Origin of the sequence: Peptoclostridium sp. AF21-18 (assembly GCF_003478825.1) — a bacterium.
In the GTDB taxonomy this organism is placed as follows: domain Bacteria; phylum Bacillota; class Clostridia; order Peptostreptococcales; family Peptostreptococcaceae; genus Peptacetobacter.
In genome coordinates this window covers 1-57671 of record NZ_QUGE01000004.1, presented here as the reverse complement: position 1 = coordinate 57671, position 57671 = coordinate 1, and the positions used below count along the sequence as shown (strand labels likewise).

The 57671-nt window shown below is 30.1% G+C and carries 56 protein-coding genes (1 of these 56 running past the window's edge); 51 read left to right on the top strand and 5 right to left on the bottom strand.

The features are described from left to right. From DWX74_RS03380 to DWX74_RS03360, 5 genes are all read left to right on the top strand, one after another. Positions 1-420: the 3' portion of a PTS sugar transporter subunit IIA gene (locus DWX74_RS03380; RefSeq protein ID WP_118548710.1), read on the top strand. Its footprint begins 27 nt before the window's first position; the window shows 420 of its 447 coding nt (coding positions 28-447); the start codon falls outside the window, past its left edge; the stop codon is at positions 418-420. 185 nt (positions 421-605) lie between these two features. Further along, positions 606-1622 carry a Gfo/Idh/MocA family protein gene (locus DWX74_RS03375; protein ID WP_118548709.1) on the top strand — a complete coding sequence of 339 codons (1017 nt, stop codon included), beginning with the start codon at positions 606-608 and terminating at the stop codon, positions 1620-1622. Positions 1623-1656: 34 nt separating this feature from the next. Next, positions 1657-2193: a ribonuclease M5 gene (gene rnmV, locus DWX74_RS03370; RefSeq protein WP_006441148.1), complete on the top strand. Its 537-nt coding sequence runs from the start codon at positions 1657-1659 to the stop codon at positions 2191-2193. A 51-nt stretch (positions 2194-2244) separates the two neighbouring features. Further along, positions 2245-3105 (top strand): 16S rRNA (adenine(1518)-N(6)/adenine(1519)-N(6))-dimethyltransferase RsmA, encoded by an 861-nt coding sequence (gene rsmA, locus DWX74_RS03365; protein WP_118548708.1) that lies wholly within the window; start codon positions 2245-2247, stop codon positions 3103-3105. A gap of 39 nt (positions 3106-3144) precedes the next feature. Further along, entirely contained in the window at positions 3145-3948 is an 804-nt protein-coding gene (locus tag DWX74_RS03360; protein WP_118548707.1) for a hypothetical protein, read from the top strand. A gap of 47 nt (positions 3949-3995) precedes the next feature. Here the strand turns inward: DWX74_RS03360 and murC are convergent, their stop codons facing one another. Beyond that, the gene (gene murC, locus DWX74_RS03355; RefSeq protein ID WP_006441151.1) at positions 3996-5363 is read right to left on the bottom strand and encodes a UDP-N-acetylmuramate--L-alanine ligase; all 1368 of its coding nucleotides are present in this window, start codon (positions 5361-5363) and stop codon (positions 3996-3998) included. Between the two features lie 205 nt (positions 5364-5568). Here murC and purR point away from each other — a divergent pair, with 205 nt between their 5' ends. The 10 genes from purR to DWX74_RS03310 all read left to right on the top strand — a co-directional run bounded on the left by purR (position 5569) and on the right by DWX74_RS03310 (position 18173). After that, the gene (purR, locus tag DWX74_RS03350; protein WP_118548706.1) at positions 5569-6423 is read left to right on the top strand and encodes a pur operon repressor; all 855 of its coding nucleotides are present in this window, start codon (positions 5569-5571) and stop codon (positions 6421-6423) included. Positions 6424-6654: 231 nt separating this feature from the next. Then, on the top strand, positions 6655-8058 hold the full coding sequence (glmU, locus tag DWX74_RS03345; RefSeq protein ID WP_118548705.1) for a bifunctional UDP-N-acetylglucosamine diphosphorylase/glucosamine-1-phosphate N-acetyltransferase GlmU: 1404 nt from the start codon (positions 6655-6657) through the stop codon (positions 8056-8058). Positions 8059-8149: 91 nt separating this feature from the next. Next, on the top strand, positions 8150-9100 hold the full coding sequence (locus DWX74_RS03340; protein WP_118548704.1) for a ribose-phosphate diphosphokinase: 951 nt from the start codon (positions 8150-8152) through the stop codon (positions 9098-9100). 432 nt (positions 9101-9532) lie between these two features. Beyond that, positions 9533-9694, top strand: coding sequence for a hypothetical protein (locus DWX74_RS11060; RefSeq protein WP_158573231.1), 162 nt, complete (start codon positions 9533-9535; stop codon positions 9692-9694). A gap of 68 nt (positions 9695-9762) precedes the next feature. Then, positions 9763-10917 (top strand): radical SAM/SPASM domain-containing protein, encoded by a 1155-nt coding sequence (locus tag DWX74_RS03335; protein ID WP_118548703.1) that lies wholly within the window; start codon positions 9763-9765, stop codon positions 10915-10917. 4 nt (positions 10918-10921) lie between these two features. Beyond that, complete coding sequence (locus tag DWX74_RS03330) at positions 10922-13363, top strand: FtsX-like permease family protein (protein ID WP_118548702.1); 2442 nt, start codon at positions 10922-10924, stop codon at positions 13361-13363. Between the two features lie 37 nt (positions 13364-13400). Then, positions 13401-14402, top strand: a complete 1002-nt coding sequence (locus tag DWX74_RS03325) for a radical SAM/SPASM domain-containing protein (protein WP_118548701.1) — start codon at positions 13401-13403, stop codon at positions 14400-14402. A 40-nt stretch (positions 14403-14442) separates the two neighbouring features. Further along, the gene (locus tag DWX74_RS03320) at positions 14443-16191 is read left to right on the top strand and encodes an ABC transporter ATP-binding protein (RefSeq protein WP_118548700.1); all 1749 of its coding nucleotides are present in this window, start codon (positions 14443-14445) and stop codon (positions 16189-16191) included. Between the two features lie 25 nt (positions 16192-16216). After that, on the top strand, positions 16217-16885 hold the full coding sequence (locus DWX74_RS03315; protein WP_118548699.1) for an ABC transporter ATP-binding protein: 669 nt from the start codon (positions 16217-16219) through the stop codon (positions 16883-16885). Between the two features lie 151 nt (positions 16886-17036). Next, complete coding sequence (locus tag DWX74_RS03310) at positions 17037-18173, top strand: type IV pilus twitching motility protein PilT (protein ID WP_158573230.1); 1137 nt, start codon at positions 17037-17039, stop codon at positions 18171-18173. A 50-nt stretch (positions 18174-18223) separates the two neighbouring features. Here DWX74_RS03310 and DWX74_RS03305 read toward each other — a convergent pair whose 3' ends face one another. From DWX74_RS03305 to DWX74_RS03290, 3 genes are all read right to left on the bottom strand, one after another. Beyond that, positions 18224-18694 (bottom strand): hypothetical protein, encoded by a 471-nt coding sequence (locus DWX74_RS03305; protein WP_118548697.1) that lies wholly within the window; start codon positions 18692-18694, stop codon positions 18224-18226. Between the two features lie 294 nt (positions 18695-18988). Next, positions 18989-19411 (bottom strand): hypothetical protein, encoded by a 423-nt coding sequence (locus DWX74_RS03295; RefSeq protein WP_118548695.1) that lies wholly within the window; start codon positions 19409-19411, stop codon positions 18989-18991. Between the two features lie 25 nt (positions 19412-19436). After that, positions 19437-19940: a hypothetical protein gene (locus DWX74_RS03290; RefSeq protein ID WP_118548694.1), complete on the bottom strand. Its 504-nt coding sequence runs from the start codon at positions 19938-19940 to the stop codon at positions 19437-19439. Positions 19941-20299: 359 nt separating this feature from the next. Between DWX74_RS03290 and DWX74_RS03285 the strand changes: the two genes are divergently transcribed. The 30 genes from DWX74_RS03285 (at position 20300) to DWX74_RS03140 (ending at position 51175) form a co-directional block, all read left to right on the top strand. Continuing rightward, positions 20300-20962 (top strand): prepilin peptidase, encoded by a 663-nt coding sequence (locus DWX74_RS03285; RefSeq protein ID WP_118548693.1) that lies wholly within the window; start codon positions 20300-20302, stop codon positions 20960-20962. A 36-nt stretch (positions 20963-20998) separates the two neighbouring features. Continuing rightward, the gene (pth, locus tag DWX74_RS03280) at positions 20999-21559 is read left to right on the top strand and encodes an aminoacyl-tRNA hydrolase (protein WP_006441159.1); all 561 of its coding nucleotides are present in this window, start codon (positions 20999-21001) and stop codon (positions 21557-21559) included. Between the two features lie 108 nt (positions 21560-21667). Beyond that, entirely contained in the window at positions 21668-25111 is a 3444-nt protein-coding gene (gene mfd / locus DWX74_RS03275) for a transcription-repair coupling factor (RefSeq protein WP_118548692.1), read from the top strand. 75 nt (positions 25112-25186) lie between these two features. Then, entirely contained in the window at positions 25187-26200 is a 1014-nt protein-coding gene (locus DWX74_RS03270; protein WP_286164171.1) for a peptidylprolyl isomerase, read from the top strand. Between the two features lie 221 nt (positions 26201-26421). Continuing rightward, complete coding sequence (locus tag DWX74_RS03265; protein ID WP_118548691.1) at positions 26422-28035, top strand: putative polysaccharide biosynthesis protein; 1614 nt, start codon at positions 26422-26424, stop codon at positions 28033-28035. 31 nt (positions 28036-28066) lie between these two features. Then, entirely contained in the window at positions 28067-29611 is a 1545-nt protein-coding gene (gene mazG, locus DWX74_RS03260) for a nucleoside triphosphate pyrophosphohydrolase (RefSeq protein WP_118548690.1), read from the top strand. 221 nt (positions 29612-29832) lie between these two features. Continuing rightward, entirely contained in the window at positions 29833-30111 is a 279-nt protein-coding gene (locus DWX74_RS03255) for an HU family DNA-binding protein (RefSeq protein ID WP_006441164.1), read from the top strand. Between the two features lie 107 nt (positions 30112-30218). Further along, entirely contained in the window at positions 30219-30461 is a 243-nt protein-coding gene (locus DWX74_RS03250) for an RNA-binding S4 domain-containing protein (protein ID WP_006441165.1), read from the top strand. Between the two features lie 18 nt (positions 30462-30479). Beyond that, positions 30480-31388 carry a Ppx/GppA phosphatase family protein gene (locus DWX74_RS03245; protein ID WP_199647533.1) on the top strand — a complete coding sequence of 303 codons (909 nt, stop codon included), beginning with the start codon at positions 30480-30482 and terminating at the stop codon, positions 31386-31388. A gap of 494 nt (positions 31389-31882) precedes the next feature. Continuing rightward, the gene (gene galU / locus DWX74_RS03240; RefSeq protein WP_118548688.1) at positions 31883-32800 is read left to right on the top strand and encodes a UTP--glucose-1-phosphate uridylyltransferase GalU; all 918 of its coding nucleotides are present in this window, start codon (positions 31883-31885) and stop codon (positions 32798-32800) included. 195 nt (positions 32801-32995) lie between these two features. Further along, the gene (gene rho / locus DWX74_RS03235) at positions 32996-34312 is read left to right on the top strand and encodes a transcription termination factor Rho (RefSeq protein WP_118548773.1); all 1317 of its coding nucleotides are present in this window, start codon (positions 32996-32998) and stop codon (positions 34310-34312) included. Positions 34313-34414: 102 nt separating this feature from the next. Continuing rightward, complete coding sequence (gene rpmE / locus DWX74_RS03230) at positions 34415-34615, top strand: 50S ribosomal protein L31 (RefSeq protein WP_040410747.1); 201 nt, start codon at positions 34415-34417, stop codon at positions 34613-34615. A 189-nt stretch (positions 34616-34804) separates the two neighbouring features. Next, positions 34805-35704 (top strand): DUF1385 domain-containing protein, encoded by a 900-nt coding sequence (locus tag DWX74_RS03225; protein WP_118548687.1) that lies wholly within the window; start codon positions 34805-34807, stop codon positions 35702-35704. 34 nt (positions 35705-35738) lie between these two features. Continuing rightward, entirely contained in the window at positions 35739-36605 is an 867-nt protein-coding gene (prmC, locus tag DWX74_RS03220) for a peptide chain release factor N(5)-glutamine methyltransferase (protein ID WP_199647532.1), read from the top strand. A gap of 52 nt (positions 36606-36657) precedes the next feature. After that, positions 36658-37725 (top strand): peptide chain release factor 1, encoded by a 1068-nt coding sequence (gene prfA, locus DWX74_RS03215; protein ID WP_118548685.1) that lies wholly within the window; start codon positions 36658-36660, stop codon positions 37723-37725. A gap of 142 nt (positions 37726-37867) precedes the next feature. After that, positions 37868-38551 carry a ZIP family metal transporter gene (locus DWX74_RS03210; RefSeq protein WP_118548684.1) on the top strand — a complete coding sequence of 228 codons (684 nt, stop codon included), beginning with the start codon at positions 37868-37870 and terminating at the stop codon, positions 38549-38551. A gap of 107 nt (positions 38552-38658) precedes the next feature. After that, positions 38659-39705 (top strand): L-threonylcarbamoyladenylate synthase, encoded by a 1047-nt coding sequence (locus tag DWX74_RS03205; RefSeq protein WP_118548683.1) that lies wholly within the window; start codon positions 38659-38661, stop codon positions 39703-39705. A gap of 130 nt (positions 39706-39835) precedes the next feature. Next, on the top strand, positions 39836-40288 hold the full coding sequence (gene rpiB / locus DWX74_RS03200) for a ribose 5-phosphate isomerase B (RefSeq protein WP_040410749.1): 453 nt from the start codon (positions 39836-39838) through the stop codon (positions 40286-40288). Between the two features lie 152 nt (positions 40289-40440). Continuing rightward, complete coding sequence (locus DWX74_RS03195; protein ID WP_118548682.1) at positions 40441-40890, top strand: deoxycytidylate deaminase; 450 nt, start codon at positions 40441-40443, stop codon at positions 40888-40890. A 485-nt stretch (positions 40891-41375) separates the two neighbouring features. Next, positions 41376-41846: an ATP synthase subunit I gene (locus DWX74_RS03190; protein WP_118548681.1), complete on the top strand. Its 471-nt coding sequence runs from the start codon at positions 41376-41378 to the stop codon at positions 41844-41846. A 4-nt stretch (positions 41847-41850) separates the two neighbouring features. After that, positions 41851-42615: a F0F1 ATP synthase subunit A gene (atpB, locus tag DWX74_RS03185; protein WP_118548680.1), complete on the top strand. Its 765-nt coding sequence runs from the start codon at positions 41851-41853 to the stop codon at positions 42613-42615. A gap of 133 nt (positions 42616-42748) precedes the next feature. Further along, the gene (gene atpE, locus DWX74_RS03180; protein ID WP_199647534.1) at positions 42749-42994 is read left to right on the top strand and encodes an ATP synthase F0 subunit C; all 246 of its coding nucleotides are present in this window, start codon (positions 42749-42751) and stop codon (positions 42992-42994) included. 56 nt (positions 42995-43050) lie between these two features. Further along, positions 43051-43551 (top strand): F0F1 ATP synthase subunit B, encoded by a 501-nt coding sequence (gene atpF / locus DWX74_RS03175; protein ID WP_118548678.1) that lies wholly within the window; start codon positions 43051-43053, stop codon positions 43549-43551. Next, positions 43548-44087, top strand: coding sequence for a F0F1 ATP synthase subunit delta (locus DWX74_RS03170; RefSeq protein ID WP_118548677.1), 540 nt, complete (start codon positions 43548-43550; stop codon positions 44085-44087). Before atpF ends, DWX74_RS03170 begins: the two co-directional genes overlap by 4 nt. Before the next feature lie 18 nt (positions 44088-44105). Continuing rightward, on the top strand, positions 44106-45599 hold the full coding sequence (gene atpA / locus DWX74_RS03165) for a F0F1 ATP synthase subunit alpha (RefSeq protein WP_118548676.1): 1494 nt from the start codon (positions 44106-44108) through the stop codon (positions 45597-45599). Next, on the top strand, positions 45600-46493 hold the full coding sequence (atpG, locus tag DWX74_RS03160) for an ATP synthase F1 subunit gamma (protein WP_118548675.1): 894 nt from the start codon (positions 45600-45602) through the stop codon (positions 46491-46493). A gap of 15 nt (positions 46494-46508) precedes the next feature. Then, complete coding sequence (gene atpD / locus DWX74_RS03155) at positions 46509-47903, top strand: F0F1 ATP synthase subunit beta (protein ID WP_118548674.1); 1395 nt, start codon at positions 46509-46511, stop codon at positions 47901-47903. A 31-nt stretch (positions 47904-47934) separates the two neighbouring features. Continuing rightward, entirely contained in the window at positions 47935-48198 is a 264-nt protein-coding gene (locus DWX74_RS03150) for a FoF1 ATP synthase subunit delta/epsilon (RefSeq protein ID WP_040410756.1), read from the top strand. A gap of 330 nt (positions 48199-48528) precedes the next feature. After that, entirely contained in the window at positions 48529-49908 is a 1380-nt protein-coding gene (locus DWX74_RS03145; protein ID WP_118548673.1) for a peptide MFS transporter, read from the top strand. 247 nt (positions 49909-50155) lie between these two features. Continuing rightward, positions 50156-51175, top strand: a complete 1020-nt coding sequence (locus tag DWX74_RS03140) for an FUSC family protein (protein WP_118548672.1) — start codon at positions 50156-50158, stop codon at positions 51173-51175. A gap of 82 nt (positions 51176-51257) precedes the next feature. Here DWX74_RS03140 and DWX74_RS03135 read toward each other — a convergent pair whose 3' ends face one another. Continuing rightward, entirely contained in the window at positions 51258-52007 is a 750-nt protein-coding gene (locus DWX74_RS03135; protein ID WP_199647531.1) for a GntR family transcriptional regulator, read from the bottom strand. A gap of 405 nt (positions 52008-52412) precedes the next feature. Here DWX74_RS03135 and udp point away from each other — a divergent pair, with 405 nt between their 5' ends. The 6 genes from udp to DWX74_RS03105 all read left to right on the top strand — a co-directional run bounded on the left by udp (position 52413) and on the right by DWX74_RS03105 (position 57580). Further along, positions 52413-53198 carry a uridine phosphorylase gene (gene udp / locus DWX74_RS03130; RefSeq protein WP_006441190.1) on the top strand — a complete coding sequence of 262 codons (786 nt, stop codon included), beginning with the start codon at positions 52413-52415 and terminating at the stop codon, positions 53196-53198. A gap of 33 nt (positions 53199-53231) precedes the next feature. Further along, positions 53232-54434 (top strand): NupC/NupG family nucleoside CNT transporter, encoded by a 1203-nt coding sequence (locus DWX74_RS03125; protein ID WP_006441191.1) that lies wholly within the window; start codon positions 53232-53234, stop codon positions 54432-54434. Between the two features lie 74 nt (positions 54435-54508). Further along, on the top strand, positions 54509-55693 hold the full coding sequence (locus tag DWX74_RS03120) for a phosphopentomutase (protein ID WP_118548670.1): 1185 nt from the start codon (positions 54509-54511) through the stop codon (positions 55691-55693). A 42-nt stretch (positions 55694-55735) separates the two neighbouring features. After that, positions 55736-56371: a deoxyribose-phosphate aldolase gene (deoC, locus tag DWX74_RS03115; protein ID WP_118548669.1), complete on the top strand. Its 636-nt coding sequence runs from the start codon at positions 55736-55738 to the stop codon at positions 56369-56371. A 358-nt stretch (positions 56372-56729) separates the two neighbouring features. After that, positions 56730-57116 (top strand): holo-ACP synthase, encoded by a 387-nt coding sequence (gene acpS, locus DWX74_RS03110; RefSeq protein ID WP_118548668.1) that lies wholly within the window; start codon positions 56730-56732, stop codon positions 57114-57116. Next, positions 57113-57580 (top strand): CBS domain-containing protein, encoded by a 468-nt coding sequence (locus DWX74_RS03105; protein ID WP_006441058.1) that lies wholly within the window; start codon positions 57113-57115, stop codon positions 57578-57580. Before acpS ends, DWX74_RS03105 begins: the two co-directional genes overlap by 4 nt. Positions 57581-57671: the final 91 nt, after the last annotated feature.

Genomic DNA, 57671 nt, shown 5'->3' with positions numbered 1-57671 from the left:
CTATATGATTTAAAAGCAGATTTAAAAGAAGAAGCAATAGAGTGTATAATAGAAAAATTGGAACAAGAAAATTATCTTAACGATAAAGAACAGTTTTTTAAAGATGTTGTAGAAAGAGAAAGCAAGTACCCAACTTATATAGGCTATGGAATGGGATTGCCACACAGTCAAAGTATGGTAGTAAATAGACCTTGTGTAGCAATATCTAGACTTAAAAACAGTATAGATTGGACAGCTAAAAAAGAAAAAGTTGATACGATATTTTTAATTGCTGTCCCAAAAGAAAGCAAAGATAATCTTCATCTAAAAATATTAGCAAAACTATCAAGACTACTTATGCATGAAGATTTTAGAGAAGGCGTTAAAAACCTAAAAGAAAAAGAACTCTTAGAGTTATTAAATAAAAAAATAGAAGAATAAAATAGTCACCTGTTGTGTAAATATAGAATTACAGCAGGTGATTTCTTATTTTTTGCTAAAGAAAACAATATAATAATGCTTGAAATGGCTTAGTAGTGTTATAATATAATAATGTAACTAAAGAGATTTGACTAAAATTGAAAAACTAAAATAAATTAAATAAATATCTAAAAAGGAGAATAAATATGACAACAGTTAGATTTGGTGTAGTAGGAACTAGTGCTATAACAGAGTGGTTTATAAAAGCTGGAAAAAAACTGGATGGATTTGAAATAAAGGCTGTTTATTCAAGAAGCATTGAAAAAGCGGAAGAATTTGGTAAAAAGCATGGAGCAAAGTTATTCTTTGATGATTTAGATGCTATGTCAAAATGTGACGAGATAGATGCGATATACATAGCTTCACCAAACTTTATGCACAAAGAACAAGCTATACTGTGCATGAACAACGGCAAAAATGTACTATGTGAAAAACCATTTGCTACAAACAAAAGAGATGCAGAGGAAATGGTAAAATGTGCAAGAGAAAACAATGTTTTACTTATGGAAGAAATGAGACTTACTTGTACTCCTAACTTCCAGAGCGTTAAAAATAACTTAGACAAACTAGGCACTATAAGAAGATACTCTGCAAACTACTGCCAGTATTCATCAAGATACGATAAATTCAAAGAAGGTATAGTTTTAAATGCATTTAAAAGAGAATTATCAAATGGAGCACTTATGGATATAGGAGTTTACTGCATACATCCAATGGTAAATTTATTCGGAAGACCAAATAGCTTAAAAGCAAATGCTGTAAAATTATCTACTGGTGTAGATGGAGAAGGAAGTATAATTCTTGAATACGATGATATGTTAGCGGATATAAGATATTCAAAAATTACTCATTCTAATATACCTACAGAAATCCAGGGAGAAGACGGAAGCATTGTAGTAGATAAGATAAGTACATTTGGAGATGTAAGAGTAGAGTACAGAAAAGGTGGAGTAGAAGATATAACAGCTGAGTTAGAAGTTGAAAAGGATGAAAAATTTGAAGTAGATAGTATATATTTTGCTGTTAAAGAATTTATGAAATCTTTAAGAGAAGGAAAGAAAGAGTCTGATATAAACACATTAGAAAATACTTTAATCGTTATGGAAATAATGGATGAAGTTAGAAGACAGATAGACTTAGTATATCCTGCAGACGAAAATTAATAGTCATAAAAAATAAAATAGTAAGGAAGAAAATATGATAAAAGAAATAATAGTAGTAGAAGGAAGAGATGACGTTACTGCTGTAAAGAGAGCAGTAGATGCTGAGCTTATTACAACTGGTGGATTTGGATTTCCAAAAGGAGTAATGGAGAGAATTAAAGAAGCTCAGAAAAGAAGAGGAGTAATAATATTTACTGATCCAGATTTTGCTGGAGAAAAAATTAGAAAAACAATAACAGCGGAGGTTCCAGGATGTAAGCACGCATTCTTACCTAGAGAAGAAGCTAAAAAAGACGGCGATATAGGTATAGAAAATGCTACTCCAGAGAGCATAAGAGCTGCACTTGAAAGAGTTAGAACTGAAAGCACAGAAAATAGAAATGAATTTTCACAGAAAGATTTACTTTTAAATGGATTAATAGGAAATGACGATGCTTCATTTAGAAGAGATAAAATGGGACAGCTTTTAGGAATAGGCTATGGAAATGCTAAGCAGTTTTTAAGTAGATTAAACAACTACGGTGTGACAAGAGAAGAATTTGAAAAAGCATTAAAAGAAATAGAAAAATAATCAGAGATTGTTCAGATTAAGGACAAAATTTATAAAAATTAGGAGGAATTTATGGATAGACTTTCATCGCATAGAGCGACAAAAGATATAGTAGACAAACACGGATTTAAATTTTCAAAATCATTAGGACAGAACTTTTTAATAGACGATAATGTAATAGACAAGATAATAGATGGAGCTAGAGTTAAAGAAGGGGACAAGGTAATAGAAGTAGGACCAGGAATAGGTACACTTACTAGAGAAATGGCTAAAAGAGCTGAAAAAGTTGTAGCTGTTGAAATAGATAAAAACCTTATACCGATATTAAAAGAAACTTTAGCAGATTTTGATAATACAGAAGTAGTAAACGAAGATATACTAAAAGTTGATATAAACAAATTAGTAGATGAAAAACTTTCTGGAGGTCCTGTAAAATTAATTGCAAACCTTCCATATTACATAACTACCCCAATAGTTATGAAATTCTTAGAAGAAGATATACCTGTTACAGATATAGTTGTAATGGTTCAGAAGGAAGTTGCAGATAGAATGAATGCAGTACCATCTACAAAGGATTATGGAGCACTATCTGTTGCAGTTCAGTACTACTGCGATACTGAAATAGTTGCAAAAGCTCCAAGACATATGTTTATACCACAGCCTAAGGTAGACTCTACAGTTATAGGACTACACATAAGAGAAGAGAAAAAATACAAGGCTGACAATGAGCAGTTATTCTTTAAGACTGTTAAGGCAGCTTTTGGTCAGAGAAGAAAAACTCTTTTAAACTCACTATCAAGTATGGGAGTTTTAGACAAAGCTAAAATAAAAGAGGTACTTGCAGAAGCTGGAATAGACGAAAAAAGAAGAGGGGAAACTCTTAGCATAGAAGAATTTGCTAACCTTTCTAATATAATAAACAAAAATATATAACATTCCCCAAAAGGATGTTTTTAGAAGGGGGGAGGCATATTGGCTACTAAAAAAAAGAAATCAAAGTTAAGATTTTACATAGTTGTAGGATTAATTGCGTTCTTTAGTATATATATAATAGGATTTTTTGCAGCCTCTAAAATCGACACAAAAGAAGAGGATAACAAACTTGTGCGGGAGGAAAATGTGGCGGATAGCACATTACCTCTATTATCACAGCTAGAGTCTAGTAGAAAGGTATATATTTCAGACAAAAAAACGGATACCAATATAAAAATAGAAAAAGATCGTTGGACAGACTATAAATACTATTTTAATGAATTTAGCAGAGTTAGAAATGCTATTTCGTTTGAGCCTACATATAGTGGATATTCTTCAAATGGGATTAAATTTTCTACAGATTTAGATTTCTTAAAAGTATACACAGTAGAGAAGGAAGAGTTCTACAAAATTCCTGTTTCTCAAAAGAAGGATTTTGAAAAGGTAATAAATGAAAGTATTTATACTTCTTTTGATTTTGCAATAAATGACAAGAAATGGAAGAGTGTACATATTTCTAAAGGACAGGATGTTAAAAATATCCATAAATGGAAGTACAATAATCTTGTGAGTAAGATGAGATACAAAAGACATGTCGGAAAAGTTCAGCCAGAAAAAGCGAGAGATAAGAGCAAATATAACTACAGCGTTTATATAGATGGAGAAGGATTTAGTATAAGAATTGATACTATGGGACCTAATTATATAAAAATAATCTCTGGTAAAAATGGGGAATACGTGGCTTACTATGAAGTTTACAATGATATGTACAAATATATAAAAGAGAATATATTTAAAGAGTAATAAAAAAGGAGTAATCGAAAAAATTCGATTGCTCCTTTGATTTTTTGTTATTTATTTTGATTTCCCTTAGCAACAAGAGCTTCAGCAACTTTAAATATAGGACCAGCACCTGCAGTTATTACAAAGTCGTCTGGTTCTACATTGTCAGCAAGATATTCTACTATATCGTCGAATTCTTTTATGTACTTAGCATCTATATTGTTGTGATATAGTTTTTCAACTAAATCTGTAGAGTGAATATCACCAGGGTCAGTTTCTCTAGCTGCGTATATATCAGTTACGATAACTTTATCAGCTGCGAAGAAAGCATCTGAGAATTCATTAAGTAGTGATTTAGTTCTTGAATATGTATGAGGTTGGAATATGCACCATAATCTATTCTTTTTAATTCTCTTAGCTGTAGAAAGAGTAGATTTTAGTTCTGTTGGATGGTGAGCGTAGTCATCTACAATAGTTGCTCCGTTGTATTTTCCTTTAAACTCAAATCTTCTTCCAACACCTCTATATTTCTTAATATTTCTTTTTATAGTTTCTACATCTATACCAGATACTATAGAAGTTATTATTGCTGCAACAGCATTGTATATGTTGTGAAGCCCCCGAACAGATAATTCAAATTTGCCTAAATCTTCTCCATTGTAAACTAAATCGAATATACCACATCCAAGTTCATCAAATTCTATATTTTTGATTACAGCATCGTTATCTTTATTGCTACCGTATTTTATAACTGTAGCTTTTACATCGTAAAGTATATCAGCTGTGTTTTCATCATCTCCATTTATTATGAAGTATCCATCAGGAGGTAAAAGCTTACCAAATTTATTGAATGAAGCTTTGATTTCATCTATTCCTGAGAAATAGTCAAGATGGTCTTCTTCTATATTTAAAACTATAGATATTTTTGGATTGAAGTTTAGGAAACTATCTACGTATTCACAAGCTTCTGTTATAAAGTGATTAGAATGTCCTATTTTGACATTACCACCTATCATACTTAAGTTTCCTCCAACAAGTATTGTAGGATCTAAGTCAGCATATTCAAATATAGCTGAAAGCATTGATGTTGTAGATGTTTTTCCGTGAGTACCAGATACTGCAATAGAGTTTTTATATTCTCTCATTATCTGGCCTAAAAAAGCAGCTCTATTTACTATTAGTTTATTTTTCTTTCTAGCAGCCATAAGCTCTTCATTATCAGGGTGTATAGCAGCTGTATAAACAACCATGTTTACATCGTCTGAAATATTTTCTTTTCTTTGTCCTATAAATATTTCAGCACCTTGGTTTCTAAGTTTTTCTGTCATAGGTGATTCCTGAGAGTCAGAACCTGAAACATGATATCCTTTATTAAGGCAGATTTCAGCTAATGCACTCATACTGATTCCGCCGATTCCTATGAAATGTATATTCATGATAAAAACAACCCTTTCTTTATATATAAAGTAATACAATCGAACGTTTTTGTGATATAATAAGATAATGTGCGATATTTCTCGAACACAAGAAATTATACAAAAAACAAAACTGTATTATCAACATAGTAATTATTATATCACAAGTAAATTTGTTGTGCATCAGTTTTAACGGCGATTAAGAATCAGCAGGGGGAAATAGATTATGAAATTTAAAAGAACGGAAAGAATAGGAGCGATAGTAAAGATACTATCTGATAACCCGAACAAAATATACACTCTTAGCTATTTTACAAATCGGTTTAATGCAGCTAAGTCTACAATAAGTGAAGATCTTCTTGTTGTTAAAAGTGTATTTGAAAAACTACATTTAGGAAAAGTAATAACAATATCAGGAGCGGCTGGTGGAGTAAAATACATACCAAAAACATCTAAACAAGAAAATGCAGAATTTCTAATGGAACTTTGCAACAGAATTAAAGATGAAGGAAGAATATTATCAGGTGGATTTTTATACCTAATAGACCTTATCTATGATCCTGGAACAGTTTCAAAAATAGGAAAGATATTTGCCTCTAATATAGATTATACTGATGCTGATTATGTTGTTACAATGGAAACTAAAGGTATTCCAATGGCTCTTATGACTGCAAATGCTATGAATTTACCATTAGTAATCATAAGAAAAGACATAAAAGTATCAGAAGGACCTACACTTAGTATGACATATGTAAGTGGGAACAGCGGAAAATTAGAAAGTATGAGCTTACCTAGAAAAGCTCTTAAACCAGATAGCAAGGTTATAATAATAGACGACTTCATGAGAGGTGGAGGAACTATTAAAGGTATGATAGACCTAATGAAAGAATTTAGTGCGGAAGTAATAGGAATAGGTGTATTTATATCTACTATGAAACCAGAAGAAAAAATGGTTGAGGACTATATATCATTAATTCAGCTTGATGTGCAGGGAAATGAAATAATAGTTGAACCAAATAAAGATATTTTAGCGGATACTGAATCGGAAGAAATAATAGACGTTAATTTAGAAGAAGAATAATTAAAATTGAGACTGTTATAAATTTTGTAGCAGTCTCTTTTTGTGTAGTAAAGGTTGAATTATATAAATAAACAGAATTTTGAACTTTTAAAAAAAATAAAATAAAGGGACAATTTCAAAATATATGTACATTTTCAACGAAAAGTGATATATTTAAAGATAATAATGCGATTTTTTATTAAATTAAATATTTTAAAAAAATAAACGAATTAGTCAATGGAGAGATGTTAAATGAAATTTAAGTCAATAATACTTGCTGCGGGCAAGGGAACAAGAATGAAATCAAAATACCCAAAAGTAATACATAAAGTATGTGGTAAAGAAATGGTAAACCATGTAGTTGATACTTCTAAAAAATCAGGGGTAGAAGAAACTATAGTAGTTCTTGGACATGGAGCTGAAGCCGTAAGAGAAAGACTTTCAGACGATATAATAACAGTTATGCAGACAGAGCAGCTAGGAACAGCACATGCTGTAAGAATGGCTGAAGAATATATAGAAGACGAAGATACTATAGTAGTATTATGTGGAGATACTCCACTTATAAAGGAAGATACTCTTAAAAAATTATTTGAATACCATGTAGAAAACAACTGCCATACAACAGTTCTTTCAACAATAGTAGAGGACCCTACAGGGTATGGAAGAATAATAAGAGATGAAAATGGCGACCTACTAAAAATAGTAGAACAGAAAGATGCTAGTGAAGAAGAAAAACTAGTAAAAGAAATAAACTCAGGAATATACTGCTTCAACGGTAAAAGCCTAAAAGAAGCTTTAAAAGAAATAAACAACGACAATGCACAGGGAGAATACTATCTTCCAGATGCTATAAAAGTAATGAGAGATAAATCTCTAAAAGTTGGAGCATTTGCAGGTTCTTCAATAGAAGAATTAATGGGTGTAAACTCAAGATTACAGCTTTCCCAGGCTGAAAAAGCTATGAGAAAAAGAATAAATGAATTCCATATGGCAAATGGTGTAACTATGATAGATCCAGAAACTACATACATAGAAGCTGATGTAGAAATAGGAAATGATACAATAGTATACCCAGGAGTTAATTTAGTTGGTAAAACAAAAATAGGCTCTGACTGTATAATAGGTATGAATTCATCAATAACTGATTCAATAGTTGGAGATGGAACAGAAATAAAAATATCTACTTTATTAGAAGCTAAAGTTGGAGAAAATACAAAAGTTGGGCCATACGCATACCTAAGACCTAAAGCAGATGTAGGAAATGGATGTAAAGTAGGAGATTTCGTTGAAATCAAAAATGCTAAATTCGGCGATGGTTCTAAAGCATCACATCTATCTTATATAGGAGATGCTGAAGTAGGTAAAAACGTAAACGTAGGATGTGGAGTTGTATTTGTAAACTACGATGGTGTACATAAATTTAAATCAGTAGTAAAAGACAATGCATTTATAGGATCAAACTCAAATCTAGTAGCTCCGGTTACAGTTGAAGAACAGGGATATATAGCTACTGGTTCTACAATAACAGATAATGTTCCAGGAAGAGCACTTGCAATAGCAAGACAAAGACAGTGCATAAAAGAAAACTGGATGGATAAAAAAGAAGCTAGAGATAAAAAATTATCTGAAGAAAAAGCAAAAAACAAAAAATAATATCTTGGGATATTAATTAAATTTGATTTCTTTTTAAACTTTTGGTTTAAATAGTTATATATTGTAAAAAATGTTTGGAGGGTTAACTAATATGAATACTAGCGGTAGCGAAATCAAAATACTTGCCGGTAACGCATCTAAAGAGTTAGCTGAAAAAATAGCTAAACAGTTAAACGTACCAGTTCTTGACTGTGAAGTTGGAACATTCAGCGACGGTGAAATATGTGTTAATATGAATGAAACTGTAAGAGGTTGCGACGTTTTCGTTGTTCAGTCTACTAACAGTCCGGTAAACAACAACTTAATGGAATTATTAATAATGATAGATGCACTTAAGAGAGCATCTGCAGGAAGAATAACTGCTGTAATACCATACTATGGTTATGCAAGACAGGACAGAAAAGCGAAAGCAAGAGATCCAATCACAGCTAAATTAGTTGCTAACTTAATAGTAGCAGCTGGTGCAGATAGAGTCTTAACTATGGACTTACATGCATCTCAGATACAGGGATACTTCGATATACCTCTAGATCACTTACTAGGTGGTCCATTACTATCTGAATACTTCAACGAAAAAAATATAGAAGATTTAGTAGTAGTATCTCCTGACCTTGGTAGTGTTACAAGATCTAGAAAATTTGCTAATTCATTAAATGGTGAAGTGCCAATAGCTATAATAGACAAAAGAAGACCAAGACCTAACGTATGTGAAGTTATGAACTTAATAGGTGAGGTTGAAGGTAAAAACGTAATACTTCTTGACGATATGATAGATACTGCAGGAACAATAGTAAATGCAGTTGAAGCAGTTAAAAAATTCGGTGCTAAAGATGTTTACGTTTGCTGTACACACGCTGTTTTATCAGGTCCAGCTATAGAAAGAATAGAAAATTCTTCAATGAAAGAATTAGTTGTTCTTGATACTATACAGTTACCAGAAGAAAAACAGATAGAAAAAATAAAAGTTAAATCAGTAGCTCCTATATTTGCAGAAGCTATAGATAAAATATTCAGCAACAAATCAGTAAGTGAATTATTCTAATTGAATATAAGTAAGTAGGAAGAGGAGTAACTCCAATAGTACTTGCGCCTATTCAGGTGACAGGCGTACTATTTGGAGTTAGCTCCTCTTTTTTGTTTTTTGGAATTTATATGTAAAATTCATTCTAATAATAAAAAATAATCATTATTAATGTTACAATAACGAAATTTTATGTTAATAAAAAAACAAAATAGGGTTATAGAAACATTGGTTAATTTATTAAAAATTAAAATAATTAATGAGAAATAAATATAAAAATAAAAAAATAAAATAAAATATTCATTATTTAATATTAAATTTAATAAAATATAAAAATAAATTAATAAAATATTGACAATGTGTATTTTTGATATTATACTTGAGAAAACGTAATCACAGAAATAAATTCATATAATTATATGTTTATATAAAAAATAATAGGAGGAAAAGTCTATGGAACTAAAGAAAATAAAAAACAAAAATGTTAAAGCCTCAAAAACAAATAAGCAGAAATGCTATGTTGTGGGAAAACCAAATCGCTACTTAGGTTCAGATTGTAGTAATGATTGTAGTGCTTATGGTAAACCGCCTTCTTGGAAAAGTGCTTATATGTAAGATGTTTTAAAATTAAAATAAAGAGGATGTAAAATTAACATCCTCTTTATTTATTTAAGGAGATAGAAATGGGAATGTTAAATAATTTAAAAATAATAGAAAATGATAGTAAAGTAATACTAATCAATAATAATAATGGAAAATGGATAAAAATATCTTATGAAGTATATAAAATTTTATTGGATTTAGAAAAAAGAAATATTAGTATAAACGATTTTGAAAATGAAGATAGAATCTTTTTAAAAAATATAATAAAGGAAACTAATAATATAAGAAAAAATGACATTGAAAAATTTATAGGATATGAAATAACAGATAAATGTAATTTATTGTGTAAACATTGTTGTTTTAGTTATGGATTAAATGATAAAGTTATTGATTTAGAAAAAATATATAAAATATTGGATAAAATCTTAGAATTTAATCCAGATGTAATACAGATAAGTGGTGGAGAACCAATGATGTTAGATAATATAGAAGCATATTTAAAATACTTAAAAGATAGAGGGCATTGTAAAATAATTTTATCTACAAATGGAACTTTGTTTAATGATAATAATATAAAAATAATAACAAAATTAGTGGATCAAATAGATATAAGTATAGATGGTTACGATGAAGTAAGTTGTTCGAAAATAAGAGGTAAAGGAGTATTTTCTAAAGTAATAAATAATATAAAAAAGATAAAATCAGCAGATTTTGAAAAAATAACAGTTTCTATGGTATTTTCGGAAAAAAATTATAATGAACAAGCAAAATTTATTGAATTTTGCAAAGATATAAACGTTTATCCACAAACAAGATATTTTTCTGAAAGTGGTAGAGGAAAGGAAAATATAGAATTATTCAAAAATAATAAAGATATATTTTTTATTCCAGAAGATTTTTTTGAAAAAAAATGGTATGAATTAAATGCTAGAAAGTGTTTAGCAGGTAAAAGTGAGTTTTTTATAAAAGAAAATGGAGATGTTTATCCATGTCCTCAATTTACAGAGGAGGAGTTTTTATTAGGAAATATTTTACAAAATGATTTAGAAAGTATGAAAATAAAAAAGCAAATTGATGTAAATGAAAAATTTTTGGATGATTGTAAAGATTGTAAAGTTGAACCATTTTGTTGGACGTGTCCAGGAAGTAAAAAAGAGATAAAAAATAAATATATGAAAGATAATATGTGTAATAAAATTTATAGTCATCTTTATAAAGAAATATGGGAGGATTAAATTTATGAAATTAAATGTTATAAATAATTTAACACTCACAAAAATAAAAAGTAATAAATTGATGATATTTATTTTAACTATAATTTTTTCCATATTATTTATTTCATTAAATATCAAAGAAACTATGAACTATTACAGATTAAAAGATGCTGAACGCTATAGTGGAGAATTTAATTTACTAATAAAAAACATTGATAATGAAGAATATCAAAAAATCAAATCATATAAAAATATAAAAAATATATCGTATTCAAATACAAAGTCAATTATAAAAATAGGTAAAAAAGTGTTTCCTGTAGAAGAAATAAACAAAAATTATCTAAACAATTTTGAAACATCTATATTATATGGAAAACTTACAAATGGCGTAATAGTAGAAAAATGGGTTGCAAATCTTATGAATGCAAAGGTAGGAGATACCATAAATATAAAAACAGTATCAGGTAATAAATCAGCACAAGAAAGAATAAAGATAGGTGCTGTAATATCCGATATTGCACCAAATAAAATTAGAGCAAACTGCATTATATATGATATCAATGAAAAAAATAAAATACCTGAAAATTCTGAGATATTAATAAAATTAAAGGACACGAAAGACATAAAAAACTTTAAAGACTATTTAATTAATAAATGTAAAATAAATCAAGATGACATACGTGAAAATAAAAATGTTAATGGAATAATTGAAGAAAGTACAATCTTTTCAAAAGAATATATAACATCTTATATAATATTATTTTTCTTTTTAACGTTTATAATAACTATACTTTCAAATATAAATTTAATATATAGAAAAAAAGAATATAAAATAATGGATATGTTAGGAATGAAAAAATCTACATTTTCAAATATGCTTATAAAAGAAATGAGTATTTCTATATTACTATCAGAAATATTTTCAATAGTAATATCAATCATTATAACAAACCTTTTAAAAAAATATATGTATTTATTTGATCAAAATTTAATAGGAAATGACATGAATACAATAGAATACAACAAAGCGATTCTTATTTTTTTAGTAATAGGAATTTTGGCAGCGATTGTATCTTCAAAAATAGATTATTATATTATTTCTGGAAATAAAAATAAACAAAATATTAGAGAATTTAAACATATAAAGATTATAGATAAATTATCTAATAAAAAAGATGTAATGAAGAAAATTTCTTTAAGATATTCTATAAGAAATAAAAATATACTAATAGCAATGTCAATTATAATTATACTGTCAAATACAATATATTTCTCTCAAAATTATTATTCAAAAATGATGGATTATCACAATAAAAAACTTATAAATGATTATACAAATGGATATAACTACGATATATTGGTTGAAAGTAGCGACTTTAATTTCGATGGAATATCTGAAAATGATTATAATAAAATAAAAAATATGAATGTAGATAATAAAAATATTGTAAGCAATATGCTTGTGTCGGCTCAGCATATGGGAGATATCAAATTAGAAAAGAAAAATATGAGTGAAAAAAGCATAAACTATTTGAGAAATTTAACTGATGAAATAAATGAAAATTATACAACATCGATAAAAGGTGGAATAAAAGAGGAAAAAGACTCATTTATTATAAAAGGTTCTGTATTTTCATTTGATGATGAAACAGCGAAAAAATATGGAATAGATAATAATAAATCTGAAGCTACAATATATATTCCTATAGAGTGGATAGAAAATATGAATAAAGATTTTATAGGAAAATATGTAGATTTTGGATATGGAAAAATAAATGAATACTCTCAAAATGAGATATACAATTTTGGTAAAAATGAAAATAATATAAAAATACCTATAAAAAAACTTTCAAATGAATATACTTTTTCAGGGGATTATTATACAAAAGATGATTTACCACAAATTATTGTAAGCAGAGATATGTATAAAAAGATATTTAAAAAGATAACATATAACACAATGAGTATCAATGTATCTGATAAATTAGCAATAAATACTGTAGTGGAAGGGATAAATAATATATTGAATGCTTATAATGTCAATATTGTAGATAAGCATGAAGAAAGGGAAGCTTTAAAAAATAGTTCGGATATACAAGGGCTGGCGTTAGAAGCTGTGAGTATAATCATCTACATATCGTCAATATTATTATTTGTTCTTTTATATAATAAATTTTTGAGAATAAGAACTGATGATTATGAAATGATGAGAATTTTGGGTGTTAGTAGAAGAAAGATAAAAGAGATTATAGAGCGAGAAATTAATATAGTTGTTATAACAAGTCTAATTATAACATTGATGATATGTGTACTAAGTCAATGTTCTATATATAATTATTTCTACAAAATGGGATATTCTGTAAATAATTTTAAATTTGAAGTTTGTAAATTAATGCTTATTTGTTTTGTAAATATTGTTGTTTATATTATTTTAAACTTGAAAAATAATATAAATATTAAATTATAAAAAGTAGAATTATACTAGAAAGGATATTTAAAAGATTATGGGTATATCTATCACAATAACTGAAAAATGTAATTTAAAGTGTAAATATTGTTATGAAACAAATTGTAAAAATAATAATACTATAAGTTATGAAAATATAGATAAATCTCTTGAATTCTTAAAAGAAGAGTTAAAAGTGAGAAAAAAAATATCTATTCATGGAGGAGAACCATTTTTAGAAATTGATAAACTAAAGTATTCTATAAAGAAAATAAGAGATATAGAATCAGAAATAAATGAAAAAATAATTATAACAACAACATCAAATGCTACAATCTTAAATGAGGATATATTATCAATTGTATCAAAGGATATTGATGGTTTAACTATAAGTATTGACGGAAATGAAGAAGCACATGATAAGTTTAGAGTGTTTAAAAATGGAGAAGGAAGCCATAATAAAGTATTAAAGAATGCAAAAATTTTTAATGATATAGTAGATAATTTAAGAATCAGAATGACATTTAATAAGGATACAGCAAGTTTATTATATGAAAGTTTTTCATTTCTTGTGGAAAATGGATTTAAAACTATAGTTGCACATCCTGATATGAACGATAAAAACTGGGATGAGGAAGATTTAGAAGTATTATTTAAAAATGTATTGAAAATAAAAGATAGTTATTCGGAAAGAGATATAAATTCTAATTTATTAGAAAAAGACTTAACTTTATTAGGAAATTGTGAAATAGGCATGAACATATATCACGATGGAACAATATATCCCTGTATTGGAGTTATTGGTAATGAAGAAATGATTATAGGGAATGTAAATGAAGGAATATATAAAGAAAAGATTGATAGGATAATTCATGAAAATAAAAAAGTTATTTCTAGTTGTAGGAATTGTGATTTATATGATTATTGTGAAGGAACGAGATGTAAAATTATAAATAAAACTGTAACAGGTTCTTTCGAGTTACCATCACCAATAGTATGTAGATTTAATGGGATACTTTTTCAAACTAATGAAATAAGTTTAAAGAACAAAAATTTTTAATAAAATAATAAATATTTAAAGGAAGGAAAATAAATTTGTAATGAAAGATAATAAAAAAACAAAATTATTTTCTAGGTTTGTTCGTATTTTAGTCAAAGGAAATAAATATTTAATAGCAATATTGTTTTGTATTATGTTGACTATTGCAGGACTTGATCTTATAGAACCACAAATAACAAGAACTATAATAGATAATGCTATAGGATTAAAAAATACCAATTTACTTATAAAGTCTATACTTTTATATACGTTGGTAATAATTATATCAGCAATTTTAAATATAGTACTAACTTATTTAGAATCTATTATGAAAAAAAGAATTGCTATTAAACTTAAGAATAGATCTTTAAAACATTTATCAAAACTATCTGGAAATTATTATAGCAATATAAAAACAGGAAATATAATAAGTATTTTAAACTCTGATATATTTAATATAGAAAATTTTGGTATAGAAATATTACTCTCAATAGTAATTGATATAATTACAGCTGTAGCAACACTTATAATATTAATAAACTTGCAACCAGATTTATTAATAATTGTATTAGTAATACAATTAATTATAATTGTTATTCAAACAAAATTTTCAAAAGAATTGTCAAATAAAACAAAAGAAATAAGACAAAAAGATGGAGATATTTCAAATTTAATTCAGGAATATGTATCAAATATTATGAATATAGTGATATCGAAGTCAAAACAAAACTTTTTTAAAAGATATACAAAAGAGCAAAGAATACTTACGAATAAATGTATTAACTTGGATTTGAAAATAGCTAAAAATACATCAGAAATAAATGTTATGAGTGGGCTTATTATTATAAGTATATTTGGTTATGGTGGATTAAAAATAATAAATAATGAATTAAGTTTAGGAGAGCTAATATCTTTTCAACAATATATAGGACTACTTATAATGCCTTGTACAAGGATAGTAAATTCAAATACAAGGATACAACAAGCACTCGTATCAGCAGAAAGGATATTTGAACTCATTGATGAACCAATAGAAATACAACAAAATAATGTTGGAAAAAAGATAGAAAAAGATGATAATTGTACAATAAAATTTGAAAATGTATCATTTTCTTATACTAAAGAGTATAAAAATTTGGATGGTATAAATATTGTATTTAAACCATATGAAACAACTGCATTAGTGGGAAGTAGTGGAAGTGGTAAATCTACTATTATAAATTTGATTTTTAGAATGTGGGATGTCGATGATGGAGAAATATATATAAATAATGTAGATATAAGAGAATATAATCTAAAAAACTTGAGAAAAAATATATCAATAGTTACACAAGATTCATTGCTATTTGACGATACAATAAAAAATAATATACTTTTGAATAGAAAGAATATAGAAGAAGGCAAATTTATAAATCTTTGTAATAAATTGAGAATAAACGAATTTGTAGATGATTTGGAAGATGGATTTGATACAATTATTGGTGAAAATGGGGTTAAACTATCTGGAGGTCAAAAGCAAAGGCTATCAATAGCTAGAGCTTTACTAGGTAATGAAAAAATAATAATATTTGATGAAGCAACCTCTGCATTAGATAATATATCTCAAAAAATAGTTTTAAAAACAATAAAAGAATTTACAAAAGAAAAAACAGTTATATTTATAGCTCATAGAATTTCTACTATTGTAGATGCTGATAAAATATATGTGTTAGAAAATGGAAAAGTTATAGAAGAAGGAAATCACATAGAATTATTAAAAAATAATAAAGTATATAGGAAAATGTTTGTTCAAGAAGATACAATTAAATAAAAGAATCTGGAAAGAGGTGTTGATTATGAAAGAATCTCGTTTGGAAGTAATAAACTTAAAAAAATATTATGGTAAAAATGAAAATATAGTCAAAGCAGTAGATGGAGTTAGTTTAAAAATAGAAGATGGAAAATTTACAGCGATAATAGGGACATCTGGATCTGGAAAGAGTACGTTACTTCATTGTATGGCAGGACTAGATAAACCTACAGATGGAACAGTCATTTTAGATGGTAAAAATATATATGATTATAATAATGAAGAATTATCAGAAATAAGACGTAAAAAATTTGGTTTCATTTTCCAATCTTTCAACCTTATACCTGTTATAAATGTGTATGACAATATAATATTGCCTATACTTTTAGATGGAAGTAAACCAGATGAAGAATATATAAATAGCATAATAAAAGCAGTTGGTCTTGAAGAACAGATAAAAAAATTCCCAAATGAATTATCTGGAGGTCAGCAACAGAGAGTGGCAATAGCTAGAGCTTTATCAAATAAACCAGCTATAATATTTGCTGATGAACCTACAGGAAATCTTGATTCAAAAACTACACAAGATGTTATGAGTTTATTAAAAAATACTGTAAAAGAATTTAATCGGACGTTGCTTATGATAACACATGATCAAAGTATTGCAGATAGTGCGGATAGAATAATAACAATAAGTGATGGAAAAATTGTATAAAAAGTAAAGCTTAAAAAGTATAAAAGGAAACAATTTAGTTATATACGGTGTGTATAATAATTAAAATTGTTTCCTTTTTTGTTTTGATAAATAAATATACTATATCTTGTAAATAATAATTATAGAAATATAATTTATAGGAGATGATTTTTTGAATATAAAAGAAGTAATTTTAAATGCTAAGAGATTTAATGCATCTGATATTCACATAATTTGTAATGATTATATAACTTTGAGAATTGATGGAGAGCTAACGAGATATTCATCAAAAGTTGTAAATAGTGATATTTGTAGGAAGTTTTGCGACGATTTAATAGGAAGTGAAGAAACTAAGTTTAGAAAGAGATATGAAAAATATCTTGATGAAGAATGTGGAGAGATAGATTTTTCTAGAGATTTTGACTTTGTAGATTTAGAAAATGAAGTAGAAAATGATGATATAAAAAATAATAATATAGAAAATGACATAGATGTATGTAAAAAAGAGAATAAAATCTCTTTTAGAATAAGGGTTAATATCTATAGACGGAATGGGGGAGAGTGTATATCGATTAGGTTAATTCCAGGGCATGTAAAAACAGCAAAGGAATTGAATATTCCAGATATAGTATGTAATTCTGGTGATTTAAAAAGTGGAATAATATTAATAACTGGAGCAACTGGAAGTGGGAAAAGTACTACTCTTGCTGCAATAATAGATAGAATAAACAAAACATCAAAGAAACACATTATCACATTGGAAGAGCCTATAGAATATTTGCATAAGAGTGATAAAAGTATAATAAGTCAAAGAGAATGTGGAAAAGATACCGTAGATTTTTTAGAAGGATTGAAGTCATCTTTAAGACAAGATCCAGATGTTATAATGATTGGGGAGATAAGGGATAAAAAGACTGTTGAAACTGCGCTTTCTGCATCTGAAACAGGACATCTTGTACTATCTACAGTTCATACATCTAAAGCATCTGAGGCAATAGATAGGATAGTGAATCTATTTGAGGCTGAAAGGCATAAAGAGATAAGGGGACTTTTGGCTAATCAGCTTAGATATGTATTTTCTCAAAGACTTGTAAAAGCAAATAATGGACGAAGAGCTATATTTGAAATTATGAAAAATACAAACTCAATAGCTGCGATGATAAGAGAGGGAAAAGATGAGAGTATAGATGATATGATAAAAACTGGTAAAAAATACGGAATGCGGATGTTTGAGGATCAGATAGAAAAATTATATAGAGATGGAATTATTTCTGAGGAAATATATTTAGATGAAATAAATAATAGATAATAAAAGACCGACGGATTAAAATCGATAATCTGTTGGTCTTTTTATATGTGTTAATCTCTTTTCTTAGAACGTTTTAAGTTGATATAAGCTAATATGTAAGAAAATACAATACATATGAATATTTTAAAATATGATAATGGTTCATATGGTTTTAAAAGTGATAAGTCTTTAAAAATCATAGCTACTAAAGAACTAATTGGAAGATATATTAAAATAATAGCTTCCCAATGAATTAAGAGGACATTATTCCAATTAATATTACTGTCATTGCTAGAAGGTCCTTTCTTTATTGCTAAATAAGATAAAATATAGCAAAATACAAAAAGTATAAAAATTTTAAAATACGCTATAGGACTATTGATTTTTAGTATTAGTGATTTATCGCCAGAAAGAATAGATATAAAAATTGCTAGAGGAATGTATGCACTCATAGCCCAGGTAGCAATTTTAAATACACTTTCAAAATTTATTTTATCTATATATTTTTCGTTTATTTTATCAAAAAAACTTTCAAACAACATGAACTATCACTCCTTATCTTTTAAAGAGAATCTATATTTAAACTCAATAAATACTATAATAATGAAAAATAGTATATCAAAAGTTAAATCATCTAAAGAAATAGAGGATAAATTTAATAAGTTAAAATTATTATCAAATACTACGTTTGCAGTAGCAAAGATAAGATAAAGTTGTATAAATCGAAAAATAGATTTTAAGATTAAATTAATACAATTATTCTTTTTCATAAAAATCAACTCTTTATATAATTGATTAAAAGTTTTACTTTAATAAATGAATATTATTATAGTATTTTAATTTTTATTAATAATCTTTGTAAAAAATCCGATAATAAATAAAAAATCTATAAAAATATAAAAATAATCAATTTTATTAAAAATTAATGATGATACTATATCTAAAATCAATAATAAAATTATACAAATTGAAATAACTTTTTCATTTATATGTATTGAATTTATATTAATTTTCATAAATATAAATCTAATAATATCATTAATGCAAGAAATTATAATTAAACTTAATAAAATAAAATTAAAAAATTTATTCTGGAATGTCCAAACATTTTCAATTAATAGATTAATATTATATGAAAAAATAAAGCGAAGAATAATAAATAAAATTATCACAGATACTATAAAAGAATTAGTAATTTTTTTTACTTCATCAGGGGAATTTAATTTTACATCATTAGCATCTTTTAAAAATAATTTCATAAATAATCACCAATTTTCTATAATTCTAACTAAATGGATATTTTTTTATACAAGCAGCTATATCATAGGCAACACTGTATGATAACATTTCACTAAGTCCTTTTTTCATAAGGAGTTTAGCTAAGGCAGTTGTTGATAGTTTTTTAACGTCTTTAGGACTTAAGTTCAAAATAACATTTTTAACTATAGTTATAGGATTTATGACATTAGCAACACATTTACCTTGTTTTGATTTATTCCAGTAATTTTGTCCAGAAACTAAGTCATCTTTCCAACCAACATAATAGGGTGTTATTTCTGCTTTATGTTCATATACATAATCAGCTATGTAGTTTTCTAACTCATCAACATTGTTTATTACAGTTACATCAGAATTTGCATTATCTGTAGTGCTAACTTCTTCTAATAAAGGAATTTCAGATGTAACTTCCTCTGCATTAACACTTGCTAGTATAGGAGCAGATGAACTAAATATTAATACTCCAGATAATAATAAAGAATAAAGTGTTTTATTTTTTTTGATATTCATAGGGTAAATCCTCCTTGAAATTTATTTTTTATGATTATAGCATAGATTGAAATAAAAATAACAAAAAAACGATTTCTGTAAATGTTATGTAACTATAAAATAAATATACTAAAAAATTACTATTATTTTGTAACAAAATACAAACAAAAATGAAATAATAATGTAGATATAGTGTAATTTGTATGAAAAAATAAACAAGATAGTAAATTATATATTAAAAATATAATGAGATATAATTATTTTAATAAATAATAAAATATAAAATAAAAGTATTAAATGAAAATATATTGTAAATAATATTGATAGAAATATTTATTAATACGGAAAGTAAATTAAATATAAGGAGAGAAAATTCAAAGATGGATTTAGAAAAGTTTGAGATTTTATTTTTATCATTTTTATTTGCAATAATAATTACTTCAACCGTACAAAAAGTTGTAAAAGCTTTTATCGAAGAAGAAGATTATAAAAAAATCAATATAAAAAAATTGAAGATATTCTTAATAATATCTACATTTGCATACACTATCTCTATTTTTAAAATCTATCCAAATAATTTGTATAGATTTGGCTATTTTATATTTTTTGTTTTAGCAATTATTATAAGTTTAATAGATTATTATACAATGTATGTGTATGATATTCTTGTTTTTAGTGGTATAATAATTCAGAGTGTAGTTAAAATTGTAAATGGAAATGTTGAAATCTTAGTAGATAGTGTGTTGGCAGGTTTGCTATGTGCTTTGATTTCATATTTAATAGTAAAGGCGACCAATATGATGGGTACAGGAGATGTTGGTGTGTATGCTCTTTGTGCTATGAATATTGGATTTAAAAGTTCGTTATCGTTGATACCGGGCTCTTTTCTTGTTTCTGCAATATTTTTGATTATAAGATTTATCTGTGGAAATAGGGATAAAAAAATTGCTTTTGCTCCATATATAATTATCACAGCTATATTGAATATTCTCGGATTTGATATAGTAAGGTGCTACCTCGATATAATTGAGAAAATAATTTAGGATAATATAAAAATCGATTAAAAAGGAGATGAACAAATGTATATAATAGTAGGACTTGGAAATCCTGGTCAGAAATACGCAAAGACTAGACATAATGCAGGATTTGAAGTAATAGACAGATTAGCAGATGAATACGGAATAAGTGTTACAAAGATAAAACACAAGGCTTTAATAGGAGAAGGAAGAGTTGGGACAGAGAAAGTTGTTCTTGTAAAACCTACAACTTATATGAATTTAAGTGGGGAGTCTGTAGTTAGCCTTTATCAGTTCTATAAACCAGATTTAGACAAACTGATAGTGATATACGATGATATAGATTTAGATGTAGGAAAACTTAGAATAAGAAAAAAAGGAAGCCCAGGTACACACAATGGTATGAGATCTATAACTCAGTGTCTTGGAACTAAAGATTTCCCAAGATTTAGAGTAGGTGTTGGAAAGCCAGATAAAGGAAGAGATTTAGCTGATTTCGTTCTTTCAAGAGTGCCAAAAGAACAGGACGAAGCTATGAATGAAGGGTTTGAAAAAACTGCAAAAGCTATAGATTCTATGATAAGAGAAGGAATCGACATGGCTATGAATAAATACAATGGATAATAACGAGCAAAGTAAAGAGTAGCTTTTAAATAAATATATACCTTAATAAGCTAGAGTTAAGGAAAATAATTTAATATATAATATAGAGAATTAAAGGAGCGAAGGAAAATGGGAGATATATTTTTTAATCCGCTTCAGAATTCAAAGGAATATATAAAACTTAAAGAAAAACTTGATGTAGAGGGAAGATGTCTGCTTGTAAATGGGCTAAATCAGGCTCAAAAAGCTCACATATCTTCATCTCTATTCAAGGATCTTTCAAGGCCTATTGTTTTTATAGGTTCGACTGAATATGAAGCGAGAAAGATTTACGAAGATTTAAAATTCTACGTTAAGGATAAGGTAGAGCTTTTAACTTCAGATGAGATAAGATTTTATTACTTAGATGCCAAAGATAGAAAGCAAGAAGCGAAAAGAATAAAGACGCTACTTAAATTGGCAAAAAAAGAAAAGTTAATACTAGTTACAACTGCAGATGCGATACTTAGAAAGTACTTACCTAAAGATGTATTATTAGATAATACTTTTAAATACAAGGTAGGGGATATAGTAGATATAGAAGAGCTATCTTCAAAGTTAGTTTCCTTAGGATATGAGAGAGTATCAAAGGTAGAGGGGTTTGGACAGTTCAGCGTTAGAGGTGGAATTGTTGATATATTCTCACTTGAATATGAAAACCCTATAAGAATTGAGTTCTTTGATGATGAAATCGACTCAATAAGAACATTTGATGTATTTTCTCAGAAATCTATAGACAAGCTGAAATCGTTTATACTTACTCCTTCTAGGGAATTTATATATCCTGAAAATGTTGAAGATACAGTTTCTAGGATGAAAAAAGATAGAGGGAAAGTATGTAGCGATGATGTAGAAGCTGTTATAGATAAAATTGCGAGAAAAGAGTACTTCGATGGAATAGAAAACTACATAGACTACTTCTATCCAGATGTAGAGAAGAGTATTTTTGAATACTTAGACAAAAATGCGATAGTATTTATAAATGATATATCTAGAATGAAGGAAAGATGCGAGAATTTTGCTGAGGAATTTAAAGACAGTTATAAGATGAACTTGGAAAGAGGAACTGCACTAAAATCTCAGGGGAATTTAGTCTACAATTATATAGATTTAGAGTACTGTATAGGTGATAGAAATATAGTGATAAACTCTCTATTACCAAAGGCTGTTAAAGGATTTAATGTAAAGGAAATATTGAATTTTGACAGTAGAGAAGTGCCATCATTTAATGGAAAAATAGATATTCTTGCGGATGAGCTTCAAAGATTAAAATATTCTGGGCACAAGATTATTCTTGCAGTAAACAGCTCAGAAAGAGCAAAAAAATTAAAAGAAGCTTTATTTGAATACGATGTTGAAACTTCGATAGCTAAAAAAAGAGATACAGAGATAAAATCATCTCAGGCTATAATAATGGAAGCTGCAATTAGCGAGGGGTTCCAGTATAGAGATATTAAGTTCACTGTTATAACTGACAAGGAAATGATTGGAGTTCAGAGAAGTGGACTAAAATCTAAAAAGAAAAAAAAGAAAAATACAAATGCACAGAAAATAGACTCATTCTTAGACTTAAATCCTGGAGATTACGTAGTTCACGAAAACAGTGGTATAGGTAGATATACAGGTATAGATCAGATAACTGTTGATGGAATTAAGAAAGACTACATGAAGATAGTCTATAGAGATGGAGATAATTTATATGTGCCTATTGACCAGATGGACAAGGTTCAGAAATATATCGGAGCCGAGGCTGAGAAGGTCAAACTTAGTAGACTTGGTACACAGGAATGGACAAAGGCAAAGGCTAAAGTTAGAAAAGAAATCGAGGATATGACTGAGGAACTTATCAACCTATATGCAAAAAGGGAAAAAATCAAGGGATATAAATTCTCTAAAGATACTGTTTGGCAGAAGGAATTTGAGGATAAATTCCCATATCAGGAGACAGATGACCAGCTTAAAGCTATAAAAGATACTAAAAAGGATATGGAATCTCCAAGAGTTATGGATAGATTAATCTGTGGAGATGTTGGATACGGAAAAACAGAAGTAGCTATAAGGGCTGCATTTAAAGCTTGTATGGACGGAAAACAGGTTGCTGTACTTGTTCCTACTACTATACTTGCACAGCAGCACTACAATACATTTAGCGAAAGATTTGCAGATTATCCAATAAGAGTTGAGGTTCTTAGTAGATTTAAGACTCCTAAACAGCAGAAAAAAATCATAGAAGATGCTAAAAAAGGAATGGTAGATGTACTTATAGGTACGCACAGAATAATTTCTAAAGATATAGAGCTTCCAAAACTTGGACTTGTTGTAATAGATGAAGAGCAGAGATTTGGTGTTAAGCACAAGGAAACTTTAAAGAAGGTAAAAAATACTGTAGACGTTCTTACTCTATCTGCAACACCAATTCCAAGAACTCTTCACATGTCATTATCTGGAATAAGGGATATGACTGTAATAGAAGAGCCGCCACAGGAAAGACATCCAGTAATAACTTATGTTACAGAAGCTAGAGATAGTATTATTCAGGATGAAATTGAAAAAGAAATCTCAAGAGGTGGTCAGGTATTCTTCGTCTACAATAGAGTAGAGGGAATAGAAGGAATTGCAGACAAGGTTAGAAAATTAGTTCCAGATGCTAGAGTTGCTGTTGCACATGGTAGAATGAGTTCAAAGACTCTTGAAGATATTATAATAGCATTTATGCAGAAGGAATTTGATGTTCTTGTATGCACTACAATTATAGAAACCGGTATGGATATTGCAAATGCCAATACAATGATAATTTATGATGCGGATAAGATGGGGCTTGCTCAGCTTTATCAGCTTAGAGGTCGTGTTGGTAGAAGTACTAGACAGGGGTATGCGTTCTTGATGTACGAGAGAAATAAAAGCCTCAGTGAAATAGCAGAGAAGAGATTAAAAGCTATAAAAGAATTTACAGAGTTTGGATCTGGATTTAAGATAGCTATGCGTGACCTTGAGATAAGAGGGGCTGGAGATGTGTTAGGTGCTCAGCAGCATGGACATATGGCTGTAATAGGTTACGATTTATATGTTAAGATGTTAAACGAAGCTATTAGAAAAATTAAGGGCGAGCCTGAGATAGTAGAGGTAGATGTAGAAATAGACCTTCCTGTTGACGCATATATACCAGATAGATATATAGAAGATGAGATGGCAAAAATTGAAATGTACAAAAAAATTGCTTCAATCAACAGCAAAGAAGATATGTACGAGGTTCAGGAAGAATTAGAGGATAGATTCTCTGATATACCAAGACCTACTCAGACACTATTATCTATAGCATATATAAAATCTCTTTGTAAAAAACTTAAAATCGAAAAAGTATATCAAATTAAAAATGAAGTGTTCTTAAACCCTTATATGAGATATAGAGTAAAATCTAAGGTAGGATATAAGGTTGTTGAAGAAATACAAGCATTGTTAGAAGAATATGTGGAAAAATTTGAAAAAGAAGATGAAGAGAAAAAAGAGAAAAACGAACAAAATAAAGATAAGTAGCAATAAAAATCGCTACGTGATAATATAGAGATGTACGATAATTAACTAAAATTAAATTAGAAAAGGGGTGTCGATTTGAAAAAATTGATGACGATTGCACTTGCAGCTTTAATGAGTTTATCTTTAGTTGCTTGTAAGCAGAAGGACTTAAATGAAGCTATTGCAGATGTAAATGGAACAAAAATAACTTTAGGACAGTATGAATTCATGCTAAAAATGAATAAAGACTCTGTTGAATCTAACATAGGCGGAGCCGACAAATGGGATGAAAAAGACCAGACAGGAGTTTCATACAAAGATAAATATAAAAGATTAGTATTAGATCAGATGATAAATACTGAATTATTAGCACAGAACGCTGAAAAAGAAGGATTAAAACCAACAGATAAGGAAATACAGGCTTCTTATAACGATTTAAAAACTTATGTAAATTCAGATGAAAATCTAAAAGGAGCTGCTGAAGAATTAGGTATAAACGACGAATTCTTAAAAGAACAGGCTAAAATAAGTCTTTTAATACAGAAATCTCAGGAAAAATTCTATAGTGAAGAAAAAGTTTCTGATTCTGAAATGAAAAAATATTATGATGAACACATAGACGAATACAAAAAAGACGAGGTTGAAGCATCTCATATACTTATAAAAACTACAGACGACCAGAATAAACCTCTTCCAGAAGCAGAACAGAAAAAAGCTAAAGAAAAAGCTGAAAAAGTTTTAAAAGAAGTAAAAGCTGGTGGAGATTTTGCAGAACTTGCTAAAAAATACTCTCAGGACCCAGGAAGTGCCGCAAATGGTGGAGCTTTAGGAGCATTTGGTAAAGGTATGATGGTTAAGGAATTTGAAGATGCCGCATTTGGTATGGAACCAGGACAAGTATCAAACCTTGTAAAAACAGACTTTGGATACCATATAATAAAAGTAACAGATAGAATAAAAGAAACTACTAGCTTTGATGAAGCTAAAGAAGGTATAAAAGAAGAAATACTAAAAAATAAATACGGTGAAAAAATAGCTGAATTACAGAAAAAAGCTAAAATAGAAAAATTCGATAAAGTAATAGAATCTGCAGAATTTGTAGAAAAATAATATAATTTAAGAAGAATAATTTTTAAAAACATAATATAAACTGTTTTCTTGATAAAAAATTGAGAAAACAGTTTATTTTTTTGTAAAAAATCAAATAAAAAATGTTTTAGAAAACTCTGAGAACGTTAGAAATTCAAAGAAATTAATGCGTAAACTTGAATATTTAACTTGAAATATGGTATAGTAAAATCTGTTATATAAAATAAAGATGGAGGAAAATTATGAGTAAAGATAAAACTAAAGACTCTTTCTTGAAAGGAGCACTTATTCTAGGGATAGCTGGTGTTGCCGTTAAGATAATCGGTGCATTCTTCAGAATACCTCTAGGAAATATGATAGGATCGACAGGGATGGGTTATTATCAGTCTGCCTATCCAGTATATACATTATTTTTAACGCTAGCTACAGCTGGATTCCCAACTGCAGTTGCGAAACTAGTTTCTGAAAAGTTAGCGATAGGAGATGAAAGAGGAGCGAACAAGGTATTTAAGGTATCTAGCAAGGTGCTTTTCATAACAGGTATAATTTCGTTCTGTATATTCTTCTTTGGTGCAGAATGGATAGTTACTAAATTTATAAAAAATCCAGATGCGTTAAATTCAATGAGAGCCATAGCTCCAGCCCTAATAATAGTACCTCTTATGTCTGCGTATAGAGGATATTTCCAGGGGCAGAAAGATATGACTAAGATTGCAATATCTCAGATAGTAGAACAGATATTTAGGGTTGTTCTAGGTTTAGGACTAGCTTATATGCTTATGAAATCAGCTGGACCTACTATGGGGGCAGCAGGTGCAATATCTGGGGCAGCTATAGGGGCTTTAGCGTCAATAATTTACTTACTTGCAGCATTTGCAAGAGGTGCTAAAGATAGAAGAGAAAGATTAGAAAAAAGTAAAAGATTCGAGGAAGAAAGCTTCGGTAGAATATTTAAAAACTTATTAGCTGTTGCAATACCTATAACTATAGGGGCATCAGTTATGCCACTTGTTAATATGGTAGACAATGGTATAGTTATAAGAAGACTTATGGTTGCAGGATATAGCTTAAAAGAAGCGAACTCTATGTTTGGACAGCTTACAGGTATGGCAATGTCTATAATCAACCTTCCAGCAGTTATAACTACTGCAATGAGTATGAGTTTAGTTCCTTCTATATCTCAGGCTTATGCATTAGGAAATAAAGAAAAAGCTAGAAAAGATACATTAAGTGCTGTAAAAGTTACTTTAATAATAGTACTACCATGTGCATTTGGTATGGCTTCACTTGCTGGACCAATAATGAAATTATTATTCCCTGCAGAGCCTTCAACAGTTGGGACAATACTATTTACACTTACTCCTTGTGTAATATTCCTTGGGTTAATACAGACATTAACAGGAATACTTCAGGGAATGGGTAAAGCTATAGTTCCAGTTATAGCTTTAATAGTTGGTATGACATTTAAAATAACTATAAGTTATACATTAACTGCAATACCATCAATAAACGTACTTGGATCTGCAATGGGTACAGTAACTGCGTATACAGTTGCAGCTATAATAAACATAGCTTTTGTTAAAAAAGCAATGGGTGTAAAATTCTCTAAGAGAGAATTTATAATAAAACCTTTAATAACAGTTATATCAATGTTTGCAGCTGTTAAATTAGCATACTTTGTAACATCTCCTATGCTAGGAAATACAATAGCTACACTACTTTCAATAATAGTTGGTGCTGTAGTATACGTTGTTGTTCTTTTAGGAATAGGTGCTATAACAGTAGAAGAAATAAAAACTATGCCTAAGGGTGATAAAATATATAAAGTACTTAAAAAAGTTAGACTTGTAAAATAAAACGATTATAAATTATAAAGGGTGATAGATTATGATAAATATAGTTGGATTAGGGCCTGGAGATTTATCTCTAATAAGTTATGGCGCTATAGAAGCTCTTAAAAACTCTAAAAAAGTATTTTTAAGAACAGAGAAACATCCTGTAGTAAAAGACCTTGAAAAATTAACTAAATTTGAATCACTAGACCATTTTTACGATGAAAACGACGATTTTGACGATGTTTATAGAAAAATATCAGAGTTTATAGTTGAAGAAGGTAAGAGTGAAGATATTGTTTATGCTGTTCCAGGGCATCCTAGAGTTGCTGAAAAAACAGTAGATATGATTGAAAAATTAGCTAAAGAAAACAATATAGATGTAAATGTTGTGGCTTCAATGAGTTTCGTAGATGCTATGTTTGAAGCCCTAGCATTTGATCCTTCAAATGGATTTAGATTAGTAGATGCATTTGAAATGCAGACATCTTATATAGATACGGATATAAACCTAATAGTTACTCAGGTATATGATGAGTTTATAGCTTCAGAGGTTAAGCTATATCTTATGGATAGATACGATGATGAACAAGAGGTTTATATTGTAAGAGGAGCGGGTATAAAAGGAGAAGAATTCATTAAAAAAGTTAGACTTTGTGAGCTAGATTGGGCTGAAAATGAATTCGATTATTTGACAAGCCTTTATGTTCCTAAGGTAGAAAATAAGAAATACAATACAGTTCACGATTTAGAGCTTATAATGGATAAATTAAGAGCTCCAGATGGATGTGATTGGGATAAGAAACAGACTCATGAATCTCTTAAAAACTCTGTTATTGAAGAAGCTTATGAGCTTTACAACGCTATTGAAAATGACGATATAGATGAAATGATAGAGGAATTAGGTGATGTACTTCTTCAGGTTATATTCCACTGCCAGATTGGTAAGGAAGAGGGAATGTTTGACCTAGGTGAAGTTGCTAATGGAATTTGTACAAAGCTAATAACAAGACATCCACATATATTTGGAGATGCAAATATAAATAGAGATGAGTTTGAAAAAACTTGGGAAGAAATAAAGAAAAAAGAAAAAGGCGAAAGTACAATTACAGAAGGAATAAAAAGAATTCCAGTATATCTTCCAGCTTTAATGAAAGCGGAAAAAGTACAACATAAAGCAGCTTTAGTTGGATTTGATTGGGATGATATATACGATGTATTTTCTAAAGTTGAAGAAGAATATGAAGAGGTTAGAGAAGCATATGAGTTAGATTTTGCAGGATTTATTGCAGATAAATATGCAGGAGAAGATGTTTTAGAAAAAATTAAAGAAGAAAATCTTGAATTGCTTGACGAATACCATACATTGAAGATACAATACATAAAGGAAGAATTGGGAGATTTATTATTCTCTATAGTTAATCTTGCAAGATTCCTTGATGTAGACACTACAGAGGCACTTAATGGAACAATAGATAAGTTTGTGAATAGATTTGGATTTGTAGAAGAAAAGGTAATTGAATCTGGAAAAACTTTTGATGAAATGTCTCTTGAAGAGATGGATAAGTTTTGGGATCAGGCTAAAGAATTAGAAATATAATCAAAAAAATTAAAATAATAGAGATTTATAATAATCGACTAATAAATAATTATAAAAAAATACATTAATAAAGCGTCTATCTATTGCAATTACAAGGTAGCTACGTTATTATTATAGAATAGCCTTTGATTTGAGGTAGTATAAAAAATCTGAATCCTAGAGAAATCTTTTAAGAACTAGGAGAACGATAAATATATAAATAAACTTAGGAGGTAGATACTGTGAATAAAGCTGAATTAGTATCAAAAATGGCAGAAAAAAGTGAGTTAACTAAAAAGGAAGCAGAAGCAGCATTAAATGCTTTTATGGAATCTGTTGAAGAAGCATTAGTTTCAGGGGAAAAAGTACAGTTAGTAGGATTCGGAACTTTCGAAACTAGAGATAGAGCCGCAAGACAGGGAAGAAACCCAAGAAACCCAGAAGAAGTTATAAGTATACCAGCTTCTAAAGCTCCAGTATTCAAAGCTGGAAAAGGATTAAAAGACAAAGTTAATGCATAATAATACGCAATTATAATAGAAAGTGCAGCTTCTGCTGCACTTTTTGCGTATACGGAAAAATAATAGATTTAATTATAGATAAAAGATAATTTGAAAGGATTGATAATATGAGATTAGATAAATTTCTTAAAGTTTCAAGAATAATAAAAAGAAGAACTGTTGCAAAGGAAGCTTGTGACAAAGGAATAGTTAAAATAAATGGAAAAGTAGCTAAATCATCTAGCGAAGTGAATATAGGAGATGAGTTAGAAATAACATTTGGCGAAAAAGTTATGAAGTTTAAAATAAATGAAATAAGAGAACATGTTCTAAAAAATGATGCAAAAGAACTTTATGAACAGATTGACTAATTTGTGAGGTGTAAGAGATTGAAAATAGGTGCTATAGATATAGGAACAAATTCTATGAGGCTTCTTACAGCTGATTTAGTAGATGGAAAGCTAAATGATAGAAAAAAGTATGTAAATACTACTAGAATAGGTCAGGGTGTAGATGAGAATGGATTTATAACTGAAGAAGCTATGAAAAGAAATATAAATGCAATAAAAGAATATCATGATATATGTGTAGAGTATGGATGTGAGAAAATTTACTGCATGGGTACTTCTGCTCTTAGAGATAGTAAAAATAGAAGTGAGTTTATAAAAAGAGCTAAGGATGAAGCTGGAATAGATGTAAATGTTGTAGATGGAGAGGTAGAAGCTAAATTAGGCTTCTCAGGTGTTGCTAGAGGTATCGATATAGAAGGAGATATACTAGTAATAGACATTGGAGGAGGATCTACAGAGTTTATTTTTGGAAATAAAGACGGAATAAAGAAAAATGTAAGTATAAATATAGGTGCACTTAGACTTACAGAAAAATTCTTGTTAAATGGATACACAGAAATAGCATTTTATGAGATGAGAGAGTTTATAAATAATCAGATAAGCGATATTATCTCATATTTAAAAGAAAATGAAATAGGAGGTGTATGTGGTATTGGAGGGACTATAACATCCCTTTCTGCTGTAAATCAAAATCTTGAAGTGTATTCTATGGAAAAGGTTCATGGAAGTAGGATAACTAAAAAAGAAGTATATAGTATGTTAGACAGATTTGTAGAATGCTCAGATGAAGAAAGAAAGCATATAAACGGGCTACAGCCAAAGAGAGCAGATATAATAGCTGCTGGAACAGAAATCTTAATTTGTATAATGGAAAATCTTTCAAAAGATGAGGTTGTTGTTAGTGAGTATGATAATCTAGAGGGTATTGCATATTCTAATATATTATAAATGCTATACTTAATAAGCTAATATCTGTTAATAAATAGTGGATAAGTTAAAAGTTATCAACAAAATGTGTATAAACATCTTGATAACTTGTTGATAAAGATGAAAAAAATGTTGATAATATATGTTTTAAAAAAGAAATTTTGGGTAAATAAAATAATTAAAGCCTAAAAAATAAAGGAATATTAGTAAAAATAACATGTGGATATGTTGATTGTTTTGTGGATAATATATAATATGCATTATTATAAATAGAATACAATAATTGTAAAAACAAATATATAATTATATATACTATAGTGTGTATTATTTACATATACATATAATCTATATAACGAAATCCTAAAAATATAATTTAGTATTCTAGCAAGATGAATTTTTTACAAAAGTAGATAATAAGATGGTAAAATAAGCATATTGGTGTTAAAATATAAAATGATACCTTGTAATGTATTTAATATTGAAATAGAAATTATTTACCAATGGAGGATGAAAAAATGCAGAGAAAAGTAAGAAAAGCTGTTATACCAGCGGCAGGTCTTGGTACAAGATTCCTTCCTGCAACAAAAGCTCAGCCTAAGGAAATGTTACCTATAGTTGATAAACCAACTCTACAGTATATAATTGAAGAAGCTGTAGCTTCTGGAATAGAAGAAATACTTATAATAACAGGAAGAAATAAAAAATCAATAGAAGACCACTTCGACAAATCTGTTGAACTTGAATTAGAACTTGAAAACAAAGGAAAGACGGAGCTTCTTGAGATAGTTCAGAATATATCTAATATGATAAACATACACTATATAAGACAGAAAGAGCCTAGAGGATTAGGAGACGCTATATACTGTGCTAGACACTTTATAGGAGATGAACCTTTTGCTGTAATGCTAGGTGATGATATAGTAGATAACAAAGTTCCATGCTTAAAACAGCTTATGGACGCATATGACGAATATAGAACTACTATACTAGGAGTACAGAAGGTAGCTAAAGAAGATACTAATAAATACGGTATAATAGATGCCAAATTTATAGAAGATAGAGTGTACAAAGTAAAAGATCTTGTTGAAAAACCAGATTCTGACAAAGCTCCATCTAATATAGCTATACTTGGAAGATACATAATAACTCCAGAAATATTCGATATACTTTCTGATTTACCACCAGGAAAAGGTGATGAAATACAGCTTACAGATGCATTAAAAGAACTATCTAAAAAAGAAGCTATGTATGCATATGATTTTGAAGGTAGAAGATACGATGTTGGTGATAAACTAGGATTCCTTGAAGCAACTGTAGACTTCGCATTAAAAAGAGATGAATTAAAAGATGGATTTATCGATTATTTAAGAGATGTTTGCAAAAAATATGATGAAAGCGCTAAAAAAAGTGTAAAAGCAAATCCTAGTAAATAGCCATATAATTTAAAGTATATATTTATAGATTCTAGAAATAGAAGGTGATAATATTGGCAAAAAAACAAAAGATGATGACAAAGGTAATAGCAATAGGTGCAGCTGGAGTAATGGTACTTACTAGCATAACTGTTCTATTATCGTTAATAGCTGGGCTATAAGTTGGCTATTAGATAGGAGGTTTTAAGTTTGAGTATGAATATGCAGCTAGAATCAAAAACTCTTAGTGAGCTTAGAGAAACTGCGAAAGAAATGGGTATAAAATCAGTTACAAAGTATAAAAAAATAGAATTAATTGAAAAGATACTTGAAAAAGATAGAGAAGAAAATAATTCAAAACAGAATAATAAAGAAAATAAAAGTAATGAGCAAAAGCCAAAAGAGGATTATAAAACACCAGATGAAGAAAAAGAAGATGCTGAAGGTGTTTTAGAAATACTTCCAGACGGATTTGGATTTTTAAGAGGATCTAATTATTTATCTACAGAAAATGATGTATATGTATCTCCATCACAGATAAAAAGATTTAATCTAAAAACTGGAGATAAAGTAATGGGTATAACTAGAAAACCTAAAAGTGGAGAAAGATTTAGAGCACTTATATATGTTAAGACTGTTAATGATGAAAATCCGGAAACATCTAAAAGAAGAACTAATTTTGAGCTACTTACACCGATTTATCCTGAAGAAAAACTTACTCTTGAAACTACGCAGAACAATATAGCTACTAGATTAATAGATCTTATATCTCCTATAGGAAAAGGTCAGAGGGGATTAATAGTTGCTCCTCCTAAGGCTGGTAAAACTGTCCTTTTAAAAAGTATAGCAAATAGTATAACTAAAAATCATCCAGACGTTGAACTTATAGTACTTTTAATAGATGAAAGACCTGAAGAGGTAACAGATATGAGAGAGTCTATAGAAGGTGACGTTATTTACTCTACATTTGACCAGGTTGCTAGCCATCATGTCAAAGTAGCAGAGATGGTACTTAATAGAGCTGAAAGACTTGTTGAGCATGGTAAAGATGTTGTAATACTATTAGACAGTATAACTAGATTAGCGAGAGCATATAATTTAACGATATCTCCAACAGGAAGAACACTTTCTGGTGGTTTAGATCCAGGTGCACTTCATGGACCTAAAAAGTTCTTTGGAGCAGCTAGAAATATAAGACAGGGTGGTTCTCTTACCATACTAGGAACGGCACTTGTTGAAACTGGATCTAGAATGGATGATGTAATATTTGAAGAGTTTAAAGGAACTGGAAATATGGAGCTTCATTTAGATAGAAAACTAGCAGAAAAGAGAATATTCCCTGCAGTTGATATATATAAATCAGGTACTAGAAGAGAAGATTTACTTCTTACAGAAGAAGAAAAATCTACTCTATGGACACTGAGAAGACAAATGAGCAATGAGTCTGTATTAGAAGTTACAGATAAAGTGCTAGAACTATTGAAAAAGACAAAAACAAATAAGGAATTCATAAGTATGTTAAAGTCATTATAAAATCTTCTTGAAACACGTTTCTAATTGTGATATAATAAGGAAGTTGATATTGTAAAAGACAAGTTTACATACTTATTAAAAATAAAGAAAGAGGTGAAACAAATGAAAAAAGATATACAGCCAAACTACAAACCAGTTGAAGTTAGATGTGCATGTGGAAACACTTTCATAGCTGGATCAACTAAGGACGAAATAAGAGTTGAAATATGTTCAGAATGCCACCCATTCTACACTGGAAAACAGAAAAACATAGAAAAAGGTGGAAGAATCGACAAATTCAAAAAAAGATTCAACATGGAATAAGAATAATAGACACATTAGCTATCAGAAGGCAGGTGTTTATATGTTTTCAATTATATTTGAAGATATATAAACATCTGCCTTTATTTTTTTGTTTTTTTGATTTTATATAGCAATTAAAAAACAAAAGTAATAAAAAATAAAATAACTTATGTTATAATACATTAAGACTAGTATAAAAGGGGGGATTTCATGTCTTATAAAGCAGTTGGAGGACAGGCAGTAATCGAAGGTGTTATGATGCAAGGGGAAAAGAAAAAAGCTGTAGCAGTAAGAACACCAGACGGAGAAATAAAAGTAAAAACAGAAAGAATAAATAGTTGGGTTAAAAATAAACATATAGATAAAATACCATTTTTAAGAGGGATGTTTATACTATTTGAAACTATGGTAGATGGTATGAAGAGCCTTAACTATTCTTCAGATATATATATGGAAGAAACTGGGGAAGAGGAAGAAGATGCTATAGACAGATTTATTAAAAAAATGTTTGGAGATAAAGCAAATGACGTTTTAATAATGGTTTCTATGGTTATAGCGGTCATATTATCTGTAGGTCTATTTGTAATGCTCCCTACATTTGCAGGTGGATTTTTTGCTAAATTCATAAATAACGATGTAGCTTTAAATCTTATAGAAGGTGTTATAAGAATACTAATACTATTTGCATATATATATGCTATATCTAAAAACAAAGATATAGAGAGGGTTTACCAGTATCATGGAGCAGAGCATAAGAGTATACATTGCTATGAAAGTGGAAAAGAACTTACGGTTGAAAATGCTAGAGAATTTAAAAGACTACATCCTAGATGTGGTACAAACTTCTTATTTATAGTAATGGCAACTTCTATAATACTATTTGCATTCTTTGGATGGCCAAATCCATTGATGAGGGTGTTAATGAGAATAGTTTGTATACCAGTAGTAGCTGGAATAGCATATGAAATAATAAGACTACTTGGGAAATATGATAATGGTTTTACAAGAATAATAGCCTATCCAGGTATGATGCTACAGTACTTAACTACTAAAGAACCAGATGATGAACAGCTAGAAGTTGCAATAGCTTCATTAAAAGCTGTAATATAAAAGAATTAACTTGTAAAAAATGAAAGGTGATTCGATGACAATAAGAGATATTATTATAAAATATACAGATGAGTTTTCTGAGATAAGCGATAGTTCTAGATTGGATATAGAGGTAATGCTTATGAAGGCTCTTGGAGATGTAGATAAGTTATATTTACATATGAATCTTAATAAAGAGATAGACGAAGAAAAATTAGAGGAAATTGAAAAAATGGCTGAGGAAAGAAAATCAGGCAGACCAATAGCATACATAGTTGGAAATAGAGAGTTTATGGGACTTGATTTCTATGTACAGGAAGGTGTTTTAATTCCTAGGCCAGATACAGAAACATTGGTCGACGAAATTATAAATATTTGTTCAGAAAAAGAATACAAAGAAAAAGATAGAATAGATATATTAGATATTGGAACTGGATCTGGAGCTATAACAGTTAGTCTTGCATACTATATAAAGAATAGTTTTGTAAAATCATTTGATATATCGGATATAGCTCTAGAAATAGGCGCTAAAAACGCAACAAATAATGATGTAGAAGATAGAACTGAGTTTATAAAATCAGATGTATTCTCAGCATTAGAAGGAAGTGAGGAGAAATTGGATATAATCGTGTCTAATCCTCCTTATATAAGAAAAGATGTAATACCAACACTTCACACTCAGGTTAAGGATTACGAGCCCTATAATGCGTTAGAAGGTGGAGAAGATGGATTAGACTTTTACAGAAGTATAACTGAAGGATCTATAAAATACTTAAAAAAAGGTGGAATACTTGCTTATGAAGTAGGACACGACCAGGCAGAAGATGTTTCAAATATAATGAAAAACTGTGGATATGAAAAAATATACACAAAGAAGGATTTACCGGGCATTGATAGAGTTGTTATAGGCACAAAACTGTGATATAATGATAAATTGACGGAATACGAGAATAATTGACGAGGTGAATATATAAATGCTTAAAAAACTAGGTGTATTAGAGGATACATATAAAGATTTAACAGAAAAAATATCTGATCCAGAAATAATAAATGATCAGAAAGTTTGGCAGAAATACATGAAAGAACATGCAGATTTAGAGCCAATCATAATGAAGTACAGAGAATATAAAGCTGTATTAGATAGTATAGCTGAATCAAAAGAAATACTTCAGGAAGAATCAGATGAAGAATTAAGAGAATTAGCTAAAATGGAATTATCTGATATGGAATCAAAAGTAGAACCATTAGAAGAAGAATTAAAAATACTTCTTGTACCAAAGGACCCTAACGATGAAAAGAACGTTATAGTCGAAATCAGAGGTGGAGCTGGTGGAGATGAAGCAGCTCTATTCGCAGGAGACTTATTAAGAATGTACTCAAGATATGCAGAAAGAAAAGGATGGAAGGTATCTATGCTAAGTTCAAATGAAACTGGTGTTGGTGGATACAAAGAGGTTTCATTCATGATAAAAGGTAAAGGTGCATATTCTAGATTAAAATACGAATCAGGAGTTCATAGAGTTCAGAGAATACCGTCTACTGAATCAGGAGGTAGAATACATACTTCTACAGCAACAGTTGCCGTATTACCAGAAGTAGAAGATGTTGAAGTGGAAATAAATGACAATGATATAAGAATAGACGTTTTCAGAGCTTCTGGAAACGGTGGACAGTGTGTCAATACTACTGACTCTGCAGTAAGAATAACACATCTTCCAACAGGAGAAGTTGTATCATGTCAGGACGAAAAATCACAGCTTAAGAATAAAGAAAAAGCTATGAAAGTTTTAAAAGCTAGATTATACGACAGAGCTCTTGCAGACCAGCAGAAAGAAATATCTGCAGAAAGAAAGAGCCAGGTTGGTACAGGAGATAGATCTGAAAGAATAAGAACTTACAACTTCCCTCAGGGAAGAATAAGTGACCACAGAATAAATCTTACTTTATACAAATTAGATTCATTCCTTGATGGTGACATAGACGAAATGATAGATGCTTTAATAACAGTTGACCAGACTGAAAAAATGACTGCTATAAACTAATTTAAAGTATAATTATCATATATCAGATTTAGTATAAAAATGAATGAGAAAGTGTCTTATTATTGAATTGAATTCGAGGATAAGACACTTTTTTAAATACTTTTTAATTGTATTTAGAGAAAAAAGAGGAGGCGCAGGGATTTTGATTTTAAAAATCACTCTAATTGGTTTAATTGTCGGTGTAATCGGCACAGGATTAGGAGGAATTCTCGCTGTATTATTCAATGAAAAGGCTTCAAAATATATGAGCTTTTTTATGGGATTATCAGGAGGAATAATGCTTTCGTTGGTAATGTTTGATTTAATTGAGGAGGCCATCGAGGGAATAGGGATTGTGTATGCGGTTATATTGATATTCTTAGGAGCATTAGCTACAAAAATTCTTAAAGAAAAAGTTAAAATCAATGGAGAAAATGCATCTGGTTATTTAATTCTTACAAGTATAATAATGCATAATTTACCAGAAGGACTTGCAATAGGTACCACTTTTTTAGCAGAACCAAAACGGGGAATTGCTATGGCGGCTGCAATAGGTATGCATAACCTACCAGAAGGGTTAGCTTTAGCACTTGGATTTATATGCAATAAAGCAAGTGGAAAAAGAGCTGTTATAATGTCTATGATTGCCGGACTCCCAATAGCGATTGGATGTTTTATTGGTTCTAGTTTTGGAGAAATTTTTTCCATAATAACAGGAGTATTGCTTTCTATAGCAGCAGGTATGATGATGTATGTTGTTATGGACGAGATGATACCGGAGTCTAAGAGTTTATATACAATAATTGGTGTTATGCTTGGGATTGTTATAGTAAAATCTATAGCTTAGTAGGTAGGAATTAAATCTAAAATCTATAGTCTAGTTATGGAAAATATTGTATATTAGTTATAACTAGATTATAGAAAATAATTTATAAAAAGAAGGTCGGTGGATTTATGGAAACAGTTATAAAAAAAGTAGATGAAAATAATATAGATATAGATATAATAAGAGAAATGGCTGAAAAAATAAGAAATGGAGAAACTGTTATATTTCCAACTGAAACAGTATACGGGCTAGGTGCAAATGCTATGGATGAAGATGCAGCTAAGAAAATCTATTTAGCAAAAGGTCGTCCTAGTGATAATCCACTAATAGTCCATATATCTGATATAGAAGAAGTAGATAAAATAGCGCTTGAAGTTGGTGAAAAGGCTAAAAAAGCTATGGAAAACTTTTGGCCAGGACCACTTACTATAATACTAAAAAAGAAGGAAATTGTTCCAAATGTTACTAGTGGAGGGCTTTCAACAGTAGCAATTAGAATGCCTTCAAATAAAATTGCCAATGCACTTATAAGAGAGTCAAAAACTCAGATAGCAGCTCCATCAGCAAATATATCTGGAAGACCATCTCCAACAAAGGCAGAACACGTTGTTAAAGAGATGAGTGGAAGAGTATCTGGAATAATTATGGGCGGAGATTGTGATTTTGGGCTAGAGTCTACAGTTGTAGATTTTAGCGATGATAAGCCTATGATACTTAGACCGGGGAGTATTACAAAAGAAATGTTAGAAGAGGTACTTGGAGAAGTTAGCATAGACCCATCTTTAAGTAAAAAAGAGGATAATATAAAAGCAAAAGCTCCTGGTATGAAGTATAAACACTACTCACCTAATGCACAGGTATATATAGTAAAAGGTGGAGAAAATAATGTAATTACAAAAATGAATGAATTATCTAGAAAAAATCATGCAGAAAATAAAAAAACAGGAATAATGTGTATGAGTAAAGATGTGGATAAATTTGAATGTGATTATGTTGTAGACTTAGGTAAAGATTACAATGAAGTAGCAGCAAATCTTTTTGATGCCCTTATAAAAATGGATGAAGCAAAAATGGATATAGTTTACTCAGTATGCTTTGAAAATTGTGGAGTAGGACAGGCAATAATGAATAGACTTTTAAAATCTGCTGGGTATAGAATAATAGATGCAGATTAATGAGTATAATATATACTATTTGGCTAGTTTACAATGTACTATAAAATAGATTAATGTTATAATATAATAGATAAGTCCTTAATAGGACGTAAAATGTATAAAAATTTACATCAAGACGGAGGATTTTAAAATGAAAATAGCATTAGCTTGTGACCACGGTGGATACGATTTAAAAATGGCTATAATAGCTCACCTTGAAAAAAGAGGGATAGAAGTAATGGATCTTGGAACTAACAATGCAACAGATTCAGTAAACTACCCAGAATACGGAGAAGCTGCAGCTCTTAAAGTTGCTAACGGAGAAGCTGACTGCGGAATATTAGTATGCGGAACAGGAATAGGTATATCTTTAGCAGCTAACAAAGTTCCTGGAATAAGATGTGCTGTTGTAAGTGATACTTTCTCAGCTAGAATGACTAAAGCTCATAACAATGCAAACATGCTTGCAATGGGTGGAAGAGTAGTTGGACCAGGACTAGCACTTGACATAGTAGATGCATACCTTGATACAGAATTCGAAGGTGGAAGACATCAGACTAGAGTAGATATGTTAATGGATATAGAAAAAAAATACACAAAATAAATCCATTTTGATTTAGAGATAACTACTGCCTTTTTATAATCTTGTATAAAGAGGCAGTTTTTTTATAAATATTTTTGAATAAAAATTGCATAATTAAAATATAAAGTTTCATTATGTAGATATAATAATTGCTTAAAAAGGAGTGTTTTAAGATGAGACCTTCATGGGACGAATATTTTATGGAAATTGCCGAGGTAGTAAAAAAGAGATCTACATGTATAAGAAGACAGGTTGGAGCTATAATTGTAAAAGATAAACAGATACTTACAACAGGATACAACGGAGCTCCAAAAAATTTGGAGCATTGTCAGAATATAGGATGTAAGAGAGAACAGATGCAGATACCTTCTGGAGAAAGACATGAGCTTTGTAGAGCACTACATGCAGAACAAAATGCAATAATACAGGCTGCTTATAATGGTGTTAGTATAAAAGATGCAACACTATACGTAACTACTAGACCTTGTGTTCTATGTGCAAAAATGTGTATAAACGCAGGAATAAAAAAAATAATATACAAGGGAGATTATCCAGACGACCTTTCAACACAGTTATTAGATGAAGCTGGAGTTGAAATGATAAAATATCCTGAGGAATTATAAAAACAAACCCGAAGAATTATAAAAACAAACCCGAAGAATTATTAAAAATAGTTTTTCGGGTTATTTTTTTTTATTATTTTACTATAAGAAAATATTATCAATATCTCTTTTTTGAAGTCGAAATTCAGGAAATTGTTTTTTACAAGCGTTGGAATAACTAGCACTGAAAGATTTTATGTGAAGAAATTTAGAGCAAGACGAATTTAAATTGAAATTTTGTTAAAAGATAAAAATAAGGTTGATAACTTTAAAAAAATATTCTATAATGAGTTAGTTTTTAAAAATATACAAAATACAAAGGTGAAAATCATGCATCTTTCTAATTATTCAGATATTAAGATGATTAAGAAATATAGCTTTATTGTAAAAAATCAATAGTTTAAATTAAAAATAAATAAAAAAATAATTTATTATTTTAAACAAATACATAAAAATAAATAATACACTATGTTACTTATCCTGTTAATAGGGTATAATTGAGTAATATGGATGAAAAAATAATTTCAAAAAGGGGATGTGATCTGATGGATAATATGTTGAAAAATCAGGTTAAAGCAGTGATAAAGGGAATCATAATTTTTGATATAGTTGTTATTATAGCTTTAATGGTTTGTTCAAAGATATCTATAGACAGAGAGACTCTTATAGGTAGCGTTTTAAAGTTAGATAGTGCGGCTGTTCTTGGCCTAATAATAGGAAGTGCAGCCTCAATATTTAACTTTTGTATGCTTGTATCATCAACGGAGAGTTTGGTGAATCAAGCAGGGAAGACTGTAGTCCAATTAAAATTTGCGGGAGGATATTTCTTTAGATTCGCAATATATGCCGTTATCTTATTTATAGGGGCAAAATTGGATTCAGTTAGTATGTTTACTGCAGCGCTTGGACTTTTAAGTACACAAATAGTCTTAATGTTGCAGAAGATATCAGCTATTTTTACGAGAAAGGAGGCATAGCTAGATGAATACACAGGCGAGATGGTTGGTAAATATTAATGGATTTAGGCTCAGCGAAACAGTTATAGTAAGTTGGATTATAATAGCAGGTCTTGCTATAGCATCGTATCTTCTAACAAGAAATTTAAAGAAGGTACCAGAGAGTAAAGTTCAGGTATTCCTCGAATATGCTGTTCTCAAACTTTATAACTTAGTCGAGACAACAATGGGGAAAGAATTGGTAGAAAGAATACCAAATATAGTTCCTTATATAGGGAGTTTATTCTTATTCTTCTTGTGTTCGAACCTAGTTCCGTTAATCGGTTTGAGGTCGCCTACAGTCGATTTAGATACTACATTAGCATTATCTACAATAACAGTAATACTTATATATTCAGTATCTATTAGATTTAATGGTGGCGCAGTGTTCAAAGACATGATTGAACCGACACCGGTACTATTACCAATAAACTTAGTTGGAGAAATAGCTAGACCTATTTCATTAAGTTTCCGTCCATTTGGTAATATAATGGGTGGTACGCTTATAATGATGCTATTCTATAAGCTTATGGCGTATATTTCAGAATTGATTCCTGGAGTTAAAATACCTTTTGCACAGTTTTTAATTCCGGTACCACTTCATCTATACTTTGATATATTTGCAGGTTCTATACAGGCATTTATATTTATAATGCTTACAATGGTATTTATAAGCAACTCAGTAGACATTAGTCTATTAAAGAAAAGAGAAGCTAGAAAATTAGAAAAGAAAAAATTAAAAAATGCTTAGTATTTTATAACTTAGAAACGATGCTAAGTTTATAGAGTAGAGTGTGTAAAATAAAAATATAGTAAAAATTAAAATAAATTAAATTAAAAAAATATTAAATGGCAAGAGGCCAAAGGAGGAAATTATTATGGATATGGCTACAGCAATAGCAGTTGCAGGATCAGCAATAGGAGCAGGATTAGCAGTATTTACAGGTGTAGGAGCAGGTGTAGGACAGGGTTACGCAGCAGGTAAACTAGCAGAAGCAGTTGGTAACCAGCCAGAAGCAAAAAGTGAAGTAATGTCTTCATTTATAGTTGGGGCTGCCATAGCAGAATCTACAGCAATATACGGACTTATAATAGCGATAATTCTTATATTCGTTAACCCTTGGATATAAGCTAAAAGAGCGTTATTAACTGTGAGTTTATTTTCACAGATTGGGAGGTATAAAGCATGGAATTAAAACCGTTAATTACATTAACATATGAGTACTTTTTCCAGCTAGCCAATGCGGTTGTAATCTTCCTTATACTTAAACATCTATTATTTAAACCAGTTATGGCTGTTATCAAAGCTAGAGAAGAAGATATAGCTATGGATATACAGGAAGGTAAAAAGATAAAAGCAGAAGGGGAAGCTTTCAAGAAAGAATACGAAGAAAAAGTTGGAAAAGCAGAAGAAGAAGGAAGAAATATAATAAATTCAGCAGTAGAAGCGGCAAAAGAAAAATCATATATGATTAAAGACGATGCCAAGAAAGATGCTGAGATGATAAAGGAAAGAGCAAAACGAGAAATAGAGGAAGAAAGAATCCGGGCTATGAACGATATGAAGGACGAGATGTCAGATCTTGTTATCCTTGCAGCATCTAAAATTATAGAAAAAGAAATAGACAAGGATAAACATAAAGAACTGATAGACGAATTTATAGATAGAACAGGAGACGTAGTATGATAGATGAATCAGCTCCAATATACGCAAAAGCTATGTTTGATGTAGCTGAGGAAACTGAAACTACAGACGAGGTTTTAGCCCAGTTTTCAGAGGTTGTAAAAACTATCAAAGAAAATAAGGATCTTTCGGATGTATTAAAAACACCTTTTATATTAGCCGACGATAAAAAGGCTATTCTCGAAAAAATCTTTTCTGATACAACTGATATATACCTTATAAATTTCTTAAAGGTTCTAATAGATAGAAAAAAAATTAGATATATAGATGATGTATACCACAGATTTGTTAAATTAGTAAATGACAAGAAAACTCTAGAAAAAGGTACAGTCTACAGTGTAGTTCCATTATCTGATAAAGAGATAAAAGAGCTAGAAACTAAGATGTCTAAGAAATTTAGTAGAGTTGTAAAATTAGAAAATAAAATAGACAAGTCCTTAATGGGAGGAGTCTTTATAAAGATTGGAAATAAAGAAATAGACGGTACTGTAAGAAGTAGAATAAACGGACTTAAAAAAGAACTGTCTAAAATGATATAAGGAAACGGCGGTGAGAATATGGGTTTAAATCCTGAAGAAATAAGTTCGATAATCAGACGGCAGATAAAAGACTACGATAACAGAGTCGAGCTATCTGATACAGGAAAAATATTCAACGTAGGTGACAATATAGCGAGTATTTACGGACTTGATGATGTAATGGCTGGCGAACTTCTTGAATTCCCAGGTGAAGTATATGGGATGGCTCTAAATCTAGAGAAAGAAACTGTCGGGGCAGTTCTTCTTGGAGATGAAGAGGGAATAAAAGAAGATGACATAGTTAAAAGAACTGGAAAAATAGTTGAAGTTCCAGTAGGAGATGCTCTAATAGGTAGAGTTGTGGATCCTCTAGGTAACCCAATAGATGGAAGAGGAAGTATAAAAACTGATAAAACAAGACCTATAGAAGCAGAGGCTCCAGGAATAATGGATAGAAGATCTGTATATCAGCCTCTTCAGACTGGTATAAAGGCGATAGATGCAATGGTTCCAATAGGTAAAGGACAGAGGGAACTTGTAATAGGTGATAAACAGACAGGTAAAACATCTATACTTACTGATACAATACTTAACCAGAAAGGTAAAGATATAATCTGTATATATGTTGCTATAGGACAGAAAAAATCTACTGTTGCGCAGTTAGTTAGCTCACTAAGAGATTACGGGGCAATGGACTATACAATAGTAGTATCTGCTACAGCATCAGAATCAGCTCCACTTCAGTACTTAGCACCATATGCAGGTACTGCAATGGGTGAAGAATTCATGTATCAGGGAAAAGATGTCTTAATAATATACGATGATTTAAGTAAACACGCGGTTGCTTACAGAGAAATGTCTTTATTATTAAGAAGACCACCAGGACGTGAAGCTTATCCTGGGGATGTATTCTATCTTCATTCAAGACTTCTTGAAAGATCTGCAAAACTTTCAGATGAACTTGGTGGAGGATCAATGACTGCAATACCAGTCATAGAAACTCAGGAAGGTGACGTTTCTTCATACATACCAACAAACGTAATATCTATAACAGATGGACAGATATATCTTCAGCCTGAATTATTCCACTCAGGAATAAGACCAGCGGTTGACCCTGGTATATCAGTTTCGAGAGTTGGTGGGGCAGCCCAGATAAAATCTATGAAGAAATTAGCATCAGAATTAAAACTAGCTTATTCTCAGTATAGAGAGTTAGCTGCGTTCTCTCAGTTCGGTTCAGACTTAGATGCAGATACTAAGGCTAGACTAGAACAGGGTGAAAGAATAGTAGAAATACTAAAACAGGATGAACACAACCCATTACCAGTTGAAGAACAGGTAGTGACAGTTTACTCTGTACTTAATGGATTATTTGACAACGTAGAGATAAATGAAATACATAATTTTGAAAAAGAATTATGTTTCTATATAAGAAAAAATAAACCAAGTATATACGAAAAAATTCTTAATGGAGAAGACTACGGAAAAGAACTCACTGAATTAGTAGAAAACTTTAAAAAAGAGGTGAGATAAATGGCGGGAGTCGGAACTAAAGAGATAAAGAGAAGAAAGGCAAGTATAGAAAGTACTAGACAGATAACTAGTGCGATGAACCTTGTTTCTTCTTCTAAATTGATGAAAGCTAGAGAAAAAGCAGAAAGATCAAAACCATATGCGTATGAATTATACGATATGATGATTAGAACTGGTGCAGATGTAAAATCATCTTGTAAAGAATTTGTCGAAAAAAGAGAAGTTAAAAGAAGATGTTTTATAGCTGTTGCAGGGGATAGAGGTCTTGCTGGTGGATACAATGTAAATATCTTCAAATCTGTAATGGAACTGCGGAATCCAGAAAAGGATATGGTTGTTCCAGTTGGTAAAAAGGCTTGCGAGTACTTTACTAAAAAAGGATTTGAAATACCTTTTAAAATAGAAAGCGCAGAACACTGTGCATTTGATGAGATGCATGAGATAACTCAAAATCTTATACAATTATACGAAGATAAAGAAATTGACGAGATATATTTTATATATACAAAATTTAGATCAGCTCTTATACAGACAGTAAGAGAAAAAAGACTATTCCCAGTAGAACTTGAAATGCTTAAACAGGATGAGAAAAAATTAGATGAAAGAGAAAAAAGAAAAAATCCTAAGAAGGTAGAGCCAAGAAGACAGTATCTTCCTTCTGCAGAAGTTATTTTCAAAAGATTAATTTCAGAATATACAGCATCTCAGGTGTACAATGGAATTAGAGAGTCCTTTGCATCTGAACAAGCTTCTAGAAGAAATGCAATGCAGTCAGCAACAGAAAGTGCAGATGAAATGCTAAACAAACTAGAAGTAGAGTACAATAGAGCAAGACAGTCATCTATAACACGGGAAATAACAGAAATAGCCGGTGGAGCAGAGGCTCTTAAATAAGGAGGTCATAATCAGATGGCAAATAAAGGTAAAGTAGTGCAGATAATAGGTGCCGTTATAGACGTTAAGTTTAATAGCGGTAGAGAACTTCCAAACCTATTTAATGCAATTGAAATAGAAATGAAAGATGGCCATAAAGTTGTAGCAGAGGTTACACAGCACATCGGTGATGATATTGCTAGATGTATATCTATGAATGCTACAGATGGTATGGTAAGAGGAGCAACAGCTATAGATACAGGTGCTCCAATAAGTGTGCCAGTAGGTAAAGAAACTTTAGGAAGAGTATTCAACGTATTAGGAAATGCAGTTGATAGAAAAGGGGAACTTGAAGGTGTAAAAAGAATGCCTATACACAGACAGTCTCCAGATTTCGACGAATTAGAAACACATGCAGAAATACTTGAAACAGGAATAAAAGTAGTAGACCTTTTAGCTCCATATCTAAAAGGTGGTAAAATAGGTCTATTTGGTGGTGCTGGTGTTGGTAAAACAGTACTAATACAGGAGCTTATAAACAATATAGCTAAGCAGCACGGTGGTATATCAGTATTCTCAGGTGTTGGAGAAAGAACAAGAGAAGGTAACGACTTATACCAGGAAATGACTGAATCAGGAGTTATAGAAAAAACTGCGATGGTATTTGGTCAGATGAATGAGCCACCTGGAGCCAGAATGAGAGTTGCATTAACTGGGCTTACAATGGCAGAACATTTCAGAGATGAAGAACATCAGGATGTGCTTTTATTCATAGATAATATATTCAGATTTACTCAGGCAGGTTCAGAAGTTTCAGCACTTCTAGGACGTATGCCTTCAGCAGTTGGTTACCAGCCAACACTAGCTACAGAAATGGGTGCCCTACAGGAAAGAATAACATCTACAAAAGATGGTTCTATAACATCAGTTCAGGCAGTATACGTGCCAGCCGATGACCTTACTGACCCAGCTCCAGCTACAACATTCTCACATCTAGATGCTAAGACAGTTCTTTCAAGACAGATATCTTCTCAGGGTATATATCCTGCAGTTGATCCACTTGAATCAACATCAAGAGTACTAGATCCTAAAATAGTTGGAGAAGAACATTACAAAACAGCTAGGGAAGTTCAGTCTATACTTCAGAGATATAGAGAGCTTCAGGATATAATAGCGATATTAGGTATGGATGAATTATCAGATGAAGATAAATTAACTGTTGCAAGAGCTAGAAAGATACAGAAATTCCTTTCTCAGCCGTTTGCTGTTGCTGAACAGTTTACTGGAAAAGAAGGTAAATATGTTCCAATAAAAGAAACAGTTAGAGGATTCAGAGAAATATTAGATGGAAAACACGACAATGTTCCTGAATCAGCATTCTTATTTGCTGGAACAATAGATGATGTAACTGCTAGAGTGCAGAATGCATAGTAAAATCTAGTCAGTGAAGGCAGGTGGAATAATGGAAAATTCATTACATTTAAAAATAATTACTCCAAACAAAACTTTCTATGACGGAGATATTGATTCTGTTATAGTAAAAACAACTGGAGGAGAAAGACAGATTTTAAAAAATAGACGTCCATTTTCGGCTGAAATAATTGAAGGAAATATAAAAATAAAATCAGAAAAATCTACTGAGCTAGTATTTTCTACAGGTGGATTTATAAGTTCTGAATATGAAAATGTAGTAATTCTTACAAAAATGGCTAAAAATGTAGATTAGAATAAAATAAACTGGTATTAAAAATTCGTTTAAAAAATGAATATTTTAATACCGGTTTTTATTTTTTTAACTATGAAAACGATTTTAAACAATTTTAAAAGTTAAGTTTGGAAAATGGAAATCAATCTAAATATAATAGTTTTTTAATATTGATTACTTTAAAAAAAGTCAGAAAAAAGTAACAAAAAGATAACAAAAAACTTGATTATTGGATATGCAATGTTATATAATAAAAAAGTAGCGACTCATAGAAAAAATATATACCTAGATGTCGCTATTTAATAAGAAAAGCAAACGCTTTTACAAAATAAATATAGGAGGATTTCAGAAATGGGAAATGATTCAGTAAAACACCCTAAAGGGTTATACGCTTGTGGATTAGTATTCACTTGTGAAAGATTCGCATACTACGGATCAAAATCGCTATTATTATTATTCTTAGCTACAGCCGTTGCTGAAGGTGGTCTTGGATTAGATGCTAAAGATGCAGCAGTAATCGGGGCTAACTTAATGGCTTTCACTTACCTAGCACCAGTTATAGGTGGGGTAATATCAGACAGATGGTTAGGAGCTAGATACTGTGTTGTTATAGGTGCTCTTATAATGGCAGGTGGATGGTTCATAGGATACTTTGCAACATCTGTTATGCACGTTCATGCATTAATCGCAGTAGTTTCAATAGGAACAGGTCTATTCAAAAACCAGTTAAATGCAATGGTTGGGGAATTATATACAGATAATGCTCAGAAAGACTCTGCGTTCTCTATATTATATTCATTCGTAAATGTTGGTTCATTCTTCGGATCTTTAATATTAGGATACTTATGTGCTAATACATTTGCTACAACTGTAGACGGAAACTTAGTTCAGGGATTCCAGAAATGTTTCGGTTTATCAGGAGTAATGATGTTAGTAGCTACAGTAGTTTCAGTTTTAGGATGGAGAGTATTAGGTGACGCTGGTAAATTACCACAGAAAATGCTTAGCAATGGTGATGAAGAGAAAAAAGTTCTTTCAGCTGAAGAAGCTAACAGAGCTTTAACTCCAGAAGAAAAGAAAAGAGTTATAGCAATAGTTATAATATCTGCATTCACTATAATATTCTGGACAGCTTACTATCAGGCATCTACTTCAGTTCTTCTTTACATGAACACTTATGTAAACATGAACATAGGTAGCTTCCCAATACCACCAGTATGGATAGAAACTACTCTTAACGGATTACTTTGTATATTACTTGGACCTGTTATGGCTGCTATATGGACTAAATTATCTAAGAGACCTCAGGGTGACTTAACTATGATCCAGAAAGTTTCTTTAGGATTCATATTCCTAGGTGTAGCATTCGTATTCATGATAGGTGCAGAATTCACAAGAGGAGTTGGCGCTCCAGAAACTGCTAAAGCTTCAGTTGCTTGGTTAATGGGATTCACAGTATTCCAGACTATAGGTGAAATGTGCTTCTCTCCACTAGGAAACTCAATGGTTTCTAAACATGCTCCAGCTAAATACTTAACAGTATTAATGGGTGTTTGGACATTAGCAACATTCGCTGCTTCTAAAGCATCAGGATACGTTCAGGGTATAATGGAATCAATGGGTATGATGCAGGTATTCATAGCTATACCAGTTATACTAATAGTATCAGCTGTATTACTTCTTGTATTCGATAAAAAACTTGAAGCAATGCTTACAGCAGGACAGAAATAATCTTTGGATTATAATTGAGATTGAAAAATTTAAAGTTTATATAATGAAAACTGTCACACATTTGTGTGACAGTTTTTTTATGTATAAATATAAAATAAGAAATAGCTCATTATAAAAAGTAAAATAAATCTCCTTTGAATAATAAAATTTACAGAATATTAGAATATAAAATATATAAATATTTTTAATGAAAAGTTAAGAATTATATGTTATTATATTCATTGTATCAAAAAAGGGGGTTATTTGATTGAAGAAAAAAAGTAATGAAAAGAGTAAATTTATAGAAAAAATTAAACATAATACATTTAGATTTTTAGCGATGATGGGATTTATAATGGCATATATGGCTATTTTTGGTGAAGAAAATACACTACCTGGAGTTGCAATATATGTTGGAATAATGATGTTCCCTAAGATGAATACAGGTATAAAGCTTTACGATATGCTTATTATGATAGCTATACTATTTTTAGGATCTGGTATAGTTGCTCAAATTGGAGTGATCTCTCCATGGCTTGCATTACCACTTAATATTATATATATATTTATAACGATGATAGTAACTACGGAGCCAGCTCCATACAGAATGAATATGGTATTTTTATTACCTCTTTTATTCTGTCAATCTGTCCCAGTAACTATTGACCTATTCCCTAAAAGAATGCTTGGTATGTTAATAGCAACAGTTATAACTGTTGTAGTTACATATATTGAGTGGAAAAAAAGAGGTTATGGAAAAGAGGGAAGAACATTAAAAGAGCAGATAAAAGAAGGTATGAAATATATAGATGTATCTGCAAGAATGGCGATTGGAGTTTCATTAGCTATACTTATAGCTGCACTTATGAATTCTGCAAAACCATTATGGATTAGTATAGTTGTAATGTCTTTAACTCAGATAGATACAAGTGATATGGTAGATAGAATAAAATACAGAACTACAGCAACAGTGTGTGGAATATTCTTCTTCTCAATAGTATTTGGATATATATTCCCTGTCGAGTATGCAGCTGTTCTAGTAATGATACTTGGATATGTTGGGTTCTTTATAGATAAATACAAGTATAAACAGTTTATAAACTTCATATCATCAATAAATGCATCACTGATAATATTTAATGCAGAAACTGCTATGGTAAATAGATTTGTAGGTTTATTTATTGGGATAGCGATAGTACTTGTATTACATATAATAAGTAGTGGTACAAAATTATTATTAGAAAAAATAAGTGATAAAGAAATTGATTTAATTGACGTAGAATATTAAAAAATAAATATAAAAAAACGAAAAAGAGCTCAATTATCCTCTAAAAAAGTATTTACTAAAAGAGGAAATTTAGCTCTTTTTTTTATTCACTTAATTTATTTATTACGTTTAAATGCATTCTAAACATTGTAAGTGGGATGTAGTGTTTAGTGGAAATTATTACATTTCCATTGCTGTTATAAAGTGTTTCTAGTATAAGTATGAACATTTCATCGTGTGAAAGTTCGTATTTTATAGCTGTAAAGTTACCTGTAGTAGTAAAACTAAGTTCACAACTGCTTTTAGAAGCAATAGAATAAATCCTATCTTCCATAAAATCTTTTAGGTTATTTATATCATTTAAATCTACATCGTACTCAGAAATAGTTTCTATAGGGATAAAACTAAGAGAATAGCCTTTAGTTACACCATCAAATTTATACCATCTATCAGATATAACAACTGCGGCAGTTTTTCTTTCTAAGTTCTTTGATATTGCATCGGTTGCAGGCTCTATTCTAAATTCTATTTCTAAGTCATCTATCTCATCATTGTAACAAGCATAGAAAGGATGCTGAAGCTTTTCCATTCCAAAATTCTTGCTTATAGGGTGAAGCTCTTTGATATAATTTCCCTTACCCTGAATATTAGAAATAAGTCCGTCCTCTTGTAAGAGTGCAAGAGCTCTTCTAAGTGTCATCCTACTAACGCCCATCTGTTCAGCTAGATTTGGCTCTGATGGAAGTTTTGATCCTGGAGGATAAACACCGTCCTGTATTTTTTTAAATAATTGATCGTAAACTTTGACATGTTTTAATTTTTTTTGTTTTTCAGATGAAATCTCTGGTATCATTTTCCTCCCCCTATCCATTAAATTATACAAGTTGTATTATAAGTTTCAAACTCTGTATTGTCAATAGATAAGAAAGTTATGAGAAATAGTAAGAATAGAAATGTATTATAAAAATTAGACAGGTAGACAACTTGTCTAATTGTAAAATGGTCAAAAAAGTATAAAATACACATAAAAATGTAAGGAAAAGGTTATATTTTAATAAAAAATTGCTAAAAAAATACAGAAAACGTATTGCAGACTAGACAAGTATATGATATTATACAACTAAAGACAGAGAGTTATATAAAAAGACAAATAATTATACAAATGATTGATGAAGAATAAAAATAACTCTAAGAAAGAAATAATTACAAATAATAAATTAAAAAAATAAAATTCATAATGAAAAAGGAGAGAACAATTATGCAGAATTATTCAGGAGAAGTTGGATTACAGTATCATTTACAGATAAGACCAGGAGATGTTGGACGTTACGTTATACTTCCAGGAGATCCTAAAAGATGTGAAAAAATAGCAAAACATTTCGATAACGCAGTACTAGTTGCTGATAGTAGAGAATATGTTACATATACAGGATACCTTGATGGAGAAAAAGTAAGTGTTACATCAACAGGTATAGGTGGTCCATCAGCATCAATAGCAATGGAAGAACTTAGACTTTGTGGTGCGGATACATTTGTAAGAGTTGGTACTTGCGGTGGAATAGATATAGATGTAAAAGGTGGAGATATAGTAGTAGCTACAGGTGCTATAAGAATGGAAGGTACTTCAAGAGAATACGCTCCAATAGAATTCCCAGCAGTTGCTGACTTAGAAGTAACTAATGCTTTAGTTGCAGCAGCTAAAAAATTAGGATATACATATCATGCAGGAGTTGTTCAGTGTAAAGATGCATTCTACGGACAGCATGAACCAGAAAGAATGCCAGTTAGTTATGAACTTTTAAATAAATGGGAAGCTTGGAAAAGATTAGGATGTAAAGCTTCAGAAATGGAATCAGCTGCATTATTTATAGCAGCAAGTCATTTAGGTGTTCGTTGTGGATCTAACTTCTTAGTTGTAGGAAACCAGGAAAGAAACGCAGCTGGATTAGAAAACCCAATAGTACACGATACAGAAAGTGCTATAAAAGTTGGAGTAGAAGCACTTCGTATATTAATAAAAGAAGATAGAGAAAACAATAAATAGGCTGATTTTCAGTAAATAGAGGAGAACAAACGGATGAAAGCAATATTAAATTTACTGGGAATCGTAGTAGTACTAGGAATACTTTGGTTAATATCTTGGAAAAGAAAAGACGTATCATTCAAAATGCTTTTAAAAGGTATGATAGCTCAGTTTATCATAGCTTTAATACTTGTAAAAGTTCCAGCAGGTAGAATGGTAGTTTCAAAAATATCTGACGCTGTAACAGGAGTTATAAACTGTGGTTCAAATGGATTATCTTTCGTATTTGGTTCACTAGCAGATAGTTCAGCACCAACAGGTATGATATTCGCTGTACAGGTACTAGGAAACATAGTGTTCTTATCAGCACTTGTAAGTTTACTTTACTATATAGGTGTACTTAACTTTGTAGTTAAATGGATAGGAAAAGCAGTTGGTTGGATAATGGGAAGCTCAGAAGTTGAAAGTTTCGTAGCAGTTGCTAATATGTTCTTAGGTCAGACAGACAGTCCAATATTAATAAGTAAGTATTTGAATAAAATGACAGACAGTGAAATCATGGTCGTACTAGTATCTGGAATGGGAAGTATGTCAGTTTCAATATTAGGTGGATATACAGCGCTTGGAATTCCAATGGAATATCTATTAATAGCGAGTGCACTAGTTCCAATAGGAAGTATAATGGTTTCAAAAATAATATTCCCTCAGACAGAAGAAGTTCACGAAGTTGGGGATATAAAAATGGATAACAAAGGTAACAATGCAAACGTAATAGAAGCTGTTTCTGAAGGTGCAGTAACTGGTATGCAGATGGCATTATCAATGGGAGCTTCTCTAATAGCAATGGTTGCATTAGTTGCATTAATAAATAAAGGTTTAGGTGTATTTGGAATAAGTCTTGAACAGATTTTCTCTTATGTATTTGCACCATTTGGAGCACTTATGGGATTAGATCCATCAGAAATACTAATGGAAGGAAATCTTTTAGGAAGCAAACTTGTAATAAACGAATTCGTAGCATTTGAACAGTTAGGTAAAATAATATCAAGTATGGATCCAAGAACTGCAATAATGGCTACAATATCACTTTGTGGATTTGCTAACTTCTCAAGCTTAGGTATATGTGTATCTGGTATAGGTATACTTTGCCCAGAGAAAAAAAGCACACTAGCTAGATTAGTTTTCAGAGCTATGATAGGTGGGGTTGCAGTAAGTTTACTAAGTGCAATGACAGTAGGATTTATAATGCTATTCTAATTGGATGAAAAATAAACTATAATAGTAGTAAACAAAATTATAAAAGCAATAAATATAAAAGGGGTGAATGTAAAATGAGTAAATATAAACGTATATTTGTCGTCGTAGTAGATTCACTTGGAATAGGAGAAATGGCAGATGCAGCTAAATATGGAGATAGTGGAGCAGATACTCTAGGTCATATAGTTGAACATGAAGGAACAAATATGCCTAATCTTCATAAACTTGGTATAGCCAATCTTAAAGAATTAAAAGGACTAGCTCCTGTAGAAAATCCAATTGGAAAATACATGGCTCTAAATGAAAAAAGTGTAGGAAAAGACACTATGACAGGACATTGGGAAATGATGGGATTAAATGTTGAAAAACCATTTAAGACATTTACAGAAACAGGATTTCCAGATGAACTTATAGAAGAGCTTGAAAAAAGATGTGGTAGAAAAATAATTGGTAACAAAAGTGCAAGTGGGACAGCGATAATAGAGGAATTAGGAGAAGAAGAAATAGAAAAAGGTCACCTAATTGTATACACTTCAGCGGACTCTGTATTACAGATATGCGGTAATGAAGAAACAATGGGTCTTGAAAATCTTTATAAATACTGTGAAATAGCTAGAGAACTTACATTAAAAGATGAATGGAAAGTTGGTAGAGTAATAGCTAGACCATATATAGGTATGAAAAAAGGAGAATTTAAAAGAACTTCTAATAGACACGACTATGCGCTAAAACCATTTGGAAAAACAGTTTTAAATCAGTTAAAAGACAACGGATATGATGTAATATCTGTTGGTAAAATAAATGATATATTTGATGGAGAAGGAATAACTGAGTCAAATCGTTCAAAATCATCTGTTCAGGGAATGGAACAGACTATAGAAATAGCGGATAGAGATTTTAATGGGCTTTGCTTTGTAAATCTAGTTGATTTTGATGCATTATGGGGACATAGAAGAAATCCAAAAGGATATAGTGAAGAGATAGAAAGATTTGATGAAAAGTTAGGAGAACTTTTAAAACATCTAAATGAAGAGGACTTACTTATAGTAACAGCAGACCATGGTAATGACCCTACATTTAAAGGTACTGACCATACAAGAGAAAGAGTTCCATTTATAGCATATTCACCAGTGTTCGAAAATGGTGGAAAAATGGAAGATGCAAGTACATTTGCTGTAATTGGAGCAACTATAGCAGATAACTTTGGTGTAGAAATGCCTGAAAATACTATAGGATACTCAGTATTAGACAATCTTTAGAGGTTAGAGGAAAATCTAAAGAAAATAAAAAAGGAGAATAAAATGGAACAGAGCAAAATAATAAACATGGTAGACCACACTTTATTAAAACAGACATCAACATGGGAACAGATAAAAGAACTATGTGATCAGGGAATGGATAAAAATGCAGCTTCTGTATGCATACCTCCATACTTTGTAAAAGCAGCAAAAGAATATACAGAAGGTAAATTACCTATATGTACAGTAATAGGGTTCCCTAATGGAAATATGACTACAGCTGTAAAAGTATTCGAAACTGAAGATGCTGTTAAAAACGGTGCTGATGAAATAGACATGGTAATAAACATAGGTCTAGTTAAAGAAGGAAAATATGACGAAGTGCTAAAAGAAATAAATGAAATAAAAGCAGCTTGTCATGGAAAATTATTAAAAGTAATAATAGAAACTTGCCTTCTAACAGAAGAAGAAAAAATAAAAATGTGTGAAGTAGTTACAAAATCAGATGCAGAATATATAAAAACATCTACTGGTTTCTCAACTGGAGGAGCTACAATAGAAGATATAAAATTAATGAAAAAATATTGTGGATCTGATTTAAAAATAAAAGCTGCAGGTGGAATAAAATCTTTTGAAGATGCAGAAGAATTTATAAAAGCTGGAGCAGACAGACTAGGAACAAGTAGACTAGTAAAATAATAAAAGTAATTAGTAGTAAAATAAATAAGTTGATAAAAATTCCAAAATGATAATAAAATTCCAAAATAAGTGTAAATAATTTAAATTAAAAAGAATGTAGTAAAAGTGATATCGCCAATATCATAAAAGTTAACCAACCTTATAAAATTATAAAAGATAAAATTAGAAAAGCAGGACATCCAGTAAGAGGGGTGTCCTGCTTTTTTGTATACAATGAGAAAATAAGAAATGAAAAGAATGAAAAATAAAAATATTTAATTAATTTCATATAAATAAAGGATATAGTTAAGTTTTGTAGTATAATTATATTATAGAAATAATTAATATTAAAAATTTAAAGAGCCAAAGTAGGAATGATATGGAAATATTTGGAATAGGTACAGATATAATAGAAATAAGCAGAATAAAGAAGAGTCTTGAAAGTGATAGATTTTTAAGAAGAATTTTTACTGATAATGAAATAGAATACTTTGAAAGTAGGGGAATGAAGCGGGAAAGTGTAGCTGCTACATTTTCAGCGAAAGAAGCGATAAGTAAGGCAGTTGGTACAGGTATAAGAGGATTTAACTTCAATGATATAGAAGTGCTGAGGGATGAAAAAGGCAGACCCTATGTAATCGCACATGGAAATTTTAAAAAGCTCTGTTCAGATAATAATATCTGTGAGATAAAAGTATCACTATCACATTGCAGAGAATATGCTGTTGCGAATGCTATGGCTATAACAAGGAGTGAAGAGGTATGATGAATGATTTAAAAGCGAAAGAAATAATGACAGTTGATGTTAAGACAGTAAAAAAAGACGATACAGTATCTGATGTAGCAAAAATGCTTATCCAGGATAAGATAGGTGGGCTTCCTGTTGTCGATGAAGATAATAAAGTTATAGGCATAATTTCTGAGACAGACATACTTAAAAAGGAAAAATACATAGAACCACCTCGGGTAATAAATTTCCTACAGGGATTAATATTCCTTGACGATATGAAAAATCTTGAAAAAGATTTAAAGAGAATTGCTGCATATAAAGTAGAAGATCTTATGACAGAAGATATAGTTACTGTTCATGAAGATGATAAGTTTGACGATGTAGCAAATGTTATGATTAAGAAGTCTATAAATAGAGTTCCAGTTGTTGATGATGATGGAAAGATTAAGGGAATTATTTGTAGATACGATATAATAAAATCTCTTTACGGAGATAAATAATGTATGAAAAATGCTGTTGCAAATTTTGCAACAGCTATTTTTTTAATTACAAGGATATTATAATACTTCAAATTCTGTGGAAAACCTGTGT

Bases quoted from the DNA above. Each gene is read 5' to 3' on its own strand.
- atpG (WP_118548675.1), top strand. From the start codon at position 45,600: ATGGCGGGAGTCGGAACTAAAGAGATAAAGAGAAGAAAGGCAAGTATA.
- purR (WP_118548706.1), top strand. From the start codon at position 5,569: ATGAAATTTAAAAGAACGGAAAGAATAGGAGCGATAGTAAAGATACTA.
- DWX74_RS03320 (WP_118548700.1), top strand. From the start codon at position 14,443: ATGAAAGATAATAAAAAAACAAAATTATTTTCTAGGTTTGTTCGTATT.
- prfA (WP_118548685.1), top strand. From the start codon at position 36,658: ATGCTTAAAAAACTAGGTGTATTAGAGGATACATATAAAGATTTAACA.
- DWX74_RS11060 (WP_158573231.1), top strand. From the start codon at position 9,533: ATGGAACTAAAGAAAATAAAAAACAAAAATGTTAAAGCCTCAAAAACA.
- DWX74_RS03295 (WP_118548695.1), bottom strand. From the start codon at position 19,411: ATGAAATTATTTTTAAAAGATGCTAATGATGTAAAATTAAATTCCCCT.
- DWX74_RS03190 (WP_118548681.1), top strand. From the start codon at position 41,376: ATGGATGAAAAAATAATTTCAAAAAGGGGATGTGATCTGATGGATAAT.
- DWX74_RS03225 (WP_118548687.1), top strand. From the start codon at position 34,805: ATGTCTTATAAAGCAGTTGGAGGACAGGCAGTAATCGAAGGTGTTATG.
- mfd (WP_118548692.1), top strand. From the start codon at position 21,668: ATGGGAGATATATTTTTTAATCCGCTTCAGAATTCAAAGGAATATATA.
- murC (WP_006441151.1), bottom strand. From the start codon at position 5,363: ATGAATATACATTTCATAGGAATCGGCGGAATCAGTATGAGTGCATTA.
- DWX74_RS03135 (WP_199647531.1), bottom strand. From the start codon at position 52,007: ATGATACCAGAGATTTCATCTGAAAAACAAAAAAAATTAAAACATGTC.
- DWX74_RS03120 (WP_118548670.1), top strand. From the start codon at position 54,509: ATGAGTAAATATAAACGTATATTTGTCGTCGTAGTAGATTCACTTGGA.
- DWX74_RS03305 (WP_118548697.1), bottom strand. From the start codon at position 18,694: ATGTTGTTTGAAAGTTTTTTTGATAAAATAAACGAAAAATATATAGAT.
- galU (WP_118548688.1), top strand. From the start codon at position 31,883: ATGCAGAGAAAAGTAAGAAAAGCTGTTATACCAGCGGCAGGTCTTGGT.
- atpF (WP_118548678.1), top strand. From the start codon at position 43,051: ATGGAATTAAAACCGTTAATTACATTAACATATGAGTACTTTTTCCAG.
- DWX74_RS03205 (WP_118548683.1), top strand. From the start codon at position 38,659: ATGGAAACAGTTATAAAAAAAGTAGATGAAAATAATATAGATATAGAT.
- mazG (WP_118548690.1), top strand. From the start codon at position 28,067: ATGATAAATATAGTTGGATTAGGGCCTGGAGATTTATCTCTAATAAGT.
- DWX74_RS03195 (WP_118548682.1), top strand. From the start codon at position 40,441: ATGAGACCTTCATGGGACGAATATTTTATGGAAATTGCCGAGGTAGTA.
- DWX74_RS03265 (WP_118548691.1), top strand. From the start codon at position 26,422: ATGAGTAAAGATAAAACTAAAGACTCTTTCTTGAAAGGAGCACTTATT.
- DWX74_RS03290 (WP_118548694.1), bottom strand. From the start codon at position 19,940: ATGAATATCAAAAAAAATAAAACACTTTATTCTTTATTATTATCTGGA.
- rnmV (WP_006441148.1), top strand. From the start codon at position 1,657: ATGATAAAAGAAATAATAGTAGTAGAAGGAAGAGATGACGTTACTGCT.
- DWX74_RS03150 (WP_040410756.1), top strand. From the start codon at position 47,935: ATGGAAAATTCATTACATTTAAAAATAATTACTCCAAACAAAACTTTC.
- atpE (WP_199647534.1), top strand. From the start codon at position 42,749: ATGGCTACAGCAATAGCAGTTGCAGGATCAGCAATAGGAGCAGGATTA.
- atpA (WP_118548676.1), top strand. From the start codon at position 44,106: ATGGGTTTAAATCCTGAAGAAATAAGTTCGATAATCAGACGGCAGATA.
- DWX74_RS03105 (WP_006441058.1), top strand. From the start codon at position 57,113: ATGATGAATGATTTAAAAGCGAAAGAAATAATGACAGTTGATGTTAAG.
- deoC (WP_118548669.1), top strand. From the start codon at position 55,736: ATGGAACAGAGCAAAATAATAAACATGGTAGACCACACTTTATTAAAA.
- DWX74_RS03125 (WP_006441191.1), top strand. From the start codon at position 53,232: ATGAAAGCAATATTAAATTTACTGGGAATCGTAGTAGTACTAGGAATA.
- DWX74_RS03330 (WP_118548702.1), top strand. From the start codon at position 10,922: ATGAAATTAAATGTTATAAATAATTTAACACTCACAAAAATAAAAAGT.
- atpD (WP_118548674.1), top strand. From the start codon at position 46,509: ATGGCAAATAAAGGTAAAGTAGTGCAGATAATAGGTGCCGTTATAGAC.
- glmU (WP_118548705.1), top strand. From the start codon at position 6,655: ATGAAATTTAAGTCAATAATACTTGCTGCGGGCAAGGGAACAAGAATG.
- DWX74_RS03375 (WP_118548709.1), top strand. From the start codon at position 606: ATGACAACAGTTAGATTTGGTGTAGTAGGAACTAGTGCTATAACAGAG.
- DWX74_RS03285 (WP_118548693.1), top strand. From the start codon at position 20,300: ATGGATTTAGAAAAGTTTGAGATTTTATTTTTATCATTTTTATTTGCA.
- udp (WP_006441190.1), top strand. From the start codon at position 52,413: ATGCAGAATTATTCAGGAGAAGTTGGATTACAGTATCATTTACAGATA.
- DWX74_RS03340 (WP_118548704.1), top strand. From the start codon at position 8,150: ATGAATACTAGCGGTAGCGAAATCAAAATACTTGCCGGTAACGCATCT.
- DWX74_RS03325 (WP_118548701.1), top strand. From the start codon at position 13,401: ATGGGTATATCTATCACAATAACTGAAAAATGTAATTTAAAGTGTAAA.
- DWX74_RS03315 (WP_118548699.1), top strand. From the start codon at position 16,217: ATGAAAGAATCTCGTTTGGAAGTAATAAACTTAAAAAAATATTATGGT.
- atpB (WP_118548680.1), top strand. From the start codon at position 41,851: ATGAATACACAGGCGAGATGGTTGGTAAATATTAATGGATTTAGGCTC.
- prmC (WP_199647532.1), top strand. From the start codon at position 35,739: ATGACAATAAGAGATATTATTATAAAATATACAGATGAGTTTTCTGAG.
- DWX74_RS03335 (WP_118548703.1), top strand. From the start codon at position 9,763: ATGGGAATGTTAAATAATTTAAAAATAATAGAAAATGATAGTAAAGTA.
- DWX74_RS03145 (WP_118548673.1), top strand. From the start codon at position 48,529: ATGGGAAATGATTCAGTAAAACACCCTAAAGGGTTATACGCTTGTGGA.
- DWX74_RS03170 (WP_118548677.1), top strand. From the start codon at position 43,548: ATGATAGATGAATCAGCTCCAATATACGCAAAAGCTATGTTTGATGTA.
- rpmE (WP_040410747.1), top strand. From the start codon at position 34,415: ATGAAAAAAGATATACAGCCAAACTACAAACCAGTTGAAGTTAGATGT.
- rsmA (WP_118548708.1), top strand. From the start codon at position 2,245: ATGGATAGACTTTCATCGCATAGAGCGACAAAAGATATAGTAGACAAA.
- rpiB (WP_040410749.1), top strand. From the start codon at position 39,836: ATGAAAATAGCATTAGCTTGTGACCACGGTGGATACGATTTAAAAATG.
- pth (WP_006441159.1), top strand. From the start codon at position 20,999: ATGTATATAATAGTAGGACTTGGAAATCCTGGTCAGAAATACGCAAAG.
- DWX74_RS03250 (WP_006441165.1), top strand. From the start codon at position 30,219: ATGAGATTAGATAAATTTCTTAAAGTTTCAAGAATAATAAAAAGAAGA.
- rho (WP_118548773.1), top strand. From the start codon at position 32,996: ATGAATATGCAGCTAGAATCAAAAACTCTTAGTGAGCTTAGAGAAACT.
- acpS (WP_118548668.1), top strand. From the start codon at position 56,730: ATGGAAATATTTGGAATAGGTACAGATATAATAGAAATAAGCAGAATA.